Raw genomic sequence first — 57,671 nt, 5'->3', positions numbered from 1 at the left:
TCATCGATTTTTTTGGCAAACTTCACGGCTTCTTTAAGGCTTCCTACGATAAGAATTCCTTCCTCAAACCAGTCTTTCTTTCTTGAAACAACAATATTGGTCCTGTTAGGAAGAGGTTTTCCAATACTTTCGTATGTTTTTCTTCCCATAATCACCGGATGTCCTGAGGTAATCTCTTTAAAATGTTTTAAATCTTTCGGAAGATGCCAAAGCAACCGGTTTTCAAAACCAATTTCATTCTTCTCTCCCATCGCTACCACTATTGTTATCATTCAAATATAATTTTTTACAAAATTAGCACATAATTTGTATATTTGATTAGCACAAAAAATTAAAAAAAATAAACTATGAAAAATAAAGGATGTCTGGGCGCTGGAACAATCGGTATTGCCCTCCTTATTATTGTTGCTGTTTTATTCTTCTGGGGAAAAAGCGGATATAACAGCTTTGTAACCAAAGAACAGAATGTCAACACAAAATGGTCTAATATTGAGACGGTGTATCAAAAAAGAGCGAATCTTATTCCGAATCTGGAAAGAACGGTAAAATCTTATTCGAAATTTGAACAGGAAACTTTGACTCAGGTAGTTGAAGCCCGTTCTAAAGCGACTTCTATCAATATTGATCCTACCAATATGACCGATGCTGATATCGCTAAATTCCAGGCTGCACAAGGTGAGTTATCAGGTGCTTTAAGCAGATTGATGGCTGTGGTGGAGTCTTATCCGAACTTAAAAGCAGACCAGCAGTATATCAACTTCCAGAGAGAGTATACCGCTATTGAAAACAGCATCAGAACCGAAACGGTTTACTACAACGAAGCAGCACAGGATTACAATACCTCTATCAAAACTTTCCCGAATAATATTTTGGCGAATTTTACCAACTTTAAAGAAAAACCTTATTTCAAAGCTGAGGCTGGAGCCCAAAAGGCCCCTGAAGTATTCAAATAATGAGTAATTTCCTTACAAATCAGCAGATCGCTTCCCTTGTGGAAGCGATTCAGTCAGCAGAAGACCATTCTACGGGCGAGATCAGGGTGCACATTGATTCCAATACGGAAGAGCGCACTGCAAAAACCGCATTTGAAGTTTTCAAAGAGCTTCGCATGGATAAAACAACTGATCGAAATGCGGTGCTTTTTCATATTAATTTTGAACAAAAATACCTGACCATCATTGGAGATATCGGGATCCATGAAAAAGTAAACCAATCGTATTGGGATCATCTGCATGACTATATTACGGCTGAATTTGCCAAAGGAAATTATTATAAAGCATTGAAAAGTGCAATCCTCGAAACCGGCCTTGAACTCAAAAAACATTTTCCTGTAGAAGGAGAAAACCCAAATCAACTCCCAAATGAAATTACGTTCTCTTAAAATAGTATTTTCATTTTTACTGATCTGCTTTTACACCTTTGTATCAGCACAATATACCATTCCTGAAAAACCGGCAGTGCTGTATCCGGTATTTGATGAAGCCGGTCTTCTTTCCCAGCAGGAAAAAGATGAGCTGAACAACAAGCTGATCAAATTTGCAGACACCACCTCAACGGAAATTGAAGTGGTCATCATCAAGTCTACCAAAGGAGAAGATGTCAACTTTTTGGCAACCATGTTTGGTCAGAAATGGAAGATCGGAAAAAAAGGGGTGGACAACGGAGTGGTTTTCCTTATTGCTACCGAAGACAGAACCATGTCTATCCAGCAGGGAAGAGCTGTAGAACAATACCTGACGGCATCAGTTGCAGGGCAGATCTTAGATTACATTGTTACGCCTAATTTCAGGAAAGGGCTCTGGTATGAAGGGATAAACCGGGGTACCTCAGCAATTATGGAGGCTGTTCAGGGAAAATTTAAACCTGTAGAAACCACCGCTCCTTCCGGTAACGGAAGTGCATTTAAAGTACTGGTGATCGCTTTTATTATCTTTATCATTATTGCCATTCTCTTTGGTAACAGTGGCGGCGGACGTGGCGGCGGAAATAATGACGACGACGATGTGATCATCAGCAGAAGGGGACGCAGAAACTATCCTGGCGGCTTTTTCCCATTCCCCGGCAGCTTCGGAGGCGGCGGCTTTGGTGGTGGAAGTTCCGGCGGCGGTGGCGGATTCGGAGGCTTCGGCGGCGGTGGAAGCTTCGGCGGAGGCGGTGCATCCGGAGGATGGTAGTCTTCCATACAGTAGTACTATACCATAAAAAATACAGATCAGGTCTTTACGGCCTGATTTTTTGTTTAAAACATAAAAAAATCCCATTTTTTTGACTTTTATTAACGTTAATTTGACTTTAACATGTTAAAAAATTAATAAATCAACACAAAAACCTTCTTTCTTTCAATATTTTTTTACTATATTTACTGAAAACAGGATTATGAAGAAGACGTTGGTAGTATTTGCACACCCCTATCTGGAGCACTCCAATTCGAATGTAGAGCTCATCAATTTCTACGTTCGCCATCAGCATTATACCTTAAGAGATCTATACGAAGAATATCCTGACTTTCATATTGCCGCTTTCAGAGAAAGAAAACGCCTGGCAAATTATGACCGCTTTATCTTTCAGTTTCCATTGATATGGTTTGGAATGCCTCCCTTATTAAGATTGTGGATCGATGAAGTCTTTGACCGGGACTGGCTACAGCCCGGAAAACACAATCCCCTGGAGAATAAAGAGGTTTATATCCTTGTAACCACCGGAGGAAAAGAAAGGTCTTTCAGCAAAACAGGAACCTATGAATACACCATTGAAGAACTGATCAGCGGGCTTCTTGTTTCTTTAAAGGTTTTCAAGGCTGACATCAAACACATCAAGATCGTTTACGAAGCTAATAAGTTATCTAAAAAAGAAATTATTTTACATAAAAAAGAATTTACAGAACTTCTCAATCAATAGTCTATGGAATCGAGCTTAGCGATGAGTATATTAATTTTCCTCGGGGTGGCCATTATTATGGTTCCACTGGCCAGAAAATTGGGTTTAAGCTCTGTGATCGGTTATATTTTAGGAGGAATTATTATAGGTCCGTACGTGCTCAGACTGACCGGAAATAATGTCAATGATATTATGCATGCCAGTGAATTTGGGGTTATTATGCTCTTATTTATCGTTGGCCTGGAGCTGGAGCCCCGGAAATTTTGGGAAATGCGTAAGAAAATAATGGGACTGGGTCTCACCCAGATGCTCCTTACGATTTCATTACTGTTTCTGGTGTTCATCAGTGTAGGCTGGAGAATAGATAAAGCAATTGCTGTGGCCATGTGTTTTGCCTTATCTTCCACGGCTATTGTCCTGCAGACGTTACAGGAAAAAAACAACCTTAAAACAACGGCAGGAGAAGCTTCATTTTCCACCCTGCTGTTTCAGGATATTTCAGTCATTCCTATTCTGGCGATACTTCCGATCATTGCCAATTACAAAGCAAAGCATCATGATAACGAAATTCAGATCCTGATTCAGAAACTGCCGGAATGGCTGCAAGCCGGAACTGTAATTATCGGAGTAGCCATACTGATCTTACTGGGAAGATATATATTTGTTCCTTTTTTACGGTATGTTTCAAAAGCAGGAATGACAGAGCTGCTGACCGCCTCGTCCCTATTTCTGGTGATTGGAGTTTCTGAACTGATGGTCGTTATTGGGCTTTCGCCTGCATTAGGAGCTTTCCTTGCCGGAGTTATGCTTGCCAACAGTGAATTCCGCCACGAACTGGAAGCACAGATCAATCCCTTTAAAGGATTGCTGCTGGCGGTCTTTTTCGTCAGTGTAGGTTCTACGATCAACTTTAACATTATCCAACAGGATCCTTTGTTCATTTTCAGTACGGTCTTTGCCGTATTGACCGTTAAGTTCATCGTTTTATATACCATCGGAAAATTTTTCAGGATCGATACCCCGCAGAGTCTTTTCTATGCATTTGCTCTTTCTCAGGTAGGAGAATTTGCTTTTGTACTGATCAATTATGCTTCTGATCTTTATCTTTTAAGCCCGGAACTGAATGCACAGCTTATGGCTGTTACGGCTATTACCATGTGTATAACCCCTGTGCTCCTGATTATAAATGATAAATTGATTACTCCGAAATTCATCAAAGAAATTCCTGAAGAAGATCATGATTTCAATATTCTTGATAGTGATGTGGCCCAAAAGAAAATTATCATTGTAGGGTTTGGCCACTTTGGAAGCACGGTTGGCCGTCTCTTAAAGGCTAACAAAATACCAGCTACTGTGTTGGACAGAGATTCAGATCGTGTAAAACTTCTTCGGAGCTATGGTTTTAAAGTATATTATGGAGATGCCACCAGAATTCCTATTTTAAGAGCTGCAGGAATTGAGGAGGCAGAAATTTTGGTTTTATGCCTGGATGATCCGGATGATAACAAATTCATTGCAGATCTGGTCCGCGAACATTATCCGAATGTGAAAATTTTTGTAAGAGCCAAAAACAGGATTGATGCCTATGATTATCTCAATAATGGAATTAACCACATCTACCGTGAGACTTTAGGAACTGCTGTGGATATGGCTGTTGATGTACTTCATGAGACAGGAATGAGAAAATACGCAGCAAGGCGTCTCGGGCAGAGATTTATGGCAATAGATAAAGCATCTATCAGAAGATTGGCCAAAGCCCAGGATAATGAGGATGAAATCCTGCTGTTTACCACAAAAGAAATCCTCCAACGAGAGGAGGAATTATTAGCTTATGACAATCTTAATTTTGACAATAAAAATTGGGAAGGTTCCTCATCTGCAGATGAAGAAGAGGAGGACGAACCCTAGGGTTAATTTATTGGATCGTTACACTTCCGCCGCTGCTTTCTTCTTTACTTACCGTTTTAAGTTCGCCTTTTTTAGATATATCTACATTTCCACCGGAAGATGCTTCTGCTTTAACGGTAGAAACGGCGCTTATCTCAACACTTCCCCCACTGGAGGCATCTGCTTTTACATGATCTGCAATAACTTCTTTGGCCGAAATACTGCTGCCTGAAGAAGAGCTGACATCAGCGTTTTTGGTCTTTCCTGAAATATCAATGCTCGCTCCTGATGAAGCTTCAATATCAAGATTCACAGCCCAGATTTTTCCGCTGAAGCTGCTGCTGCTGTTAACATTAATTTCCAGGTCGTTGGCTTCCAGATTCCCGGAAATACTTCCTGCACTCGATATATCAACATCTGTTTTTTCCTGTGTAAATTTATCTTTCACTCGGATACTTGCTGCCGATCCGGCGATAAGTTTTGTAAAATCTTTAGCATAAATCTTTGCTGTTACTTTATTGGTATTCATCACTCGGATACCTGGCTTATAGTGAATATGCAGTTTTCCGCCATCATTATCGACAAGAATTTCACCGATGATGCTTTGAGGAGCAGAAATCACAACTTTTTCGGTTTCTGATTTTATCACTTCAGCTTCTATCGCCTGAGAAACCTGAATTTCATCAAAGTCGCCATTGAATTCTTTTTGCTGTACGGGGCCGCTTTCCTTGCTGATTACTTTTTCCACCCAGTCACTTTTATCCCTGTTTTTTTTCTCATGTCTTTCATTACATGAGGCTAATACCACTAAGGCTGAAAAAATAAAAAGAGTCCTTGTTTTCATGATTATTTATTTTATAGATTATTATTCTGCTATTATTATTTATAACAACTAATTTATGAAAAATATTACATCATGTTTGAAAAATACTATGCCTGCCTGTAGCATCAGTCTTTTGAAATACACCCTCAGACGGCAGCCTTCACTCTTATTCATTTGAAATACGCCAATCTGTTCCGCTAAATACATTCGCCCAAATACCTTCTATGATGCAAGTTTTTAATATCTTTATGCTTTAATAACAACTATTTTATGAAGAATATTTCATCGGTATTATTAATTTCTGCTTTGGCGTTCAATCAATCTTGTACTACAATGAAACAAACCGATACTCAACAGGAACTTCCTGCACCCGACCCTTCTTTATCTTCAAATCCTTTTATGAAGAAAAGCAGGCTTCAGTACGAAGCCCCGGAATTTGACAAAATTAAAAATGAGCATTTCAAACCTGCTTTTGACTTCGGTTTAAAACAACATGAAGCTGAAATTATAAAAATTGCCAATAATCCGTCGGCCCCTACTTTCGAAAATACTATCGTTGCGCTTGAAAAAAGCGGCGAAGTATTGAGAAGAGCACAAATTGTCTTCTCCAATTTGACAAGTGCCAATACCAACCCGACCTTACAGGCTTTAGATGAAGAATATGCGCCTATTTTTGCCGCTCATTCCGATAAAATGTATCTGAATGAAAATCTTTATAAAAGAATACAGTCAATCCAAGAAAACGGACTTGATTCTGAAAGCAAAAGGCTGGTACAATATTATAAACAGAATTTTGAAATTGCAGGAGCGAACCTTTCTACTGCAGATAAGGAAAAATTAAAGCAGATCAACCAGGAACTGGCTTCCCTTTCCACTCAGTATTCCAATAAATTACTGGAGGCAAGAAAGCAGGGCGGCATATTCTTTTCTGATGCCAAAGAACTGGACGGACTTTCTGCTGACGAGATTGCAGCGGCAGCAGCGGATGCCAAAACGGCAGGACAGCCAGGAAAATACCTTTTGGCTTTACAAAATACAACCCAGCAGCCTCTTTTACAAAATTTAAAAAACAGAGCTACCAGAGAAAAGTTATTCAAAGCTTCATGGTCCAGAGCTGAAAAAGGAGATGCTAATGACACCCGAGAAACGATTGAAAAGCTGGCTAAGCTCAGACTTAAAAAAGCTCAGGTTTTAGGAAAGAAAAACTTTGCCGCGTGGAAACTTCAGGATCAGATGGCCAAAACTCCGGAAGCCGCTACCCAACTGATGAACCAGATTGCCACTCCGGCAGTGGAAACCGCAAAACGGGAAGCAAAAGATATTCAGGATCTGATCGACCAGCAAAAAGGAGGTTTCAAAGTAGAACCATGGGACTGGAATTTCTATGCTGAACAAGTAAGAAAGGCGAAATTTGATCTGGACGAGAGTGAGATAAAGCCATATTTTGAAATCACCACTGTTCTGGAAAAAGGGGTTTTCTTTGCTGCTGAAAAATTCTATGGTCTTACTTTCAAAAAGAGAACAGATCTTCCTGTCTATCATCCTGATGTAGTGACGTATGAAGTTTTCGATCACGATGGAAAATCCATTGCGATCTATTATCTGGATTTCTACACAAGAGATTCTAAAAACGGCGGTGCCTGGATGAGTAACTTTGTTGAGCAGTCTTATTTATTGGGAACAAAACCGGTAATCGTCAACTGTTACAATTATCAGAAACCAGCTCCGGGAAAACCTTCATTAATCAGCTATGATGATGTGTCAACGATATTCCATGAATTTGGTCACTCCATTCACGGAATGTTTGCCAGCCAGAAATATCCTTCTCTGTCAGGAACCAACGTACCGAGAGACTTTGTAGAGTTCCCGTCACAGATCAATGAGCACTGGGCTTTAGATCCGGTTGTTCTGAAAAATTATGCGGTTCATTACGAAACAAAACAGCCAATTCCACAGACGTTGGTTGATAAAATCAAAAAAGCAGCGACTTTCAACCAGGGGTATATGACCACTGAATTGGTTTCTGCTGCTGAACTGGATATGGATTGGCATACGGTCACTAACGAAAGCCAGTTTATCCCTGTTTTAGATTTTGAAAAACAATCTTTGGCAAATCACGGATTTACTTTAGCAACAGTTCCTCCTAGATATCACACTCCTTATTTTGCACACATCTGGGGCGGAGGCTATTCAGCGGGATATTATGCCTATCTATGGTCTGAGACATTGGATAATGATGCATGGGAATGGATCAAAAACAATGGAGGGTTAACCCGAGAAAATGGTGACCGTTTCAGAAAATATATCCTTTCCGTAGGTAATTCTGTAGATCTGAACCAGGCATTCAGAGATTTCACAGGACATGATCCGGATATCAAACCTTTATTAAGAAACAGAGGGTTTATTAAATAAATTAATAAGAAGCATTCTTTTAGAGTGCTTCTTTTTTATACAGACCTAAACACATCTCGAGAGATAAGATTTTCTATGTTTCGGCTAAAGCCGGTGGATTTTTGTTTGTCTATTTTTAACGGGCTAAAGCCCATTCCTATTGAATTTGAAATTCTTCACTTCAGCATATTGGTTGCATTATAAATCATAAAATTCAAATATGCGGAAGCCGTTTCTATTGATATTTATTATTTTTGTGCTTCAAAATTTAAAATCAACGATATGGACTGTCCCTGCTGTTCAGGAAAATCCTACGAAGAATGCTGCAAACCTTATCATACCGGAGAGAAACATGCTCCGACTGCGGAGGCATTGATGCGTTCCCGATTTTCGGCTTTTGCTATTCCCAACGGTGAATATTTAATGGAAACCACTCTGCCCGGAAAACGAAAATATCACCATAAACAGGATCTTCAGGAATGGGGAGAAATTAACCAGTGGACAAAACTGGAAATTATCCGGACACCGGCTTTACACCATGTAGAGTTTAAAGCTTATTATACGGACCAGGATGGGAATCCACAAGTTCATCACGAATTTTCTGTTTTTCAAAAAATGCATGAACGTTGGTATTATGTTTCAGGGGAATTTTTAAGTTAATCATATGAAGAAGAATATTATATACACCATGCTATTTCTGCTTTGCAGTTTTAGTTTTTTCAATGCACAGACCACTGAGGATAAAAAGCAGATTTCAGCTGCTGTCACTGATATTTTAAAAGGATTCCAGACTAAAAACGGTAATCTTATGAATAAGTATGTAGACAAAACTTACGGAGTGGGTGTGCTTTTTAGAAGTGGCGGCGATCTGGGGTTTGTTTTAAATGAAGATGTTGATTTCAGTATGCCGTTAGGGTATATATCAAAAGCATGGAATATCAGCAATCAATCTCCGATTCAGTTTGCAGCAGCACCCGAATATGATTCAGCAACTAAAAAATGGATAAAAGAGGGATTATTTGTTCAGTTTAACTCCAATGCCGTCAATGATTATGCTAACAATTTTTTGGACCGGTATCCTGTAAAGGACCAGGATATTTTTAAGATCAATTCCGATCCTCAACATGTGGTCTTTGTAACTCTTGCTGAGAACAGTAAGGAAAAGGCCCCTGTCAACGGATTCAGATTTGTCATGACCAAGATTGGGGCAAAGTGGTTTCTGACGTTTATTGACGTTACTGAATATGATGCAGCGTAAAGGTGCAGACTAACCCACCCCGGCAAATCGAAGATTTGCCACCTCTCCAGCGGAGAGGAATGCCAAGCATAATAGAACTTATAAGAAATAAACCACAGACTAACTGTGGTTTATTTTTTGCAAAAAAATGTCCGACTTTGCCGGACATTTATATTATTTTTTAGTGAGCATCTGTTCCGTCAATTCCATGAGCATGACCATGTGCCAATTCTTCTTCCGTTGCCGGACGTGTGTTTAAAATTTCCACCTGGAAATCTAAAACTTTTCCTGCCATGGGATGGTTAAGGTCTGCCACTACAACTTCCGGTGTTACTTCTACTACAAATGCCTGAAAATTATTCCCCTGATTATCAGATAAAGGCAAAATAGCTCCAACAGGCGGAGTTCCAGATTCTTTAAACATTTCAATCGGCAGTTGCGCAATGGCATCCGGCTGTTTTTCACCATAAGCTTCTTCAGGCTGAATCGTAAAAGCAGCTTTATCACCAGCTTTCAAACCAAGGATATTTTGTTCAAACTTTGGAATCATCATTCCTACCCCGTACAAAAATGTAAGTGGATTTTCTGCTGTTGTTTCTTCTACAAGAATCTTACTTCCATCCTCTTCGATTGTGTGAAGTATGTAACTTACAGCTACAACATGGTTGTTTTCAATTGTCATATTTTCTTTTTTTTTCGTGAGTTTTTCCACGATTAACAGCACAAATATACTGTTTTTCACATGATTGTTTAGAGGAAAAGTGTTAAAAGAAGAATCTTAAAGCCATATATTGGGTTCTAATTCCCCATCTTTTCATCCCGTTTTCTCTGTCTGAGCATAAAGAGATATAAGCTCTCCACTTTTGTTCTTGCCCAGGGTGTTTTTCTTAAAAACTTCAGCGAAGAACTAATGCTCGGGTTATCTGTAAAACATTTTATATTGATCTGCTCACCTAGTTTCCCGAATCCTTCGTAGTATTCTACCAATTCTTCAAGAATCGCATCAAGTCTTTTTCCGTGTAAGGGATCTTTGGACTGTAACATTATCTTTATTTTTTTATTTTTTCTCTTTAGCTGTCATTTTCTCATAATCTTCGGATTTTATAATCGTCAAATCATTCGACTTACAGTCCCAAAAACTTATATAATCTTTTGAAACCACGGTATACTGATCCCAATTGGTAAACCTCTGATAAAGCATTAATGTGCAGATATCTGTAGGGGTTATTTCCTGCCAATTTTCCAATACATGACTATGGGCACCTCCAACCGCCGGGCCATCTTCATCAATAATCTTTTGTACGATCATCCCTTTATGGAGCTTTTCTACATTTTTAACTTCATTTTTATCATTAAAAGTGAGGAGATAATCATTCCCAAAAATGACAATATTATCAATAGAGGGTCCGCTTAACACATAAACCTTTTTCATAGTATTTCTGATAATGGGAACAAAATTGAGGTTGGCATCTTTATAATTTTTAAAAATGGTATCATTTTGTACCCTTTTCAGTGCATTCTGTCTTATGCTAAAGTAATCTTTCTCTAAGGGTGTAAAATCTCTTTCAGTAAAATCCTTTTTGGCATCTTTTGGATTATAATTTGCGGGAAAGGATATCGTTGCGATCACTTTATTCTTTTTGGAAAAAAAAATACATGTAGGAACTCTTTCGTTAATATAAGAAAAATAACCCCCTACATTTTCTGATTGAGTATAATTTTCTTTAAAAACATCAGTACCATACCAGCTTGCCATTTCACTCCGGTACAATTCGATACCCTCTTGTCTTATTTCTGCATTTTTTTCAAGATTTTGGGCATTTATAAACACGCCCAACGAAATAAATAAAAAAGTTAGAAAATCTCTCATGAAAATTAATTTTAACCAAAAGTAGGAATAAATACATCTACTTGACTAAAGTTTTCACTCAATTCAATAACCTGTCTTCAAAATCCATATTTCATCTCATAAAATTTTACATTGCCTTTTTGTTTCTTATTTTTGATCTATGAAAATTCTGCATACCGCCGACTGGCATTTAGGCAAACGATTGGATCGCTTTTCCCGCCTGGAAGAGCAAATTCTGGTGATGGAAGAGATTATCGGTATTGCTGATGAGGAAGATATCGACCTTGTTCTTGTTGCCGGTGACCTTTTTGACAATTTTAATCCGGGCGTAGAAGCGGTTGAGCTGTTTTACAAAACACTGAAACGTTTATCTCAAAACGGTAAACGTCCTGTGATTGCTATTTCCGGGAATCATGACTCACCCAACCTGATCAATGCTCCGGACCCGTTGGCAAGGGAGTGCGGAATTATTTTAATAGGACATCCCAACGCTGAAATTATGCCTTTGGGTACAGAATATTTCAAAATTTCAAATTCAAAAGAAGGTTTTATAGAACTGAACATTGAAAGTATAGATTTCCCGGTAAGAATTCTTCACACTCCTTTTGCGAATGAGATCCGTTTAAAAGAATATTTCGGAGAGAATAAAGAAGAGGAAATCAATAAAGTTCTTTCCGAAACCTGGAAACATCTTGCCAATCAGTTTTGTGATGATTCAGGGGTTAATCTCCTGGCTGCCCATCTGTATATGAACAAAAGGGGATCCGAAATTTTAGAAGAGCCGGAAGGAGAAAAACCTATTAAAATCGGAAATGCAGATCTTATCTACTCGGATAGTATTCCTGATCAGATCCAGTATACGGCCTTAGGCCATCTGCATGGTTTTCAAAATATCGGAACTGCAGAAAAGCCTGTGATTTATTCTTCCTCTCCTTTATGCTACAGTTTTAGCGAAGCCGGGCAGAAAAAATATGTTTCCATCATTGAAGCGGTTCCCGGAAAGGCCGTTATATGGAAAAAAAAGGTTTTGAAAAATGGCAGAGCGCTGGTAAGAAAAACTTTTACCTCCGTTGAAGATACTGTTCAGTGGCTGCATGAAAATCCCAATACATTTATTGAACTGACATTGGAAAGCGAAACATTTTTAACCGCTGATGAAAGAAAGCGGATCTACCAGTCACACAACGGAATTGTTCATCTTATTCCCAGAGTCAAAATCCGGGAAACTGTTGAAATCGAGGAACAGCAGATTAATTTAAATCAAGATATCGGAGCATTATTCAAGGATTATTTTAAATCTAAAAACGGCGGCCAGGAAGCCAATGAGGAACTGATGAATTTGTTTAACGAAATTTTAAATGCCTAACCAATGATCCCAATCCAATTAACTATTGAAGGTTTATATTCCTATCAGGAACGCCAGACCATTGATTTCAAAAATCTTACTAATGCAGGATTATTCGGTATTTTCGGGGCTGTAGGTTCAGGAAAGTCATCCATACTGGAGGCCATTTCGTTTGCGTTGTATGGTGAAACAGAGCGCCTTAATATGCGTGATAAAAGGGCTTACAACATGATGAATTTAAAATCAGACAGTTCTTATATAGCGTTTGATTTTTTGAATTACGAGAATAAACTCTTCCGTGCTGCGAGGGATTTTAAACGAAATTCAAAAAAATTCGAGGAAGTAAAACCTAATACCGTTACTTTTTATGAGAATATTAATGGTAAATGGGTTCCTTTAAACCATTCAAATGCAGAAACAATCATAGGTTTAAGCTATCCCAATTTTAAACGAACGATCATTATCCCGCAGGGGCAGTTTAAAGAATTTCTGGAGCTGGGTGCTGCAGAAAGAACCAATATGATGAAGGAGATTTTCAATCTCCAAAAATTTGATCTTCAAAACAATGTTTCTATACTCAATGTTACAAACAAATCTGAACTCGATCAGCTTGAAGGACAATTAAAAGGTTTTGAAGAAATCAATGAGGAAAAGATCCAGGTTCAAAAAGAGCAACTAGCTGAGGAACAGAGAAAGCTCTCCGAATCGAATGAAAAGCTGGAAAAGATTTCCAATACCTATCAACAGCTGAAAAACCTAAAAAGTGATTTTGAAAGTTTACAGCAGAATAAGGAAAAATTCAGCAGACTTTCTGAAGAGAAGCCCCAAATGGATGCTCTGGAAGCACAGGCTGAATTATACGACGTTACTTTCAGGCTCTTCGATCCTTTGATTAAGGAGAAAAATAAGCTTTCAAAAGAAATTGCAGATAAGCGGGATCAGAGAGAACAACAGATTAAAACCTGGCAGGAGACTGAAAAAGCGTTTAATATGATAAAGGAACAGCTTACTGTTCTTGAACCTCAGTTTAAGGCTTTGGAACAATCCAGAACACAGGAAAATGATTTAAACCTCATCATACAAATCCTCAAGTTTTCCGAAGAAATCAAAGTCCTGAATGAAAGAACTCAGAAAGGTTCTCAAAAGGTAAAAGAGGTAGACCTTACTAAAGAGAAGATTCAAAAAAAGATTGATGCGCTTTCTTCAAATAGTAAAGCATTCAAAGAACAAAAACTAGATTCCGCTTTGCTTTCTGAAGTGGGAAATTGGTTTATTCAACAAAAAAATTTAAAAAAATCACAGCAGGAACAGGTTGAAAAGATTGAGAAATATCAAAAGCAGATCGGGGAAATTGCAGAGGAATTAAAACCTTTTGCCTATCATCAACATTATAAGGAAGATTTCAAAACCAGGAAAGAAGTCTTAGAGACGAAGAAAAAGGAGCTTTCCCAGAAGCTGGATCATTTAAAAGTCCAAAAGGAACTCTCCCGTTTTGCCAGTGAACTTCATGATGGTGAAAACTGTCCTCTCTGTGGTTCTAAAGAACATCCTCATGTTGTAGAATTTCATGATGTCAATACTGAACTGCAGGAAATTCAGGATAAAATGACATCCGTTGAGCAGGAAATGACCGGCATTCAAAAACAGGAAACTGAAATTGATAAAATTCTGGACCGCAAAAAAATATTTGAAGAACAGCTTCATTCGGAACAGAAAGTAGTGCTTCAGATCCTGAAAGATATTGAAAATCACATCATGAATTTTACATGGAAACAATTTTCTCCTGCTCACGAAGAGGAGTTTGAGAAAAAACGTTCCGGCTCATTTACTTTAGAAAAAAAGATTGAAGAAACTGAGCGAAACATAGCCCTGGAGCGCGAAACGCTGGAAAAAGAGACCAGACTTCTGGAAAAGTATAAGAGTGCACTGGAAGCTTTCCGGATGGAAGAAGTTTCGAAGCAGGAACAGATCAATATCAGCCGTTCCGGGCTTAAGATTCTGGATTGGGATCTGTATGCCCAAAAGGCAATGGAAGAAGTTGAAGAAACTTACCAAAAGCTAGTGTTCTCCAACAAGGAAACAGAAGACAATTATCAGAAGGCGCTACAACAGGAAAAACTGCTCTCCCCAAAACTGGCAGAACAAAAAGCCATTGTCAGCCAATCTGAAAAACAGATTACAGAATTTGAGAAGGAAATTTCGGAAAATAAAGAAGCTATTGCCCAAGCTTTAGCAGGTCAAAATTTCACAGATTTTAAAGAGGTTGAGGATATTTTAGTTCAGGAAATCGACATTCAACTTGTAAGGGCTAAGATCCAGCATTTCAAGGTTGATTTTGAAGCTTTAAAAAAGTTCATCGGAGAGCTGGAAGTAAAACTGAAAGGACTTTCATTCGATAACGAACAGTTTTCTTTGACTGAGAAGTTTTTCAATGAAGCGCAAATTGAACAGAAACAAATAAGCGATTCTGTGGTAACGAAAACCGCGGAAATAGACCGGCTGGAAAAGGAATTTGTGAAAAAAGAGAACCTTTTAAAAGAATTGGCAAAGCTTCAGAAACGCTCTGAAAATTTAAAAATAATGATGAACCTGTTTAAAGGAGCAGGCTTCGTACAGTACGTTTCCTCTATTTATCTGAGGCAGCTGTGTGATCATGCGAATATACGCTTCCACAGAATGACAAAGAACCAGCTGAGCCTGCAGCTCAATGAAAACAATGATTTTGAAATTATTGATTACCTCAACGAAGGAAGAAGCAGAAGTGTAAAAACACTTTCCGGAGGCCAGGCTTTTCAGGTATCATTGAGCCTAGCACTAGCGCTGGCTGAAAGTGTTCAGGCCAATGCAAAGGCAGACAAGAATTTCTTTTTTATTGATGAAGGCTTCGGAACTCAGGATGCAGAGTCTGTCAGTATCGTATTTGAAACGCTGACCAACCTGATAAAGGAAAACAGGATTGTAGGCATCATCTCCCATGTGGAAGAGCTGAAAGAAAAGATTCCTACAGCCCTCAATATTATCAAGGATGAGAAAAGAGGAAGCCTGATTGAGATCGTCTAATTAATCCTTAAACCGCAAAAGTCACAAATTAATCCAAAACAAAGGGTTTAAAATCTTCTGTGGGTTATAACAATGGATTCATCTGTTTGGAATTTCTATACAAGCTCAGCTGTTTTTAAGACAACCAGCATCACAAATGGCTTTAACCGGAATATCTTTATATTGTTCATGATTGCTGAAGGTTTCGGTCCATTCTTTCAGAGCCGGTCTTTTACTCACGTAATAATCTTCAATAAAATGGGTACGTACAGTTGTTGATGTCTTCTGTAGAATGTATGGCATTCAGTACCGTTATATTTTTGCAAGGGACAGAGCGTATACCTGGGCATTGCCTGCGCTGTTGGAAAAGTCTGAGGCAACTACTATTTGTTTCATTTTTTCAGTTTTAATAATGATCACTGAATTAAAGATCTGTCACTAATATTTTAAAAAAAAATAAAAAAGGAGACCTTTTCTGGTCTCCTTTCCGTATATCTAAAAGCCTGTTTCCGGTGTGAGCTTCACTCGCAATCTTCGCCAGGAATTCCTCTCTCTTTTCTAGCATCTGTTATAATTTCGAGATAAAATATCTTCATCGGGTCTCAAACTTTGTGGCAGTCCGGGCTGAACAGGAATAAGACAATCCGGGATTTATGCCCTGCATTTGATATAAACTTGCCTGTTACAGTCCTTTTACAGCGGGTTTTACTTCTTTCCCGAATAATTCAATAGATTTCATCATCACTTCATGAGCCGGATCTCCTACATCCATATGTCCGATAAATCTTGTAATTCCGAAAATCTCTTTCATATAAGCGATTTTATCAGCTACTTCTGCCGGGCTGCCGATAAATAATGCTCCGTCTTTGCTTCTTCCTCCGTCATACTGCATTTTGGTATAGGGAGCCCAGCCTCTGGAGGCGCCTATCCTATCCATCTGGGATTTGTAATTGTGAAAATATCCGTCTACAACGTTCTGATCTTCACTCACAAAAGTATGGGAATGAATGGCGATCTGCATCTTCGAAACATCATGCCCTGCTTTTTGGTATTCCTGTTTATAGAATTCGATCAGGTTTCTAAACTGAATAGGCATTCCTCCAATAATGGCTACTACCAAAGGCATTCCCAGCTGGGCGGCACTTAAGACAGACTGCGGAGTTCCTCCCACAGCTCTCCAGATTGAAAGCTTCCCGTCATTTTTTGCTCTTGGATACACCGTTTGATTCTGCATCGGAGCCCGAAGTTTTCCAGACCAGCTTACGTTTTCTTCAGAATTAATTTTCAGTAATAATTCTAATTTTTCGTCAAATAACTGTTCGTAATCATTCAATGAATACCCATACAAAGGAAATGACTCAATGAAACTTCCACGTCCCACGAATATTTCTGCTCTTCCATCTGAGATCAGATCCAGTGTTGAAAAATCTTCATATACCTTTACCGGCTCCGAAGAACTTAGAACAGTCACTCCACTTGCCAGTTTTATATTTTTAGTAATACTTGCCGCTGCTGCCAATACTATTTCCGGTGATGAAACGGCATAATCAGGACGGTGGTGCTCTCCCATCGCAAAAACATCAATTCCCACCTCATCCATTAATTTGATCTGATCCAGTATTTCACGGATCTTAGTTCCTGCATCTCTATATTTTCCGGTAGCCTGGTCAAAAGCCAGATCGCCGAACATTCCTATTCCTAATTCCATATTGTTGATTTTAGATACACAAAATTACGATTACAAAAAATTAAAAACATTGATGTTTGTTAAGATCTGAAGTCTTGACATTATCAAGCCATGATTTGTTGGAAAACGCAAAGACGCAAGGAATATCATACATTATGCATAAGTCTAAGGGCGCAAGAAAATCAAAGATTTTCAGAATTCAAATTAAATTTATCCAGATCAAACAGATTACGCAGATGCTATGAAAATCAGGGTAATCTGCAAAATCAGGGTGATATAAAATAAATTATACAGTATAAAATTTTATCGCAGATAAAATCCTTGCGTCTTATTACATGAGATATTCAATAATCTTGCGTCTTTGCGTTTTCCAATAGCTTTTAGCAGAAACAAAAAATCCAGTCTAGAACTTAGACTGGATTGTAATTAATTGTATTATTATTTTTTAAGATACTGATCAAAATAATCTGTGATCTTCTGCATCAGGTGAACCCTGTCTTTCCCGATCACATTGTGCGGATGTCCAGGATATGTAAAGTAATCTAACTGAACTCCGTTGTCCACAGCAGATTTGATGAATTTTATGGAATGCTGCCATACCACTACATCATCCTGTGCTCCGTGAATCATCAATAGTTTTCCTTTGAGGTTTTGGACCTTATCCAAAAGATTAGCCGCAGCATATCCTTGTGGATTTTCCTGTGGAGTATCCATATATCTTTCTCCATACATGATTTCATACATGCTCCAGTCGATAACAGGTCCTCCGGCAACTCCTACTTTAAAGACATCGGGCTTACGAAGCATAAAGCTTGTGGTCATAAATCCTCCGAAGCTCCATCCGTGAATTCCCATTTTATCACCATTTACATAAGGAAGAGATTTCAGGTACTCCACTCCTTTCATCTGGTCGTTCATTTCTGTAGTTCCCAGGTTTCTGAATACGGCTTGCTCAAATTTCATTCCCCGGTTGGAAGAGCCTCTTCCATCCATAGTGAAGATAATGTATCCGTTCTGAGCCATATATTCATACCAAAGGTTTCCTGAAGCAGGGAAACTGTTTGTTACCAGCTGCAGGTGTGGCCCGTTGTATAAGTAAACGATTGCCGGATATTTTTTATTAGGATCAAAATTTGTTGGAAGGATGATCTTTCCATATAAAGGAGTTCCGTCATCGGCTTTTAATTCTACATTTTTGATTTCTGGTCTCTGATAATTCTTTAACGGATTTTCTGAGGTAAGAATATTCGTAGACTTTAAATTATTCGTATTGATAATATTCCCTACTCTTGGTGAATTGGCATTGCTGTAAGCATCATACAGATAGTTTCCGTCACTGCTCAGTACTCCGGTATGCATTCCTTCTGCAGTATCCAGTTTCTGCATTTTAAAATTCGTCCAGTTGATCTTATATAGATGTCGTTCTAATGGAGTGTCTTTGGTGGAAATGAAATAGATTTCCTTTTTCTTTTCGTTGAATCCTAAAATATCAGTTACCAGCCAGTCTCCTTTTGTGATCTGTGCCACCAATCCTTTTTCCAAGCTGTAATGGAATAAATGATTGTATCCTGTTCTCTGACTCTGCCAGATAAAGTCTGTATTGGAATTCGGGAAGAAAGTAAGCGGATGCTGCGGCTCTACATATTTACTGTCTGTTTCTTCAAATAAAGTTTTCACTAATTCTCCGGTAACAGCATCATATTGGTTCATTTTCATATGATTCTGTCCTCTGTTCAGAACCGCTACAAAAATGTATTTGGAATCCGGGCTCCAGGTAACCGCTGTCAGGTACTGATCTTTTTCACCTTCAATTTTCAGGAAAGTCGTTGACTGGTTTTTAATATTGAAAACTCCCAGCGTTACCTGATGAGAAATCTGACCAGCCATTGGATATTTGATATTGTGATTCACAGCAGGCGTTACAGACCAGTCAATGATCGGATAATCCGCTACCATAGACTGATCCATTCTATAAAAAGCTACACTTTCAGAATTAGGGGCAGGGAAAATTCCTGTATCGATTCCAAATTCATTCCTGTGTACGGCTTGCCCGCTGATGATATTTTCATTGGCTTCATGGGTCACGGCAATGGTTTTCCCATTTTTGTTGACAAACAAATTATTCTTTGCTGTAAAAGCGAAAGTCTGGCCGTCACCAAACATTTTTACATTAGAGGCATCCTTATCTACGGCAGCCTGATTTTTCACTTTCCAGTCGTTTCCTGATTTTTCAATCCAGAACATTTTATCTCCTGTATTGAAATACCCTGATGTACCGGAAAATTTAATCTGTGGAACCGCTTTCAGTTTATCATTGGAAAACTGTCTGTTGAGCTGTGTTAAAGATACCAGCGTGTCCTGTTTGTTCGTTTTTAAATCTGTAATCAGATACCCGCCTTTCACAGCCTGGATATAAGATTTTCCATCCGCAGACCATGAAAATTGTGAAATATTTTTCACGGCAAGGTTGGTTCTCATCCCGTTTACAGCCTCCGCCATCGTGAATTTCTGTGTCTGGGCGAATGCAGCATTGCCCACAACCAGCATCAATAAAGAAAATTTATATAATTTCATTGTGTAAAATTGAATTCATCAAAAATAAGAAATAAAAATCATCCGTTAAGAAATGTTAAATTAAAACATTCAGAAAATGGAAATAATGAAATGATGAAAATTATTTCTTAACTTAATGTTAGAATTCTGCGAGGTTTGTTGGCCGGCACAAAGGCCCGGCTTATTTTATAAAAATACTGTTGTAAGGCGTAAGGATTTTACCTGCGATACAATTGAGGGTGCTTCATCTCTTTGCGCTTCGCAATGACAGATGTAGTAAAGATGCAGAGAACCCTAGCCCCGATAGTAGCGGTTACCCCGCAACAAGAGAGGGAAATCCGGAGGATTCAGTATTGCAAAGCTATGGCGTGAGGAGTAAGAGTGGATAGCGGGAAAAGCTCCTGAAATCTAAAATATAAAGCTTATCCTGCATTTCTTAACCTATATCAATGATTTGTACCTGTTCGCTGTCCTACATTTGCATCATTAATAACAAACAAAAAATAAAAATACAATGGCAACAAAATGGAACCTAGACCCAACACATAGTGAAATTACTTTTAAAGTAAAACACATGATGATCTCTAACGTAAAAGGGAGTTTCAGAACTTTCACCGCAGAAATTGAAGCGGAAGATGATACTTTTACCAACGCAAAAACCACTGCTACGATCCAGACAGATTCTGTTTTCACCAATAATGCAGACAGAGACAATCACTTAAAGTCTGCTGAATTCTTCAATGCATCTGAGCATCCAACCATTACTTTTGAATCTCAGGCTTTGAATGATAAGGTAGTGGGAAATCTTACCATCAACGGTATCACAAAATCTGTGACATTGGATGTAGATTTCGGAGGAATCAATGTTGACCCATGGGGAAATACAAAAGCAGGTTTTTCTTTTGAAGGAAAAATCAGCAGAAAAGATTTCGGATTAAACTGGAATGCTGCGCTCGAGGCAGGAGGTGTAATGGTAAGTGATGATGTAAAAGTAGCCGGTGAATTACAGTTTGTAAAACAAGCATAATTTTTAACATACTTCATAAAAGGTTCAGGGATTTTTCTAAAAGCCTTGAACCTTTTATTTTTTTAATATTCAATATTTATGAACCTCAACGATCTGCAAAACATAAGTGATGGCTTTAAAAGCACTCAGAGAATGCCTGTTTTATTTTTAGGACACGGCTCACCGATGAATGCTATTGAAGAAAATCAGTTTGTACAGGGATTCCGAAGAGCAGCGACAGAAATTCCCACGCCTAATACTATCCTGTGTATTTCTGCCCATTGGTATACTCCCGGAACTTTTGTAACCGCAATGGAGATGCCTAAAACGATCCATGATTTTTATGGTTTTCCCAAAGAATTATTTGATGTACAGTATCCCGCTCACGGAAGTCCGGAACTTGCCCATGAAACGGCAGAACTTTTATTACCGGCAGAGGTTGAAGAAGATCACAGCTGGGGACTTGACCACGGCGCCTGGTCTGTGATCAAACATATGTATCCTGAAGCCAATATTCCGGTAATACAGCTTAGCATTGATTATACAAAGCCGCCGCAATACCACTATGACCTGGCTAAAAGACTTCATAAGCTTCGTGAAAAAGGTATTCTGATCATCGGAAGCGGAAATATTGTTCATAACCTCCGGCTGATCGACTGGAAAAATATCAATACGGTAGGAGCCGGCTGGGACTGGGCTGTAGAAGCCCGCGAAAAGACCAACAACTGGCTTCTGGATGGAAATTTTCAGCAGATCATTGATTACCAAAAACAGGGAACTTCTCTGCAATATGCTGTTCCCACTCCAGATCATTATCTTCCCCTGCTTTATACAGTAGGGCTGAAAGACCGGACGGAAGACCTCGCATTATTTAATGACGAGCTTATTGGAGGATCATTAAGCATGACCAGTGTAAGGATTGGATAAAAAGAAAAGGACGAATGCCGGAAGATAAGAGTTGGTACCATGAGTTTTATGGCTTTCAGCTTTTTGATGGAAATGTAATCCATTAATAAATTGAAAGTTTTTTTTACACTCCGGTAGCTCCTTCTTCCGGCATCGGGCTTCCTTTTCTAATTTATCGGGGTTATTGTACGGCCTTTAAAACATTAATATTTCCATAGCCATAGCTGGAATTAACAGTAGGGTAATAAGTCGCAGACTGTCTCATTTTATTAAGTACCTGATCTCTTGTCCAGGAAGGATTTTTAGCCCAAACCAAAGCAGCGATTCCCGCTGTAGCTGCTGTAGCCACAGAAGAACCTCCTACATAATCGGCCTGTCCGTTATAATAGCTTAACACCGGAACTGTATTTCCTGAAGCTCTTTCCATCTGGAAGGTAAAATCGATCTCGCTTCCGGAGTGGCAGACATCACACTTCTGATTTGATGTTCCCTCCTTTACTCCTGTTATCGCCTGTGTTTCCGGCATCCATGCCGGGAAAATAACTCCCACAAAAGTCGTAAAACTGGTAGAAGTTCCGCCTGCACAGAAAATCAATTTTCCTTTAGAGTAGGCATATTTCACTCCATCTTCAATTTTTCCTACTGAAAAGATGTGTCCCATAGACATGGAAATAATCTTTACACTGGCATTATTCGCCAGTTCGGTAAATGCTGTTTTTACTCCCGTCTGTTCGCTTGAAGTATCCAAAACGACGTTTGTAGCGGCACGATAAGCAATTAAATTAGCATTATAAGCAACGCCCACCGGTAATCCTGCATTATTTCTAGGAGCGGTCATTACGGAAGCCATTTTTGTTCCGTGTCCACACTGGTCAGCGGAACCATCTGAATTATATACGCCAAATTTAGTGATGGTTCTTCCTGAAGAAGCTCCGGTATTGAAGCTGTTTCCCAACAGCGTTTGCTCCGGTGAAACTCCTGTATCCACTAAGCCTATTGTTACTCCTGCACCGGTACTGTAGCTCCAGGCGTCGGGAATATTATGTTTGGTAAAAGCCCACGGTATTTTTGCACTTGGCGTGGTGGAAGTATAATCTGCGGTACTCAGGGTAGTGGATGAAAAGCCGCATCCGGAAGAGCCGCTGCTCGAAGATCTTGCGGCTGTATTCAGCTTATTTTCATTTTCGAAATAATGATAATCCCCGGGTTCCAGGTATCGGATGGTCTTCATCTGTCGAAGTGCCGTAATGGTTTCTTCTTTTTCAATGATCACATCCATCTGATTGAGATATTTGTCTGTTGCCAGGAGAAAGCCTCTTTCATCTTTACCTTCGTATTTTTTTATAATTGACAAAATCTCGCTTTCCATAGCCCGGTTATTTGACGATTTACTTCTGTCAAAATCATTCTTGGATTCTCCAAATCCAATGGATGCCATCCTGTTTCCCTGGAAAACAGCACTCCATAGGAAGTGATCAGACTGTTTGCTCCAGTTGAAAGAACCTGTGGTTTTGATGGATTGATTAATTCCTTCATTGATTTGTTTTGCCGTCAACGGATCTTTCTGACTCATCTCCATTTTTGAACTTTCGTTCTGAAGATCTTCCGTATTACACGAGCTTAAAGCAAAAAATATTGCCAAGAAGAATACTCTTTTTTTCATATGTTATAATTTTGGTAGGGACCAATATAACACTTTATTGAGAATTATTCAATCTTTCAAAATTAATTTTGCATTATCTGAACATTAATAGCGTTTTATGAATCAATTCTATAAAATATTATGGATATCATAGTATTTTCTCATAACATACACTGGTTTCGACTCCCACGTATTGCCCATAATTCGGAATCCGGCAGAACCCCCTTTTTTCATAAACAGAAATCGCGTTCTTCAGTTCCGCGGAAGTTTCCAAAACCGCTTTTTCAAAACCAGATTCTTTAGCCCAGTCCTCCAGTTCTTTTACAACTGCAGAAGCAAGCCCTCTTCTTCTGAATTTTGGATCGGTGTACATTCTTTTGATTTCAGCAGTATCTTGCGACAGTTCTTTGAATGCCCCACAAGCAGCCGGAACTTCATCAATATAAGCGACAATGCAGTTTTTGATATGATCAATTTTATTAAACTGTTCAAAAAAGGCATTTTGCTCCCCATTATGTACAGCAAGATCAATGTCGAGAAGCTTTACTAAATTCTGAAAGTCCGCATGGGCAGAGTTTACTCGGTGTATAATCATTTTTTATTTATTTTTATCTTCCGCAGACTGATACGCGACATAATAATCTGCGGGATCTGCTGATCTGCAAGAATACAATTAGTTTTTTTAAGTAAAAAAGCCTCCTTTCGGAAGCTTTCAAGTATTTAAATTAATTTACCACAAATTTTCTTTCATTGATCAATGCTGCTATGGCCAGCATATCCTGTCCGATCAGCCTGTCATCTTCAAGTTTAGAAACTTTAGAACGAAGAACGGCAACGTTTTCTTCAATGATTTTAGAACATTTGGAAGGTCTTCTGAACTCCAGTCCCTGAGCGGCAAACATCAGCTCAACAGCTAAGATATTCACAAGATTTCCAAGAACCTGATTGAATTTTCTGCCAGAAATACTTCCCATGGAAACATGATCTTCCTGTCCTAAGCTGGTAGGAATAGAATCTGCTGATGCCGGGAAACATAATGTTTTATTTTCTGTAACCAAAGCTGCGGAAGTGTACTGAGGAATCATAAATCCTGAATTCAGCCCTGAGCTTTCCGTCAGCAATCTTGGAAGTCCGTATTTACCTTCCAGCAGTAAGTAGCTTCTTCTATCAGAGATATTTCCTAATTCTGCAGCAGCTAATGTGGCATAATCTAAAGGTAAAGCCATCAATTGTCCGTGGAAATTTCCTCCGGAGATAGACTCTTCAGCACTTAATACGATTGGATTATCCGTAACGGAGTTCAATTCTGTTTCTGCCATCCCTCTAAGGTGTTCAAAAGCATTTCTGCTCGCACCGTGAACCTGCGGCACACATCTCATAGAATAAGGATCCTGTACCCTTTCGCAGTCTTCATGGGCTTTCATATTTTCTGACCCTTTTAGAAATTTAAGCATCCTTGCGGCCACTTTTTTACTTCCTTCAAAAGGTCTGATCTCATGAAGTTCCTTTTTGAAAGGACTTTCAGAGCCTCTGTAAGCTTCAATACTCATTGCAGCAGTCATATCTGCAAGGTCTAGGAGGTACTCAAACTTTTCCAGTCCTTTGATGGCATGAGCCAGGATAAACTGTGTTCCATTGATCAGTCCCAATCCTTCCTTGGGTCCTAAAACCAATGGTTCAAGGTTATGCTTTTCCAAAACATCCATGGTATCGGATACCTGATCTCCTTCCCAAACCTGTCCAAGACCCAGCAAAGGCAGTACCAGATGCGCCAGAGGAGCAAGATCTCCTGAAGCACCTACGGATCCCTGCTCAGGAACTACCGGAATGATATCTTTTTCAAGCATAAGGATCATTCTTTCGATCACATCAAGGGAAACTCCTGAGAATCCTTTTGACAAAGCATGTACTTTCGCAATCATCATGATTTTTGAAAGTTCCTTATCAATGGGTTTTCCAACCCCTACTGCATGGGATATAATTAAGTTATACTGTAACTGAGCGGTTTCATCAGCTGATATTTTAGTATCGCACAATGGTCCGAAGCCTGTATTGATGCCATATACACATCTATCGGATTCTACTATTTGCTGTACATTTTTCTGAGATTTTAAGATCTGTTCTTTAGCGGCTTTATTCAGCTTGGCTTTATTCGGTTTTTTACAGATTTCCAGCACATCATGGAAAGTGAAAACATCTACTCCGTATATCATTTCTAAAAAATTTTCTTAAAATTACACATTTAACAATAATTGGAGAAACTAAATTTCATCGTTCTCTCTTTTTATCAAAACAAGTACTATAATTTACTATTTTTACCGCCGAATAAAAAACTTTAATACATGAGACTTAAAACTTTACTGCTTGTATTGTGCCTGGCAGGTACAGCATCTTTCGCCCAGAAGGTAAAATATTCTAAAGAAGAAATCAAAAAAATGGAGACTTACCTGTTCAATGAAGGCTTTAATACTCCCTCTCCACAGAAAACCTCGACTGTTATCTTAAAGGACGGGACATCCTATAAAGGTTTCTGCAATAAGATCGAAACTAAAAAAGGCCAAATTTATGAAGTTGCCATCAAAGACAGCACGACAAAAAAGAATACTGTTTTCAACGCTGATCAGATCAGTGAAATGTATGTATATCCAAGCAACGCCGAAAAAATTGCAAAAGTTGCTAAATATATGGGCAATATCAGAAATTTCAGCACAAAGAAACTGACCAAGAATACGAATAATGACAGGATTCATTTTGTAAATCAGACCGTTTCTTTAAAAAACAAAAAGGATGATAAAGAATTCCTGATGCAGCTGATCAACCCTGAGTTTAGTGAGATTATTTCTGTTTACCATGATCCCAGAGCTAAAGAAACTGCAGGTTTTTCTATGATGGGATCTCCACAGCTGGGAGGCGGTGTTATCAAATCCTATTATATAAAAAAGGGCAACAAAATTATGTGGCTTCATAAGGATGATTTTGAAGACAATTATGATTTTCTTTTTGGTGACCATGCAGAATTCATGAAAAAATATCCTAAAAATTCTGTAGAATGGGATTATTTCAGTTTTCTTATAAGTGAATATACTTCCATGGCAAACGGCTCAACAATTTAAACATACCATTAAACCTGCAAGTGATCTGCAGGTTTAATTTTTTTAAATAGGGAAAGTTTCCTTAATTTTGTTACATGAATCCTTCTTTAGAATTACAGCTCAAAACTTTACCATCCGAACCCGGTGTTTATCGTTATTATGATAAAAACGAACAGCTGCTGTACGTAGGTAAAGCTAAAAATCTTAAGAAAAGGGTTCTCTCCTATTTCAATAAAAATCTTTCAGGGTACAGGATCAAAATAATGGTCAGTAAGATCCAGCGTCTGGAAACAACTATTGTCAACAACGAATATGATGCTCTCTTACTGGAAAATAACCTGATCAAAGAACATCAGCCGTTCTATAATGTCATGCTGAAGGATGACAAGACTTATCCATGGATCTGCATTAAAAATGAAGATTTTCCCAGGATCTTTCTGACCAGAAATGTTATTAAGGACGGTTCCGAATACTATGGCCCCTACGCGAAGGTACGCCCTGCCAAGATTTTACTGGATACCATAAAGCACATTTATAAATTAAGAACCTGTAATCTAAATCTTTCTCCGAACAAAATAGCAGAAGGAAAATACAAGGTTTGCCTTGAATATCACATTAAAAATTGCGAAGGCCCCTGCGAGGACCTTGAAAGTAAAGAAGAATATGATGAAAAAGTAGATGCCATCCGTGGAATGGTCAAAGGAGATTTCCGTAAGGCAAAGGAATACCTGGTCAACCAAATGATGAAACTGGCCTCCAATCTTCAGTTTGAGGCCGCTCAAATCATTAAAGAAAGGCTGGATATCCTGGAAGATTATCAGGCTAAAAACACCGTGGTCAATCCTAATATTGACGATGTGGATGTTTTCGGAATGATCAGTGATGAAACGGCTGCTTATGTCAATTTTTTCAAGATAAGAAATGGAAATATTATCCAGAGTTTTACCACTGAAATCAAAAAGATACTTGAGGAAACGGATGAAGATATTATGGAAGAGGCTCTGATTGAAATCCGTCAGAAATTCAGTTCTGATTCTAAAGAAGTACTGCTTCCCTTCCACTTGTCGGTTGAGATTCCCAATGTAAAACTGATTGTTCCTAAAGTTGGGGATAAAAAGAGAATTGTGGAGCTTTCCGAAAAGAATGCCAGAGAATACCGTCTTGAAAAGCTAAAACAGGTTCAGATCGTTGATCCTGAAAGGCACACCAACAGAATTATGGCTGAAATGCAGAAGCTGCTCAGAATGCCTGTAGAGCCAAGACATATAGAAGGCTTTGACAACTCAAATATCCAGGGTACCAACCCGGTTTCGGCCTGTGTAGTTTTTAAAGACGGAAAACCCAGTAAGGCTGATTACAGAATCTTCCACCCTAAAACGGTAGAGGGTCCCAATGACTTTGCCACCATGGAAGAAGTCATCTACCGTCGTTATAAAAGAATGCTGGATGAAGGAGAAAACCTTCCGCAACTGATCCTGATCGATGGAGGAAAAGGGCAGCTGTCTTCTGCTGTAAAGAGCTTAAGACTCTTGGGGCTTTACGGAAAGATTACTATTGTAGGTATCGCCAAAAGACTTGAAGAGATCTTCTTTCCGGAGGATCCTATTCCTTTATATCTCGACAAGAAATCTGAAACGCTAAAAATTTTGCAGCGGGTAAGGGATGAAGCACACCGGTTTGGGGTAAAACATCATAGAACCAGAAGAAAAAACTCAACGATAAAATCTGAGCTGGAAGAAATTCCGGGCGTTGGAGAAAAAACCATTGAACTTCTCCTGTCTAAATTGAAATCTGTTAAAAGGATCAAGGAAGCTAACCAGGAAACCTTGGCAGAGATTTTAGGAAAGACTAAAGCCAAAGTCATTTGGGAATTTTTCAATGCAAATTAACAGATATTTGATTACAGCAGACCTATATGGGGTGTTTTTATGACTTATAAGATGCTATTTTCAATATAAAAAAACAATGCAATCCTCGGCATGACAGAAAGCTGTAATTAAAAATTCATTTCTATTTTTAAAACAATCACAGAAAACATTATTTGGAAGTATTATATTCCATTATTGAGTATTAGAGAATATTTTAATTAGATTAGGATATTGATTTAAAAACAAATATCGTTGTATAAGTGATACTGTTTATGCTGTCTTCAAAAAGGAGATCCGGGATGGAAAACATCCCGGATTTTTTAATAGACAAAGAACAACTATTGAAAAGTCCTTTTAATTTCAATTGGCAGGTACTGAGAAAAGGCAAAGTTAATGTTATGATGTTCTGAATTCTTGTATAAAAATCATTCCACCTCTCATTGTCTCAAAAAAAGACAATTTTCATAGAATACTCTATATCCTAATAAAAATAATAATTATAATAAACAAACACTAAAATATATTCTAAAAACATATATAATTAATATTTTTTTCGTAAATTAGTACATGTAAGTGAATCGTTAGGGATATGAAAAATGAATTTTTTAGCATTTATTTTCATGATCACCCTATATTGACTGAGACTTTGTCTCATTTAAAATTGAGCAATAAAAGTAAATGTTTGAACCCTGAAAAATAAAAGATAGTCTCTTTATAACAAGTAAAAACACATCATCATATAAAATGAATAAGCTCTTTTTCAAGAGCTTATTTTATTTTTACAGTAAAGATAACAAGGGTTACTTTCCTACAAATACTTCTTTAGTATATCTTCCATCCGCCTGCGGAATATCGATCACTACATTTCCATTTTCAAAATAACCAATAGTGGTACTACCATTATCAAGTTTTACGATGAAAACCTCTTTCTTTGATGTAGGTTTAAATATAGCAAAAGGCACAGAATTTCCCGATTTAGCTAAAATGAACTGACTGCCATCAATTTGGATCTTCTGCAAATCCAGCTTTCCATTTGAAAAGGTATTCGATGAAGAAGCTGTTGTTGCAACCGTAGTGGTTGGCGTAGTAGAAACAGAGGTCTGAGGGTCTGCCACAACAGAGGTCTGTGCCGGTAATATATTAACCGGATTAGAAACGGTTACTTTTACCAAAGCCTGTCTCAGTGCATCTGTAAAACCTTCCTCGAATTCTTTGATCCCTGATCTTCCTTTGGATTCAAGAACCACCTTTTTGTTACAATCTGTAAATTGTAAAATTACTTTATTGGACAAAAGACTGGAATCATCCAGCACATTTGCATTCAACACATTACAAGAATTATCTTTAGCTTCAGAAGGCCACTGATCTCTGTTTTCCGGCAGGACTACATATTTCTTTCCTTTTAACGCCTTTGTTAAATAAGTATCCAAGCCATAGCTGTCCTTTTTAAATGCTTCAAACTTTTCCGGAACAGATACATATTTATAATCTGAAACATTCTGGCTGAAAGCGAGTGTTGAACAAATGCCCAACATAAGCATTGATATCTTTTTCATTTTATTATTTTTTTAATCATTTCGGAATGCTCCCATATCCAGTTTAAGCGAGAAGAAATTAGAATAGAAATTAGAACCTCCTATCCCTGAATTGGTTATAGCGTAATCCAGGGTAAGTCCTCTGTATCGTATTCCAATCCCTGCGCTTGGCTGGAATGAAACTTTCCTTTTAAGGTCCTCTATATCTGTAATGGATTGGAATCTGTTAATCCCTAATCTCACAAAAATCATTTTCTGATATCCCAATTCAGCTCCTGCATACGGACTGATACTGGCAAAATCTGTAGAAATCAGTGAAGCCGTTTTAGCAAAATCTACATTGATCCCTGCTTCAGGCAATACATAAACACTACTGTTGATTTCAAACAGCTTACTGGCCCCCACATTCAGTTTAGGCATCGTAAGTTCCATTTTATCCTTTGGAGCAGGGTTAAATTCTTCTCCGTTCACCACTGCTGACAACTCTTTCTGATTAATACTCCAGAAGTTGACTGTTGTGGTGATATCACGGATCATTCCCCCAAACTTCCATCCGTTTTCTCCTTTATAGATGGCTCCCACATCGAAACCGAAACCATATCCGCTGGCAAATTTCCCTACATTTCTATAGACAATCTTCGCATTCACTCCTACATCCAGGTTGGGGTTTCCTCCGGGGCGGAATGCATAAGAAAGTATCGCAGCATAATCGGATTGAGAGAATTTTGTGATTTTATCATAATCGATATTTCCCTCCGAGTCGATCATTTGAGTGGTATTCAAAATATTATCTACACCCAGTCTCACTACTGAAACTCCGAAAACACCTTCTTCCATTACTTTGGCATAAGCCAGGTAATCATATTTGGCAATAGATTCAAAATATTCTGCGTGCATTGCCGCTCCTTGCCAGTCTCTGTCGATAGACATTAACCCTGCAGGGTTCCACATCGGTGAATAAACATCATCCTGATTGGATATTACTGCTCCTCCCATGGCAAGGCCTCTTGCTCCTGCTCCGATATTTAAAAATTCATTGGAATATTTTCTTATAATCTGAGATTGGGAAAGCCCAAACAGCAGTAAAAATGCAAGTAAAAAATATTTTTTCATCATATAAATTTGATGCTAGTTAAAGTTTTTTTGTTTTTCTGGCTTTAATTAATCCATTAGCAATGATTGCCAGTATCATAACGCCTGAAGCAATATAAAAAATAGGGCTCATATGTTCTGATTCTCCAAAGATAAAAAAAGCTAGTATAATTCCGTAAACCGGTTCCAAATTAACTGTTAAAATTAAAGTAAAAGGCGAAATATACTTCATCAGTTTAACTGATTCCAGCATTGGAAAAGCTGTGAAAACACTGGCTAACAAGCATATTAACGCCAGATCTCTATAGTTTATTTCATTCATCTGAAAGATTTGCCCTGTCAGCAGATAAAAGACCATTAAAATAAACCATCCGGAGAAAATTTCATAGAATATAATGTTCCCGGAGCTTGTTTTTCCAAACATCTTTCCGTTAAAAACAGAGAAGATCGTTCCGAATACAGCGCAGAGAATGCCATAAAGAATACCTTCTTTATAATGAAATTCTGTTTTAAAAATCAGCAGAATACAAGCTACAATCACCACTCCCATAACCACCTCCGATACATCCACTTTCCTTTTAAAAATAACAGGCTCCAATATGGATGCAAAAAGTGTAGATAATGAAAGGCAGCTTAAAGCAATAGAAACATTGGAGACTTTAATAGAATAAAAAAAGCAGTACCAATGCAGGGCCATAGCCAAACCAATAGCAGCCAGCTGAAAGAATATTTTTTTTGAAACCTTGATACTGTCCTTTTTATAAATCCTGATAAATACAAAAAGAAAGACCGCTGCAAAAAGCATTCTGTAAAACACCAGGATCTGGGCATTCGCATGAATCAGTTTTCCTAAAATTGCAGTGAACCCCCATAAAAATACAATTAAATGCAATCTGAAAAGTGCTAATTTATGCATATCCTATCTTCTATTAATTTCTAACGTGCAAATTTACAAATAGGCTTTTACAAATCTGATAAAAAAACAAATAATAGTTTAATTAAAAAATACTTAATACGTCTTCCCCTTATTTTTCTAAAAATTCTATGTCAAACAAAAGAAACTGTTATTTCATAGTACATTTATAAGGCCCTTCTCCTCTTAAAATAAAAAATTCATAAATTGGGGCTAATGATACTCAATAAAGATATTAGAATTAAAACAGATCGGCTGGTATTACAGCCTGTAGAAGAATTGTATATTGATGATATCAATACATACTTTACTGCAGAAGTTACAAGATATATGCCTTTTAATCCGGATGGAGATAGAAATAACATTTTCGTTTTCGTGAAAGAATCAAAAAAGTCGCTATTAAAAAATACTGACCTGGTCATGGTTGCACTTGATCATCATAATAATTTTACGGGCTGCTGCGGCATCCATAATATAACGGAAGAATCGGCAGAGCTCGGCTTATGGTTAAAAAAGGGCAAACAAGGTATTGGGTTGGGTACAGAAATAATAGTGGCCCTTATTGAATTTTTAGAAAGCAATTTTACTTTCAAATATATAGTCTATCCAGTTGATCAGGAAAATATAGCCAGTAGGAAAATACCTGAAAAATTAGGCTTTACCCCTTTTAAAAAATATCAAAAAAATAAAAGCCCATCATCATTTCTCAATATCATAGAATATAGAAAATATTATTCAGTTTAATTTTTTCAGCATAACCTTCCAGCCTTCATATACAAGTACAAAAAACCCTGAAAATTTGTTAAACTTTCAGGGCCTTCAAATAATAAACTATTAAAAAAATAAACTAGGAACTGAGTATTTTGCAGAGAATATGATCTCTGTTACTCTGATGTAAAGTTAGAAAAAATATAGATTATTTAAAAATATTTTTCTGTTAAAAATTTCACAATTTTCTGAGTACCAATATATTAAACAACTGTTTTACTTCGATTCATATTCCTTATAAAAATAGTATCTTTAAGCGTAAAAAATTGAAATTTATGGATATCGAATTCAACAAACGGGAAGATCAGAACAGGTTAAAACTATCAGAGATAAATCGCTTGCTCACTGAAATTAAAAAAGGGGGTGGTGAAAAGAGGCTTCAGAAGCTTCGTGAAGAAGGAAAAATGACTGCAAGAGAAAGGATTGATTATCTTCTCGATAAGAATTCGGAATCCATAGAAGTAGGAGCTTTTGCAGGCTACGAAATGTATAAAGAACATGGGGGATGCCCTAGCGGAGGGGTTGTTGTTGTCATCGGCTATGTTTCCGGAAGGCAATGTATTGTTGTCGCGAATGATGCTTCTGTAAAAGCCGGCGCATGGTTTCCTATTACCGGAAAGAAAAACTTAAGGGCCCAGGAAATCGCCATGGAAAACAAGCTTCCGATTATTTATCTGGTGGACTCTGCAGGTGTTTATCTTCCCATGCAGGACGAAATTTTTCCTGATAAGGAACATTTCGGAAGGATATTCAGAAACAATGCTAAAATGAGCTCAATGGGAATCATCCAGATCTCTGCTGTTATGGGCAGTTGTGTGGCTGGAGGAGCTTATCTCCCTATTATGAGTGACGAAGCGATGATTGTTGATAAAACAGGTTCTATTTTCCTTGCAGGAAGCTATCTGGTAAAAGCAGCCATTGGAGAAACCATAGATAATGAAACTCTTGGTGGCGCGACTACCCACTGTTCTATTTCAGGAGTTACAGATTATAAAGCTAAGAATGACAAAGACGCGCTGGATAGAATCAAAAATATTATGAAGTCTACCGGAAGTACTGAGAAAGCTGGTTTTGATAGAATTGAAAGTTTTCCTCCAAAGCAAAATCCGGAAGATATATTTGGAATTATGCCGGTTTCAAGAGCTGAGCAATACGATACTTATGACATTATTAAATGTATTGTGGATAACTCCGAATATGAAGAATATAAGCCAGACTACGGAAAAAGTATCATCTGTGCGACGGCAAGAGTTGACGGCTGGTCTGTAGGGATTGTAGCCAACCAGAGAAAGATGGTCAAGAACGGTAAGGGAGAAGTACAGTTTGGCGGAGTCATTTACTCCGATTCTGCGGATAAGGCCACAAGATTTATAGCCAACTGCAACCAAAGAAAGATTCCTTTGATCTTCTTACAGGATGTTACCGGTTTTATGGTAGGATCTAAATCAGAACATGGAGGGATCATTAAAGATGGGGCAAAAATGGTAAATGCCGTATCTAATTCTATAGTTCCCAAATTCACTATCATTACAGGTAATTCTTACGGAGCGGGTAATTACGCAATGTGTGGAAAAGCATATGACCCCAGACTGATTGTAGCTTGGCCTTGGGCTGATCTGGCTGTAATGGGAGGAGCACAGGCTGCAAAAGTTTTAGCCCAGATCCAGGAATCAACACTGAAGAAACAAGGGAAAGAAATAACCGAAGAAGAGCACAATGAAATTCTGGATACCATCTCCAAAAGATACCAAAAACAGACAGAATCCACGTACGCAGCAGCGAGATTGTGGACAGATGCGATCATCAATCCTGCCGATACCAGAAAATGGATCTCTATGGGGATAGAAGCAGCTAATCATGCTCCTATCACGGAGAAATTCAACTTAGGAGTTATCCAAGTTTGATCAATAAATTATTTAAATTAAATACTAAGCCTTACGTTTTCGTAAGGCTTTTTTATGGAAAATAAAATACCGGATTTCAAACTTTTATACCCATTTCCAAAATATATAGTTCGATTAAGATATTTTATAAAATTAATCTTTTAAAAATTTCCCGTGTATAATCCCGCTATTTGTTTGAATTTGTAAGTAATAAACTCCCTTTTTCAAATGGGAAATATCTATGTCTGATTGGTCAGTTTTAAAAAGAAATTGTCCAGCTGATGTCAAAACTTTTATTTCTAAAACTTGTGCTGGAGAAATAATGGCAATATGATCTTTAGCGGGATTAGGATATATTCTTATTGCAGCATTGCCTAAATCTTTATCGCGGGTACTCAGATAGGTCTCCAAATTCAGCTTGACAGTCCAAGAATCTTCATTTGCTGTAGTCTTCCCCGAGCCTGCTAAATCTCCATCAACAGAATTCGTTCCTCCTACAAAAACAATATTCCCGTTGGAATCTTCAATAAAACCTCCCGAAGTATCATAACTGCCTCCTCCATAGCATTTTTTCCATAGCATATTTCCGGATTGATCAAACTTTAAAAACCATATGTCGGAAGCGCCATGATATCCGCTTTCATAAACTGTTTTGTTACCATTCGATACAGTACCAACAACTAACAGGTTATTGTCACTTGTTTTCCTTATTCCTCCAAAGCTATAATTTTCATAGTAATTGCTGCCTATCTTCTTCTGCCAAATTATATTTCCGTTAAAATCTGTTTTAAAAATCCAAAAGTCAGCATCATTATCTACTGCCGTTCCTGCCAGATCTCCATCCATAGAAGAAGTAGTTCCCCAAAATACATATCCGTCATCCAGCCTCAAAGAATCAATAGCATATTCAAAGCCTGAACCGCCCATTGTTTTATTCCATAATAGGTTTCCTGCAGCATCCAGTTTAATGATCCAGCCATCCAATTGCCCATGATTTCCACTAATAATCCCATTATTGGAATAGGTTTGGCCGTACACCATATATCCGTTATCAGGTGTTGGAACTATGCTGACTCCTTCATCATCTCCTGATCCCCCGTAAGATTTTGTCCAAATCAAGGTTCCATCAAAGGATATTTTAAAAACCCTTACATCAGAGGAATTCGAGACTGTTGCAATTCCCACAAGTACATAGCCATCAGATACCAGTAAAGCTTTTGTAGCATACTTCCCATTATAATTTTTAGTCCAGAGAAGGTTTCCGGCACCATCAATTTTATACACCCAAATTAAGTTTGTATCGGGGTGTGGCCCTACCGTACCGTTAGTGGAAGTTGAGGATCCCATAATCAAATAGTTTCCATCATTTGTTTTGATAATCTTGCCGCAAAACTCTCTTCCGGTCCCGCCAAATGTTTTATCCCAAACGATATTTCCGTTGCTATCAAAACGTGTTACCCTGCAATCAGGAAGAGCTCCAGGTGAAGTATCAGTAGAACCAATTACAATATAACCGCTATCTGATGTTTCAACAATATCGACAACCCGGTCATTGTTTCCGGTAAGCATTACCTTTTGCCATAATAATGTCGGTGGAACAATTTGCTGACAAATAAAAAAATGAGTAAATAAAAAGAATAAAGCAAGAGAATAAATTTTCTTCATTATGAATATTTTTAAAATAATATTAATTTAAAACAAACATAATACATAAATAATTAACTAACTATAATAAAAATAAACAAACCGAATATTTCTGCTTGATTTTATTTGCTATTCTCGAAGGATCTCTATTGATGCGGCTAAGGATAGTAAGGATAGTAAGGACAGAAGCTAAGATATATGAGTATAGATTTCAGATCTCAGATCTCAGATTTCAGATTTCAGATTCTGGGTTATAAATAATCAATAATGAGTAATTGATGTTGGTAACAGTATGAATGATGTTTGGTTATAGTATGAATAATAGTCAGGATGATCAGCAGCAATGATAGATTATTGATCATTCGTGCTATTCGTAGCTGATATATGGGGAATGATGAATGAAGAATAAAGGATAAGTGATGATGGATTGAACTGCAGACTTGCATGTTTCAATAGGGACGGGCTTTAGCCCGTTCTAAAGGTAATCCTACGGCTTTAGCGAAACATAAATACAGCAAAGTTAATCCTAATTACAAGTAGGTTGGCTAAAGCCTATTTCTATTGATTATAAAAAGCATGGATAGATATAAAAAGATAAAATTAAAAAAATTTAGATCTTTTCATTCGAATATAAACGACTTTTAAGGATAAGATTCCAGGTGATTCTGGATTATAAATGATCAATAATGGGGAATAAAGGATAAGTGGTGATAGATTGAACTACAGGCTTGCATGTTTCAATAGGGACGGGCTTTAGCCCGTTCTCAAAGAGAGCGCTGCCCTATGGCTTTAGCCTAAACGTATCGCAATCGGGTAACGGGAACCGGATCTTCCGGGATAGATGAAGATAGAGATGAATAGAGAGAGGTGGAGATCTACGTATAGGTATAGGTACAGGTATAGGTATAGATATAAGTATAGATACGTAAGGTATATAATGTATATAACAAAAAAAACCTTTATCGTTATGATAAAGGTTTTTTAAAAATAAAATAAAAACTGGCGGCGGCCTACTCTCCCGCGTTAGCAGTACCATCGGCGCTGGTGGGCTTAACTTCTGTGTTCGGAATGGGAACAGGTGAGCCCCACCGCTAAAACCACCCTAAAGAAGGTATATAAGATATCAGAGCATAGATTTCAGATATCAGACTTAATGTCTGTCATCTGATGTCTTTTATCTGACATCTGGTTTAATCGATAAAAACTTTCACAAAGACAAAACCTTCATTGCGCATAAAGCACCTGGTTTATAAAAGCAACCATAGACTATAAATCTACGGGTAATTAGTACTACTCGGCTATGACATTACTGTCTTTACACCTGTAGCCTATCAACGTCGTCATCTACAACGACCCTTAAAAGATGTCTCATCTTGAGGCGAGTTTCGCACTTATATGCTTTCAGTGCTTATCTCTTCCAAACGTAGCTACTCAGCGGTGCACCTGGCGGTACAACTGATACACCAGAGGTTTGTTCAATTCGGTCCTCTCGTACTAGAATCAAGCCCTCTCAAACATCTAACGCCCGCAATAGATAGAGACCGAACTGTCTCACGACGTTCTGAACCCAGCTCGCGTGCCACTTTAATGGGCGAACAGCCCAACCCTTGGGACCTTCTCCAGCCCCAGGATGTGACGAGCCGACATCGAGGTGCCGAACCTCCCCGTCGATGTGAGCTCTTGGGGGAGACTAGCCTGTTATCCCCGGAGTACCTTTTATCCTATGAGCGATGGCCCTTCCATACGGAACCACCGGATCACTATGTCCTGCTTTCGCACCTGATCGACTTGTTGGTCTCACAGTCAAGCACCCTTATGCCATTACACTCTACGCACGGTTACCAAGCGTGCTGAGGGTACCTTTGAAAGCCTCCGTTACTCTTTTGGAGGCGACCACCCCAGTCAAACTACCCACCACGCAATGTCCTTCTAAAAGAAGTTAGGCTCCAAGTAAGTAAAGGGTGGTATTTCAACGTCGGCTCCACAAACACTAGCGTGCATGCTTCTAAGCCTCCCACCTATCCTACACATTACTTACTCAAAGTCAATACGAAGTTATAGTAAAGGTTCACAGGGTCTTTTCGTCCCATTGCGGGTAATCGGCATCTTCACCGATACTACAATTTCACCGAGCTCGTGGCTGAGACAGTGCCCAGATCGTTACACCATTCGTGCAGGTCGGAACTTACCCGACAAGGAATTTCGCTACCTTAGGACCGTTATAGTTACGGCCGCCGTTTACTGGGGCTTCAGTTAATGCCTTCGGTTTAACCCTAAGCACCTTCCTTAACCTTCCAGCACCGGGCAGGTGTCAGACCCTATACAGCATCTTTCGATTTAGCAGAGTCCTGTGTTTTTGATAAACAGTCGCCTGGGCCTCTTCACTGCGGCCACCATTGCTGATGGCGTCTCTTCTTCCGAAGTTACGAGACTATTTTGCCTAGTTCCTTAGCCACGACTCACTCGAGCACCTTAGGATTCTCTCCTCGACCACCTGTGTCGGTTTTGGTACGGGTTGCTTCACTTCGGCTTTTCTTGGAAGCACTTTCCCTACAGCAGCTTCGCCCGAAGGCTAGGCCTTGACTATTCCGTCAGTCTCCAGTAAGTACGGCACTCCGTCCCCTTTTTAGTGTGAGCAAGTATGGGAATATTAACCCATTGTCCATCCACTACCCCTTTCGGGTTCGCGTTAGGTCCCGACTAACCCTCAGCTGATTAGCATGGCTGAGGAAGCCTTGGTCTTTCGGTGAGCAGGTTTCTCGCCTGCTTTATCGTTACTTATGCCTACATTTTCTTTTCTATCCGCTCCACAATACCTCACAGTAATGCTTCTGCGCAAATAGAATGCTCTCCTACCAGATATATCTAAAATATAAATCCATAGCTTCGGTAATATGTTTATGCCCGATTATTATCCATGCCGGACCGCTCGACTAGTGAGCTGTTACGCACTCTTTAAATGAATGGCTGCTTCCAAGCCAACATCCTAGCTGTCAATGCAGTCCAACCGCGTTGTTTCAACTTAACATATATTTGGGGACCTTAGCTGTTGGTCTGGGTTCTTTCCCTCTCGGACATGGACCTTAGCACCCATGCCCTCACTGCCGTAGAACATTTATTAGCATTCGGAGTTTGTCAGGAATTGGTAGGCGATGAAACCCCCGCATCCAATCAGTAGCTCTACCTCTAATAAACTTATATACGACGCTGCACCTAAATGCATTTCGGAGAGTACGAGCTATCTCCCAGTTTGATTGGCCTTTCACCCCTACCCACAGGTCATCCGAAGACTTTTCAACGTCAACCGGTTCGGTCCTCCACTCTGTGTTACCAGAGCTTCAACCTGCCCATGGGTAGATCACAAGGTTTCGCGTCTAATCCTACTAACTATACGCCCTATTCAGACTCGCTTTCGCTCCGGCTCCGGTACTTAATACCTTAACCTCGCTAGTAAAATTAACTCGTAGGCTCATTATGCAAAAGGCACGCCGTCACAGCATTACGCTGCTCCGACCGCTTGTAGGCGTACGGTTTCAGGTTCTATTTCACCCTTCTATTCGAAGTGCTTTTCACCTTTCCTTCACAGTACTTGTTCACTATCGGTCTTTCAGGAGTATTTAGCCTTGGAGGATGGTCCCCCCATATTCAGACAGGATTTCACGTGTCCCGCCCTACTCATTTATCACTTAAATATGCCTTTCATATAAGGGGCTATCACCCGCTACGGCTGTTCTTTCCAGAACATTCTATTAAACATATAAAAGCTTTTGGGCTAATCCGCTTTCGCTCGCCACTACTTACGGAATCTCTTCGATTTCTTTTCCTCCGGGTACTTAGATGTTTCAGTTCTCCGGGTTTGCTCCTCTTGCGAGGTGACATGTCTTCAACATGCCGGGTTGCCCCATTCGGATATCTGCGGATCAATTCGTGTGTGCCAATCCCCGCAGCTTTTCGCAGCTTACCACGTCCTTCGTCGCCTCTGAAAGCCTAGGCATCCGCCATACGCCCTTAACGATTTCTTTCCTATTGGTTACTCAAGCGCTTTATGCGCTCGGTTTTCTCTTTGTGATGTCTTTACCGTTAATGTCAATGATCTTAATTCTATTTCTGATTTAATTCGCAAATATTGTTTTTGGCTCTATTTGCTTTTTTAAAAATAAACCATCTATGATGGTGGAGAATAAGGGAGTCGAACCCTTGACCTCCTGCGTGCAAGGCAGGCGCTCTAGCCAGCTGAGCTAATTCCCCCTCTAGTAGACTTCAGATGTCAGATCTTAGATTTCAGACTTTTAAAATCTGAGCTCTAGCATCTTATATCTTCCCGTCTTATAATTAGTAGTCTCGGGCAGGCTCGAACTGCCGACCTCTACATTATCAGTGTAGCGCTCTAACCAGCTGAGCTACGAGACTGTCTGTTAGACTAACAGATTTCAGATATTAGATATCAGACTGATCTTCTTCTTTTATCTTGCCTCTCGTCTCAATCCCTTTTACTAATTTCTAGTGGGTGTTGTATTGTTAATATAACCAACCAAACAAAAAACTAAAGCTTCTCTTTAAGCAAGTACTTGTATCTTGCGATACTAATTTTGTTTATCGTCTAATGACGCTCTAAAATGAGATGTTCCAGCCGCACCTTCCGGTACGGCTACCTTGTTACGACTTAGCCCTAGTTACCTGTTTTACCCTAGGCAGCTCCTGTTACGGTCACCGACTTCAGGTACCCCAGACTTCCATGGCTTGACGGGCGGTGTGTACAAGGCCCGGGAACGTATTCACCGCGCCATGGCTGATGCGCGATTACTAGCGATTCCAGCTTCATAGAGTCGAGTTGCAGACTCCAATCCGAACTGAGACCAGCTTTCGAGATTTGCATCACATCACTGTGTAGCGGCCCTCTGTACTGGCCATTGTATTACGTGTGTGGCCCAAGGCGTAAGGGCCGTGATGATTTGACGTCATCCCCACCTTCCTCTCTACTTGCGTAGGCAGTCTCACTAGAGTCCCCAACTTAATGATGGCAACTAGTGACAGGGGTTGCGCTCGTTGCAGGACTTAACCTAACACCTCACGGCACGAGCTGACGACAACCATGCAGCACCTTGAAAATTGTCCGAAGAAAAGCCTATTTCTAAGCCTGTCAATTCCCATTTAAGCCTTGGTAAGGTTCCTCGCGTATCATCGAATTAAACCACATAATCCACCGCTTGTGCGGGCCCCCGTCAATTCCTTTGAGTTTCAAACTTGCGTTCGTACTCCCCAGGTGGCTAACTTATCACTTTCGCTTAGTCTCTGAACCCGAAAGCCCAAAAACGAGTTAGCATCGTTTACGGCGTGGACTACCAGGGTATCTAATCCTGTTCGCTCCCCACGCTTTCGTCCATCAGCGTCAGTTGTTGCTTAGTAACCTGCCTTCGCAATTGGTGTTCTAAGTAATATCTATGCATTTCACCGCTACACTACTTATTCCAGCTACTTCAACAACACTCAAGACATGCAGTATCAATGGCAGTTTCACAGTTAAGCTGTGAGATTTCACCACTGACTTACACATCAGCCTACGGACCCTTTAAACCCAATAAATCCGGATAACGCTTGCACCCTCCGTATTACCGCGGCTGCTGGCACGGAGTTAGCCGGTGCTTATTCGTATAGTACCTTCAGCTAGATACTCGTATCTAGGTTTATCCCTATACAAAAGAAGTTTACAACCCATAGGGCCGTCGTCCTTCACGCGGGATGGCTGGATCAGGCTCTCACCCATTGTCCAATATTCCTCACTGCTGCCTCCCGTAGGAGTCTGGTCCGTGTCTCAGTACCAGTGTGGGGGATCACCCTCTCAGGCCCCCTAAAGATCGCAGACTTGGTGAGCCGTTACCTCACCAACTATCTAATCTTGCGCGTGCCCATCTCTATCCACCGGAGTTTTCAATATCAATTGATGCCAATTAATATATTATGGGGTATTAATCTTCCTTTCGAAAGGCTATCCCCCTGATAAAGGCAGGTTGCACACGTGTTCCGCACCCGTACGCCGCTCTCAAGATCCCGAAGAATCTCTACCGCTCGGCTTGCATGTGTTAGGCCTCCCGCTAGCGTTCATCCTGAGCCAGGATCAAACTCTCCATTGTATGTTTGTCTGACTCACTCAAAGTTTTGACGCTTTAGTTTTTCCTTACTTGGTTGTTATATTGTATGTCAATGATCTTTATATCTTTCGCTTTTTAACGAAGCAATCTTTCTGTCTGTGTTGCTCCGTATTTGCGAGTGCAAAAGTAAAACTTTATTTCGATTTGACCAAATCTTTTTGAAGAAAATTTTAAAGTTTTTTTGTAACCTTAATCCTTCGCCAATCCTCAGCCCTACTCCTCCTGCGCTCCCTTTATTTGGGAATGCAAAGATACAAATCTTTTTCACTTTCGCAACTTTTATTTTTAAAAAGTTTTAAACGCGTTTTGTAGATTTATTATCTTAAAGTATTTCGTTTCTGCTTATCTAAAAGCCCTTCTGCGCTTACTGATCTTCTCTCGTTTTCAGTGGGGCAAAGGTAAGCCAACTTAACCATACCAAACAAATTTATTTAACTTAAAAATACCTATCGTGGAAAAGAAAGATTGTAAATAGCTGAATTATAAAATATTATACACCTATTATAGTTATCCACAACAGTCGAAATTGTATTTTAACTGCTTTATATTGCTGTTTCCTTATATATACTCTAAGGATATTCCTTTTTGCAGTTTATATCAACGAACCTCATCGCATTTGAAGTGGAACTGTTTATCAACAGGATATTGCTGGGTTTAGAGACTTCTGTTTATATTGCATATCCTAGCCCCGATAGTAACGGTTACCCCGCAACAAGAGACAGCGTGGGAAGGTTCAGATGTGGGAAGCCACGGCGTGAGGAGTATGAGTGGATAGCGGGAAAAAGCTCCTTATAAAAGAATCAAGCTGAAAAAAGATGTCAGACGAATATTCTGCACGCTCCAACTGAGGTTCTGTTCAGAAAAAACGGTTGATCAATACTTTATATAGATAGTACCCCAGCAGACATCCCATAGCATCGGCTACAATATCCAGGGTTTCCATAGATCTTCCCAGTCCCATTTCCTCCTGTAGAATTTCAGTAAGGAAAGCATATATAAGGATGATCTGAAAAAAGTATGAGAATTTAATTTTAGGAAATGCAGCCACGAAAGAGAATCCTAAGGCTGCAAATATGCTCAGGTGCAACACCTTGTCGATCCCGGAGAACATAAACCAATATTCATGATTCTCTTCTCCCGGCCTGAGAAGCATATAAGTAAGAAATGCCCAATAAATGGGCAAGATCTTACTAAATATTTTTGAAATTTTATCCAATGATAGCCTGGTAATCTTCTGCAGAAAGCAATTCAGACTGATCTGCCCCATCAGCAACTTCCAATTTAATAATCCATCCGTTTCCATAAGGGTCTGTATTCAACAGTTCCGGCTGGTCTTCTAATTCTGAATTAAATTCAATAACCTTCCCTGAAAGAGGTAAGAATAAATCTGAAACAGTTTTTACCGCTTCTACACTTCCGAAAACATCTCCGCCATTAAGATCATCATCTACTGTATCTACATCTACATATACGATGTCTCCAAGTTCTCCCTGAGCAAAGTCTGTAATCCCGATTGTAGCCACATTACCTTCGATCTTGATCCATTCGTGATCTTTAGTGTACTTTAATTCTGATGGTGTGTTCATTTTTTAATTTTTATTTTGTACAAATGTATTCAAAATAATACTAGCTTCAAATATTGAATATAAAAAATGTCCTTCAAAATTGAAGGACATGTAAGTTTGTCACTATTTTCTAGAAACCACCACCATTTTCGCCGAATGTAAACGTTGCAGAAATACCTGCTCTGATCGTTGACAATGGGAACGCCGTAGAGATTTTATATTTGGAGGTCATCTGTTCGTAGAATACCCTCAGGTTTAGATTCTCAGAAACATTATAGTCTGCTGACAGTTTAATGTTTAAAAGCTTCTGCCCTCCTGTTACCTGGGAATCGTTTAACAGGATATTCATGATAGAGGTCTTGCTGTCTCTCAATGAAATATCTCCTCTGATATTAAGATCGCTTCCTTTTCCTCTTGCCCCTCTGACATTCGCCATTCCAAGCCTAAAGTTTCGAACAATGTATCCTAACCTTACCACATATTCAGTATTCGAATCTTCAGTCAAAGTATGGTTTACCAACCCCAGTACCAACATTCTGTTTTTATTGTACTGTAACCCGAACTGCATATTGTTTCTCATTGTAACATCTATCCCGATAAGCGGTGCATAAGATTCTACATATCCCACCTGAGCAAATGTAAATGGATTGATATAATCATTATTAACATCAAATACAGCATCCGGATTGCTAAGACTGTTAAAATAATCAATACTGGACTGAACTCCCGTAGCTGTGTACGTTGCAGTATATCCATGCAGGATATCAAACTTTGTAAATTGTCCGTTGATCATTGGAATATTTCTTAATCCCGAGTAGGTAACTCTCCAGTTTGGTAACGGGAAGCCAGCCTTTTTAGGATTACTCATTTCTTTTACTGATTTACCTTCGACAGCAGCCCTGAATGCTGGAATTAAAACATATGCATTAGAAATACTGTAATGCTCTGCAAATCCATCATTGGTAATGACTGCATTGGGTCCGCCGAGTTGTCTGGACAATACCTGCGCATTCGCTCTGATCGCCTGGTAAACCGCCTGTCCGTCTTTAAATGACGTGCTCAGAAGCATTGTGGAATTAGAGTAAGTAATCAGATCATTTGCAAATGTGTAATCCGGATTGGCAACTCCACCATTTGTGTAGTTAAATCCAGTATGAGTAAAATTCCTGTTATAATTATGCAATATGTTAAGGTCAATCCTGAAATCGTTCATAGGAACAATCTGAAGGTTAGCCCTTAATTCTTTTGTGGACATCCTTACGTACGGATCTGTCATATAAGTAGAATTACTTACCCATCCATTTTCCATAACAGTTCTTCTGATATCTGCCTGAGATCCTACTAAGAATCCGATGGTGGGACCTCCCAATGTTTGTCCGTAACCATACCAGTTCGGTGCAGATAACAGCCCTGGAAGTACCGTCCCGTTGTTCTCTGAATAATTAACATCCAATTGTTTAAAAGAGGTCAGGAAGAATGCAGCACTTTGAAGTACCGTCAGCCTATTTTTAAACTTATAATTTTTATACCGGTATCTGTTCTTTGACCACTGCTGAGTATAAACATTATTCAGGGAATCGATCTCCTGTTTACGCTTCTGCAGTTTTGCTGAAATATTTTTAAAATATTTAAACTGTCCGAAGAACTTCGGAATGTCTGCTGTAGCTGTAGCCTGGATAACATTTGTATTCTGCCCTATAGATCCCAAACTTTCCTCTCTTTGTGTATCAGGATTAATGAAGCTGTATTGAGCGGTACTTCTTGCATTCCAATTGTAAGTAAATCCATATCCCAGTTCAGCATCAATAAAGTCTAAATAAGGAAGATACTGGAATGGTAATTTGTAATTTAACTGCACTCTGTGATTGTACAACACCGGCCTTCCGGCTCTGAAAACATTACCGAAGATAGACTTATTGTCCATTGTATTCACATCCACATTATCATTCAGGGTTCTGGTGGCGGAATTAATTTCCAATTTCAATGACTTTGTAAAATTGAATCCTAATCCATACTGCCAGCCAAAGTAAAAGTTCCTGTTCCTAAGAGTTTCAAAATCACCACCGGCATTTCCTCCTAAAATAGCTTCAATGTTTCTAAACTCAAGCTCATTATAGTTTCTGTCGATCTCAGTTCGGAATGCCAATCTTGTCGGAATCGGATTAAAGTTGAACTCCTTAACCCATCTCAGGTATTTGGCTGATTTTGCCGTATCGCTGATCATTTTATTAAAAGGCTTGATGACCCATGGCTTAAAGGTATAATTATAATCAATATACCCTCTCAGATATTGTCTATAATTCTTCTTCGTATAGATATCCCTGAAATAATCATCATTATAAACCGCAGTTACTGAAACGTTTTCAATGTCATAGAATTTTGGTCTCTTATTCTGATTTACCCTTTCTTTACGCATATTAACGACCCCGATACTTCTCTGTTGCGTATAAGTTCTTGCCACTTTCTTCAACTGTTCTTTATTCGGCGCTTTACTAAACTCAACATCAGTATCCAGAGGATTATATTTCGGATCTTCGATCGTCTGGGAATATGAATAGTTCAATGGAATTTTCATTCCGCTTTTTTCAGGTAATAATTTATCTACATTGATCGCTGTATTGATACTGAACGCGGATTGAGTAGACTGGTTTCTTTCAGCAGGTTTCGAGTCAATATTTCCAAAACCTACAGAGGTATAGGAAGCACTGGTATTAATCGTTGCGAAATCCCCTAAATTGAAATTTAAGCTTGCATTTCCTGCATATCCCCCGTCATTTTCAATCTCAGATAAACGGATCTCGTTGACCCAAAGAATCCTATCAATGCTAGTTGGAGGTCCTATTCTTTCGACACCATTTCTAACACCTATCATAATTGTTGTAATATTTCCTAAGCTTGGACGCCCTTTAATATAGATTCTTTTAGCATATTCTCCTCCTTCAAAAACATTATCCAAAACCCTTTCCGCAATCTTTCCAGAATTATTTTTATCCCTTCTTATTTTTGCATCAACAAAATTCTGAACATCAAACTCAACCTCATTTTCCATTGGCCATATTTCCATTGGAGCCGTTGCTGTAGTTGGAGTCATTTTCAGAGACGTTTCATATTCATAATAGTTGTCTGTAGCATCGGTTCCAAAACGGATAAAGAATTTGGTTTTCTCATCCAATCCTATAGTTCTGTTCAACGGATCGTGAGCATGTACAAAAAGTTTAAGCTTTTTATATCTTCTCATATCCAATGTTGTATTTTTAAATACCCCTCTTGACTGACCATTTGAAAGCTTATCTGTTTTCATATACAAAGAAGCTTCATTCTGTCTCTGTGCACCAGCATTTCCACTCAATACTTGTCTGTCTATACCCGGAGGCAATACATAAGGAGGCTGATTAAATGCATTTTCTTCAATATTTACACTTCCCACTTCAAGGTCATCTGTATTTACTTCCATGCTTCCTTCATCTTTAGCAGGATCCACACCAGGAGTTGTATTTGTTCCAACATACGTGGCAAGATTCTTGGAATATTTTCTCCAGTCTGATCTTACAAGATCCAACGTACCGAATCTTAAAGTAGAAGTTTGCTCAAATCCCGTCAGCATTAATCTTGCAAATCTTACATTATTTAGTACAGATCCTTCAGCTGTTCCTTCATTTTTATCAAATTTGGAAACCGGTATTCTGAACAGGAACCATTTTACATCTGAAGACTGCCCATTCTGGAAAGTAGCTTTTACTGTTTTTACATCTACAATATTGTTATCTGCTCCTAATGTTAAACTTGCCTGATCAAGATTTACAACATACTGGTTGTAATTTTCTGTCTGATCAAGGTTATAATCTCTGTTGATATCTTCTGCATCGGGAGTTTGGGAAGACACATTCAGTGAATTTGCTTCTGAGTTTCCTTCCGGATTTCTAAAGTATTTGTACCGTTCGACAAGGGAAGCTGCCTGGCTACCTGTAAATTTATCAGAAAGATAGAATACAAAATCATCTACTGCAGGGTCTACAATATTGGTCACCGGATTTACAAATGTATTTCCGAATCTCATGGATTCCTGATCCGAGCTTAATCCATCATATCCCACATCCTGTATTCTTCTATCATCCCCTTCACTGGAGAAAGCATACAGAATAGGAGGCTGTTTTGGCTGTGTACCCCAATTGGAGCTGGTAGTAGTTGATGGTGTACCCGGAGTTGGAAGACCATTCTCATACTGCATTTTCCCATCTTTCAGAATGTCTTCAGAAACGTTTCCTAAATGTAATAAAAGTTTTGGGTTAGCCCCCAGCTGCTTGCCATCTGCATAGGGATCCATCATCCAGAATTCAACATACTCGATATTTGAGCTTATAAAGTTGGATACACTGATCGGCCTCATAATCCCTGCCCATCTGCTCTGTGCCATTTCTGTTGCTGTATTTACATTATATGGCCCCTTTTCTTTGGGGAAATAAGATATATCAAAGGTATTGGTATAGATCTGTTCTCCTGCTACAAAATCTCTGTTGTTATAAATCTCTGATAGCTGGACTCTTCTTGAGGCATGATTGGATACAGACTGCGGCGTAATTCCACCAGGCGCTTTACCTCCAATGCCCCAGAATCTTGGATCAATATTATACCATGTTAAGAGTCCTCTTCCATAGCCACTCGTTAAATCATCATTAGGAGGAGTCCCATTGAAAGGTGCCGACTTATTTTTCTCCGGTCTTGATGCCAGACTCCATGCAGCAGGTTCTTTTAAGGATATTTTAGAAGTAGTCTGTTCAAAATCATCAATATATGACTGATCATTTGTGCCCTTATTCAAGCCCGGAAGTAAATAAGCCGCCTCCATTTTGAAATTCAGATTGGAAGGTGCTTCAGTTTTCACCAACGGTAGTTTATCAGTAAGTCTTGTCAGAAAAGGAAGCTGATTATTATACATCAGGTTAATTCCTGCCATTGTATTATTAACTGCTTCCTGTCCGTAATTTACTTTCTGGGTAAGCGGGGATTCAGAATAGTTAACCACAGTTCCTCCTAAAATAAAGTTTTCGTTAAACCTTCTTTCCAGATTCAATCCCAGGAATCTTTTTCGCTGTGTATTAAAGGTTAATTGGTTTTCCAATGAAATATTAATGGCTTGCCCTGATTGCTTTACATTTTCATTGATGATTGTTACTGTTCCCAACATATAATCGACCGTATAGTCGACCCCTTCATTAAGCTGTACCCCATTGGCGGAAACCTTTACAGATCCCTGCGGAACATTTACAGCCCCTAAAGAGATACCCTGCCCTTGGGTTCCTTTATACCGACCTTCTATGGTATACCATTGAGGTAAAGGTGATTGTGGGAGTTTCTGCTTATCATACAAGTCGTGAAGAACATATTTGGGATCATTCCCCACTAAGCTCTGCATATAATTTCCAAAAGGCTGCACCTTAGTAAAGATAATTCTTCCTGTTTCCGGTCTGATTGTAATCCCATTAACAAAATCAAAAATTCCGTCTCCCTTGGAACCATCCTTATTATTCTGAATATCGCCGTTCATATTAAGCCGGTCCCAATTGAATAATTTCAATAGATTCTGATCTTTTACAGGAGTGTCCGGAAGATAGTTTACCTTACCTCCTGTTTTCTGATCCCTGTAATATACATTAAGGATGAAACCATCCTGAGCCACCTGTCCGGCATCTAATGAATAGACATTCTTCATCATCAGGTCCCACATTGGAGATTCTGTATTTACCTTGTTGTTTACTCTCAGGACTTTAGTAATCAATACAGGACTTTCTTCAGAGAACTCTCCGACTTTGTATACTTTATTGCTTCCGTTAACTGTATAAGAATATGAAACTGCCAAAAGCTGGGTAGGATTAAGCTTTTGATTTAACGAGATGTATCCTAGCTGTGGCTGGAACACAAACTCATTGGAGTTCAGCCTCCTTGCTTTTGTATTATAGATATATTGTTCACCATTATCATAAGGTTGTGCACTTCCCGGGAAAGTCTTCCCCTGGAAAAGTTCAGTATAATTCTTACCTGCTTCTCTTGTTCCTGCTGCCGTAGATACGGCATCATACAATCCGTTCAGAGAGTTATCCGGGAGTACTCCTGTAGCCTCTCCCAGATCCCTGATCCCGATAATACTTTTTTGGTAAGCCAGATTGCTGTTTCCCTGATCCAAGACCCATACTTCCAGCCTTGTGATATTGATTTTAGAGTTAATCTGCGGATAATTGAGTAATGAGGTATCATATTTATCAAGGAAGTAATGCCCTAAAAAGTAATGCTGATCTTCTTCATAATCAATGGCGTTGACCTTAAAATTATTCACTACGCCACCACCCTGTACAACAATATTCCGGGCTTCTCCCTGTTGTTGGGAAAGGACAACTGTTCCATAGGTTTTTCCCAACTGGAATTCTGTTTTCACCCCAAATAAGGACTGTGACCCGCGGATCAAACTTGTTGATAACGGCATATTTACATTACCGAATTCAACTCTTTTGATGATTTTATCTTCCCCTCCGGCATTCGGTTTATCCACATTTCCAAGACCTTTGCTCTGAAGATCTTTCCAGCTACCTTTTGCCTGCCATACAAGATTCATCCTGTTTTCAAAGGCAAAACCACTCTGCGTATCATAATTGGCTTTTAACTGAAGGTTCTCGCCCACTTTCCCCAATAATCCCAGCTGAATCCTCTGGTTAATATCAAAGGTAAAGCTGGTCCTGTTTTGCGGCAAGATCATCGGGTTATCTATTTTCTGATAAAGTCCGGCAAAATCCAGGGAAGCGTATCCCGAAGGAATGATTTCAATTTTATTCCCTCCGAATATGGTTTCGAAAAGTTTGTTGTTAATCTGTAAAGATGGAATCAGCCCCTTTTTACGGGCATCGGTTCTGTCTCTTCTGAAAAGAAGGCTGTATTTGTCAGATTTTTCTTTGTAATATGCTTTCGTCTGGGTAGCCAGCATATATTCTTTATACTCTTCCGGAGACATGGCTGTAGGAGGACCGGTAATGGTGTTCCCAATTTTAGGATAGACATAGTACATCCCGGTTTTTATGTCGTAGTAGGCCTCATACCTCGTAGGGTCAGCCACTTCATATTCCTTTCTGATGATCAGTGTATCTGTTTTCTGCTGCTGTGCAAAAGCACTTACAGACATACAGAGGAACGACAGGAACAAAAATATGTTAAAATGCTTGTTATTCGCCACCAAATGTTAAATGTTTTTTAAAATTTGTTTAACCAATTCCTCCACCGTGATGTTGGGATTCTGTTTCAATATTCTGTCAGCAATCTTCTCGCTCATTCGCTTAGGAATCCCTAAAACTTCTAATGCAGATAACGATTCTTCCTTAATTTTATTATCCGTAAAGGCAGAAATATTCTCTGCCGGACCGCTGAATTTCTGGACTTTATCTTTAAGATCCACAATAATTCTTTCGGCAGTTTTTGCACCTATCCCTTTTGCTTTTTGAATCAATGCACTGTTCTTTGAAAGGACTGCTGAAGCGATCTCGTCAAGGCTCAATGTTGACAGTAAAATAAGAGCTGAAACGGCTCCTACTCCATTAACGCTTATTAACAGATTGAACATTTCTTTTTCTGAACGAGTGTTAAATCCAAAAAGAAGATGAGCATCTTCCCGGATAATCTGCTGGATAAATAAAAAGGTCTGCTGATTCAAAACCAGCGTCTGTGAGGTCATTAGACTGATACCCACATAGTAACCAACTCCTTGTACATTGATTACTGCGTAGGTAGGCGTAAGTTCCTGAACGGTGCCTTGTAAAGAAAATATCATTATTAATTTTTAAAACTCCCAAATATAGCAATTTAAACTAATTAATATTTTCATTTCACGTACGAATGATTTTTAACTTAAATTTTAAATTAAAGTTTAAGAAATTAACACAAAAATAAAAGACTCCAAAAATCTGGAGTCTTTTACATATTTACAATCGATTTATAATCGATTTTCATTTATTTTTTCTCTCTTCTCTGAGCGTCAAGAACAGCAATGGTTGCAAGATTTACAATCTCATCTACGCTTGAACGCATCTGAAGTACGTGTACCGGCTGCTTTAGCCCCATTAAGATCGGGCCTATAACCTGTGCTACTTTCATTCCTCTGATTATTTTATAGGAAAGGTTTGCACTTTCCAGATTCGGGAAGATAAAGGTATTGGCAGGAGTCGTCCCTAATTTGGAGAAAGGATAATCACTCAAATGATCTGCATTCATTGCAAAATCCGGTTGAATTTCGCCATCTACAATCATTTTAGGATATTTTTCATGAAGGATGCTTACTGCTTTAGCTACTTTTTTAGAAGTATCCGAAATGGCAGCAAAGTTTTCAAATCCAAGCATTGCAATTCTCGGTTCAATAGCAAAAGACCTTACGGTAAATTCTGCCATTTTAGCAATATTCACAAGATCTTCAGCAGTAGGATTCTGGTTGATTGATGTATCTGCAAAGAAAATAGGTTTCTTTTCAGAAAGAATCATCATCATTGCCGCAACTTTGTCTACTCCTTTATCTTTTTCAATGATTTCCAAGACAGGGCGTAATACCGAAGTATAATTTTTAGAAAATCCTACGATAAGACCATCTGTATCACCATGTTTCAGCATTAGAGGTCCGAAATAATCTCTCTGGCGTACAAATCTCTTCGCTTTGTATTCGTTCATTCCTTTTCTCTGACGAAGTTTCCAAAGCGTTTCTCTGTATTTTTTTCTGTTTTCTTTCTGATCATCATCACTTGGGTCAATGATTGGAATATCCAGGTTGATCCCGTAACGTTCCATCTGCTCCTTGATGTATTTTTTATCTCCCAAAAGGCTTGGATAAGCAATTCCTTCTTCATAAAGAATCTGAGCTGCCTTTAATACGTTATATTCTTCAGCATTTCCAAGAGTGATTCGTTTCGGGTTAGACTTTGCGCGGCTCTGCATCATTCTTACCAGCCTTTCATCTCTTCCCATTCTGTCCAGCAGCTGGTGCTCGTACTCTTCAAAATCAGCAATTGTTTTTCCTGCTACTCCGCTTTCCATCGCCGCTTTTGCAACAGCACTGGACACTTTGGTAATCAACCTGTTGTCAAATGGTTTTGGAATAAAATATTCTCTTCCGAATTGCAGATTCTGAACATTGTATGCCAAAATCACAGCTTCAGGTACAGGTTCTTTTGCCAAATCAGCAATGGCATGTACCGCTGCCAGCTTCATCTCTTCATTAATTCCTGTAGCCTGAACATCCAGCGCTCCACGGAAGATATAAGGGAAACCTAATACATTGTTAACCTGGTTAGGATAGTCGCTTCTTCCCGTTGCCATGATGACATCTTTGCGGGTTTCGATAGCCAGATCATAAGCAATCTCAGGATCCGGATTTGCTAAAGCGAATACAATAGGATTGTCGTTCATGCTCAACAGCATTTCCGGAGTCATCACGTTTCCTTTAGACAGTCCTACGAAAACATCAGATCCTTTTACGGCATCTTCTAATGTTTCACTATCCGTTTGAGCAATAAAATCTAATTTTTCAGGAGTAAGGTTTTCTCTTTTGTGATTAATTACTCCTTTACTGTCACACATCAGGACGTTTTCTCTTTTCAGTCCCAATGAAATATAAAGCTTGGTACAGGCAATGGCAGCTGCTCCGGCTCCATTGACCACCATTTTCACCTCGTCAATATTCTTATTGGCAATCTGCAGGGAATTGATCAATGCAGCTGCAGAAATGATGGCTGTTCCGTGCTGGTCATCATGCATCAAAGGAATATTCAATTCCTCTTTCAGTTTTTGTTCTATATAAAATGCTTCAGGAGCCTTAATATCTTCAAGATTGATCCCTCCGAAAGTTGGGGCAATCCCTTTTACGATTTCAATAAATTTATCCGGGTCCTTTTCATTGATCTCAATATCAAAAACATTGATATCGGCAAAGATCTTGAATAAAAGACCTTTTCCTTCCATTACCGGCTTTGAAGCTTCTGCCCCGATGTCTCCCAACCCCAGTACCGCGGTACCGTTAGAGATTACCGCTACCAGGTTTCCTTTTCCTGTATAATCATACACCGTTTCGGGTTTATCGTGGATTTCCATACAAGGAACAGCTACCCCCGGAGAATATGCCAATGACAAATCTCTTTGTGAAGAGTGTGGCTTTGACGGGATAACTTCGATTTTTCCTTTGGGCTCTGCTTTATGATAATCTAACGCGGCCTGGCTAAAGTTCTTTTCGTCGCGATTGTTGTTACTTGACATAAGATTTTGTTTTTTGTTAGAGTATATATTTAATGTGGTAATCAACTAAGCTTTCAATTGGTTTCTGAACAACATGTCCCACATTTAAATGAAGTTCTGCCGCAACAGAACGTAGTATATTTTCGTAATAATAAGCAATAGAGCCGATGAAATTAATCTCTGCTTCTTTTGCTTCATCATAAGGCAGGACCTGGTATTCGAAGAAACTTTTCATCTCTTCAAAAACCATCTCCTTCAAATAAGGATGATCTTTCCTTTCGATAACAAATTTATTGAAATTGGCCAGATAAGCATTGGGCCTTGGCGCGTGATACATATTTTTCAATGCATCATCTATAGTAAGGTGATAATCCGATTCAAATTCCTCATGAAGGTCTGCAGGCAGTTTCTTCATAAAATATCTTCGGACCAGTTGTTTTCCGATCGCACTGCCACTTCCTTCATCTCCAATAAGGAAACCGAGAGAAGGCAATTCGATCTTAAGATCTTTACCGTCAAAAAAACAAGAATTTGATCCTGTCCCCAGGATACATACGATAGCAGGCTTTCCGCTGTATGCAGCATAAGCAGCCGCCATAAGATCCTCTTTTACGACAATCTCCGCTTTACCAAATACTTTCTTAAGTTCATTTTCTATGGTTTCGCAGTTTTTTTGTACTCCGCACCCGGAACCGTAGAAAAAGATCTTGGTAATTGAGTTTCTGACCAATATTAGATTGCTGTTTTTCTCTATTTCAGGAGCGATGAGTTCCTTGTTGATAAAATTCGGATTGAAACCGATCGTTTCTGTCTTCAGAAAAACTTTTTTAAAGTCATCGAGTATCACCCAATCCGATTTAGTAGAACCACTATCTACAATAGCAACCATATGTTAGAATTTAATTTAAGGGTGCTAAATTATGAATTTATCTTCAATTAGCATTTAAAAACAAACAGGAAGCTGTCTAAAATCACTAATGTTTTATATCAGTTTTGTTTTCGTTGAATTGCAAAAGCCAATCTTCAATCTCATCTTCCAGATAGGAAGCCTGTAATACCATTGCATTGATAAAATCATCCGGTACGGGTTCACCGCTGGAGCTTTCAAGATTCCAAAGTTCGTTAGACATATTTTCATATTCAGAATACACTCTTTTGAAGCGGGAATTTTCTTTCTCAAGAGCCTCAATATTTTTTTGTTGAAGCTGAAATTTTCTGTATTGATTTTGGCGTTTCATACAAATATTATTATAAAGTGAATCATAAAATGCTGGAGTCGTATGCCTTAAGCACGCATTACAAGATAGAAAAAACCATCAACACAAGAAGTTGAAAATGAATTTATTATCAGGTTATTATGGCATCGTTTAGATTATTAAATTTAGAAATAATTTTTATTTAAAAAAATATTTTAACAACTTTTTTCAGTGTTTAACATATAGTTATAAATTTGCAGTTCATATGATGAGACTTCATTATGATCAACAGGAAAAACAGGCTCCTGTTAATCGATATTACAGTAATTTATACTTACAATATTCGAATAGTCAGCATAATATGTAAAGTTTTTAATTAATTAAATGAAAGAAATACTCACACGCCAGAAACAGGTTTTGTTCTTCATTATAGCTGGAGGACTTAGTGCTATTGTAGAGATAGGCAGCTTTAAAATATTCAGCACTTATCTGCCCCAGCTTCTTACCAGAGAAACCAATTTCCATGGTATCCATTATCCTTTAAGTAACATCTTTTCTACCAGCTGCGGGATCATTACCAATTATTTTCTGAGCATCTGGTTTGTTTTTGAAAGAGGAAAGCATTCCAAAAGAAAAGAGTTTGTTTATTTCATGGGAGTCTCTTTCATTTCAACTTTATTCAGTTTAGGTTTCTTCCAGGTATTTTACAGTTTTATATTCAAGGATAATATCAATTTAATTTTTTATACCTTGAGTCCGGAAATGATCAGCAAAATTGCTGCAATTCTGCTGGTTTCCATCCTCAATTATTCTGTAAAAAAGAAAGTAATTTTTAACGGTTAAGCTGTGACAAAAATTTTAAATTATCTCTGGAGGTTCTGGCTGCTGTTACTGGCATTTGTCTTAACAGTTATCATGGGAATCCCGACCTTCATTTTATCCTTTAACAAAAAGCATTACAGGTACGCTTATAAGTTTATCCGTTTCTGGTGTTTCGGAATGTTCTACGGAATGGGGTTCAGATATGATCTGATCAGACTCTCTGAGCAAAGGCCGGATAAAAACCAGCAGTATGTTTTCATCTCAAATCATACTTCTATTATGGATATCATGCTTACCTGCATACTCTTTCCGCACCACCCGATATGTTTTGTAGGAAAAAAAGAGCTTGTAAAGATCCCTATTTTCGGAATGATCTATAAAAGAATATGTGTGATGGTAGACAGGACCAGTGCCAGAAGCCGTGCAGACGTATACAGAAGATGTGCAGAGAAAATGGAGGAAGGGAACAGTATTGCCATTTTCCCTGAAGGCGGAGTACCGGATGATACCTCTGTCATTCTGGAGGAATTTAAAGACGGACCGTTTATCCTCTCTTCTAAACATCACTCTCCTATTGCCATGTTTACTTTCATCGGGCTCAAAGAAATGTTTCCATTTGACAACGCTAAGGGATATCCAGGAAGGGTAAAGGTGTACTTCAATGGAATCATAGAACCTTCTGATTTTCCAAGAGACTTAAAATCAACCGCTTATAAGGAAATAAAAAAAACCTTATTAAAGTATTCCGTTTAAAGGAAATAGTTATATTTGTTTGTGAAATCTATAATAAATATGTCAAATTATTCTAAACAAACCAATTGGGCTCAATTCATTCCGTTGGTTACTGTATTCTTCTTTTGGGGATTTGTAGCAGCCAGTAATGATATTCTGATTCCAGTTTTTCAAAAAGCATTTAATTTATCTCAAACCGAGAGTATGCTGGTCCAGATATGCTTTTACGTAGCTTATACTGTAGGCTCCTTAATTTATATGATTGTATCAAAAGGTCTGAAACAGGATCTGATCAATAAAATTGGGTATAAGAATGGCCTTATTATAGGGCTTCTTATTTCCGCCATGGGAACGCTATTGTTTTATCCGGCCGCCAATCTAAGGTCTTTTCCTTTAATGATCTCCGGATTATTTATTGTAGGTTTAGGATTCTCTCTCCAGCAGATTGTTGCCAATCCTCTTGCCATTGAGGTAGGTCCTACTGAAACCGGATCTCAGAGGTTAACAATGGCCGGTGGAGTCAATAACTTAGGAACTACAATAGGACCGCTTATTGTTGCATTTGCTATTTTTGGTTCTGCAAGCACAGCCAATATGGAAGCCAGCATAGAAAGTGTAAAAATACCCTATCTTATCCTGGGAGCAGCTTTTGTCCTTGTTGCTTTAATGCTTAAGTTTTCTTCCCTTCCTGCCGTGACGCCAACCAATATAGCGGATACGGATGATGCCATTCCGGGAGAACATAGAAGCTCAGCCTTCCAGTATCCACAATTAATAATGGGAATGATTGCTATCTTTGTATATGTAGGGGTGGAAGTTTCCACCGCAAGTAACCTTCCTGCCTATATGGAAAAAAGTCTGGGCTTTGAAACCAAAGAGGTGGCACCTTATATTTCATTATACTGGGCCTCAATGA

General features: G+C 38.8%; 42 protein-coding genes, 2 tRNA genes and 3 rRNA genes (2 of these 47 only partly in view). 19 read left to right on the top strand and 28 right to left on the bottom strand.

The features are described 5' to 3' along the window. A protein-coding gene (locus tag MUW56_RS13960) for a dihydrofolate reductase (RefSeq protein WP_292013751.1) crosses the window boundary here: on the bottom strand, window positions 1–272 show its 5' portion. It extends 229 nt beyond the left edge of the window; only the first 272 of its 501 coding nucleotides appear in the window; the start codon lies at window positions 270–272; its stop codon lies beyond the left edge, outside the window. A 75-nt stretch (window positions 273–347) separates the two neighbouring features. On the opposite strand from MUW56_RS13960, the gene MUW56_RS13955 reads away from it, so the two are divergent. From MUW56_RS13955 to MUW56_RS13935, 5 genes are all read left to right on the top strand, one after another. Next, entirely contained in the window at window positions 348–953 is a 606-nt protein-coding gene (locus MUW56_RS13955; RefSeq protein ID WP_103291666.1) for a LemA family protein, read from the top strand. Further along, window positions 953–1,381: a TPM domain-containing protein gene (locus tag MUW56_RS13950; RefSeq protein ID WP_292013750.1), complete on the top strand. Its 429-nt coding sequence runs from the start codon at window positions 953–955 to the stop codon at window positions 1,379–1,381. The genes MUW56_RS13955 and MUW56_RS13950 overlap by 1 nt, the downstream gene beginning before the upstream one ends. Continuing rightward, a complete protein-coding gene (locus MUW56_RS13945; protein WP_292013749.1) occupies window positions 1,362–2,174 on the top strand; it encodes a YgcG family protein in 813 nt (270 codons plus the stop codon). Before MUW56_RS13950 ends, MUW56_RS13945 begins: the two co-directional genes overlap by 20 nt. Window positions 2,175–2,376: 202 nt before the next feature. Continuing rightward, window positions 2,377–2,898 (top strand): NAD(P)H-dependent oxidoreductase, encoded by a 522-nt coding sequence (locus MUW56_RS13940; RefSeq protein ID WP_292013748.1) that lies wholly within the window; start codon window positions 2,377–2,379, stop codon window positions 2,896–2,898. Window positions 2,899–2,901: 3 nt separating this feature from the next. Beyond that, the gene (locus MUW56_RS13935) at window positions 2,902–4,785 is read left to right on the top strand and encodes a monovalent cation:proton antiporter-2 (CPA2) family protein (RefSeq protein WP_292013747.1); all 1,884 of its coding nucleotides are present in this window, start codon (window positions 2,902–2,904) and stop codon (window positions 4,783–4,785) included. Between the two features lie 7 nt (window positions 4,786–4,792). Here MUW56_RS13935 and MUW56_RS13930 read toward each other — a convergent pair whose 3' ends face one another. After that, complete coding sequence (locus MUW56_RS13930; RefSeq protein WP_292013746.1) at window positions 4,793–5,608, bottom strand: head GIN domain-containing protein; 816 nt, start codon at window positions 5,606–5,608, stop codon at window positions 4,793–4,795. Window positions 5,609–5,857: 249 nt separating this feature from the next. Here MUW56_RS13930 and MUW56_RS13925 point away from each other — a divergent pair, with 249 nt between their 5' ends. The 3 genes from MUW56_RS13925 to MUW56_RS13915 all read left to right on the top strand — a co-directional run bounded on the left by MUW56_RS13925 (window position 5,858) and on the right by MUW56_RS13915 (window position 9,236). Beyond that, a complete protein-coding gene (locus MUW56_RS13925) occupies window positions 5,858–7,999 on the top strand; it encodes a M3 family metallopeptidase (protein ID WP_292013745.1) in 2,142 nt (713 codons plus the stop codon). A gap of 261 nt (window positions 8,000–8,260) precedes the next feature. Next, window positions 8,261–8,638: a YchJ family protein gene (locus MUW56_RS13920; protein ID WP_292013744.1), complete on the top strand. Its 378-nt coding sequence runs from the start codon at window positions 8,261–8,263 to the stop codon at window positions 8,636–8,638. Window positions 8,639–8,642: 4 nt separating this feature from the next. Further along, on the top strand, window positions 8,643–9,236 hold the full coding sequence (locus MUW56_RS13915) for a hypothetical protein (RefSeq protein WP_292013743.1): 594 nt from the start codon (window positions 8,643–8,645) through the stop codon (window positions 9,234–9,236). Window positions 9,237–9,396: 160 nt separating this feature from the next. On the opposite strand, the gene MUW56_RS13910 is transcribed toward MUW56_RS13915, so the two are convergent. From MUW56_RS13910 to MUW56_RS13900, 3 genes are all read right to left on the bottom strand, one after another. Next, window positions 9,397–9,897, bottom strand: coding sequence for an FKBP-type peptidyl-prolyl cis-trans isomerase (locus MUW56_RS13910; RefSeq protein ID WP_292013742.1), 501 nt, complete (start codon window positions 9,895–9,897; stop codon window positions 9,397–9,399). Window positions 9,898–10,013: 116 nt separating this feature from the next. Continuing rightward, a complete protein-coding gene (locus tag MUW56_RS13905) occupies window positions 10,014–10,259 on the bottom strand; it encodes a VF530 family protein (protein ID WP_292013741.1) in 246 nt (81 codons plus the stop codon). Window positions 10,260–10,272: 13 nt separating this feature from the next. Further along, window positions 10,273–11,085 (bottom strand): hypothetical protein, encoded by an 813-nt coding sequence (locus MUW56_RS13900; RefSeq protein ID WP_292013740.1) that lies wholly within the window; start codon window positions 11,083–11,085, stop codon window positions 10,273–10,275. Between the two features lie 139 nt (window positions 11,086–11,224). Here MUW56_RS13900 and MUW56_RS13895 point away from each other — a divergent pair, with 139 nt between their 5' ends. Both MUW56_RS13895 and MUW56_RS13890 read left to right on the top strand, forming a co-directional pair. After that, window positions 11,225–12,430, top strand: coding sequence for an exonuclease subunit SbcD (locus MUW56_RS13895; RefSeq protein WP_292013739.1), 1,206 nt, complete (start codon window positions 11,225–11,227; stop codon window positions 12,428–12,430). A gap of 3 nt (window positions 12,431–12,433) precedes the next feature. Next, window positions 12,434–15,469 carry an SMC family ATPase gene (locus MUW56_RS13890; RefSeq protein WP_292013738.1) on the top strand — a complete coding sequence of 1,012 codons (3,036 nt, stop codon included), beginning with the start codon at window positions 12,434–12,436 and terminating at the stop codon, window positions 15,467–15,469. Between the two features lie 105 nt (window positions 15,470–15,574). Here the strand turns inward: MUW56_RS13890 and MUW56_RS13885 are convergent, their stop codons facing one another. The 4 genes from MUW56_RS13885 to MUW56_RS13870 all read right to left on the bottom strand — a co-directional run bounded on the left by MUW56_RS13885 (window position 15,575) and on the right by MUW56_RS13870 (window position 19,709). Further along, entirely contained in the window at window positions 15,575–15,751 is a 177-nt protein-coding gene (locus tag MUW56_RS13885) for a hypothetical protein (protein ID WP_292013737.1), read from the bottom strand. Window positions 15,752–15,872: 121 nt separating this feature from the next. Beyond that, the gene (locus tag MUW56_RS13880) at window positions 15,873–16,013 is read right to left on the bottom strand and encodes a hypothetical protein (RefSeq protein WP_292013736.1); all 141 of its coding nucleotides are present in this window, start codon (window positions 16,011–16,013) and stop codon (window positions 15,873–15,875) included. A gap of 117 nt (window positions 16,014–16,130) precedes the next feature. Next, complete coding sequence (locus MUW56_RS13875) at window positions 16,131–17,156, bottom strand: LLM class flavin-dependent oxidoreductase (RefSeq protein WP_292013735.1); 1,026 nt, start codon at window positions 17,154–17,156, stop codon at window positions 16,131–16,133. 417 nt (window positions 17,157–17,573) lie between these two features. Continuing rightward, window positions 17,574–19,709, bottom strand: coding sequence for a DPP IV N-terminal domain-containing protein (locus MUW56_RS13870; RefSeq protein WP_292013734.1), 2,136 nt, complete (start codon window positions 19,707–19,709; stop codon window positions 17,574–17,576). Window positions 19,710–20,202: 493 nt separating this feature from the next. On the opposite strand from MUW56_RS13870, the gene MUW56_RS13865 reads away from it, so the two are divergent. Next, on the top strand, window positions 20,203–20,715 hold the full coding sequence (locus MUW56_RS13865) for a YceI family protein (RefSeq protein WP_292013733.1): 513 nt from the start codon (window positions 20,203–20,205) through the stop codon (window positions 20,713–20,715). A gap of 78 nt (window positions 20,716–20,793) precedes the next feature. Further along, complete coding sequence (gene ygiD, locus MUW56_RS13860; RefSeq protein ID WP_292013732.1) at window positions 20,794–21,621, top strand: 4,5-DOPA dioxygenase extradiol; 828 nt, start codon at window positions 20,794–20,796, stop codon at window positions 21,619–21,621. Between the two features lie 160 nt (window positions 21,622–21,781). On the opposite strand, the gene MUW56_RS13855 is transcribed toward ygiD, so the two are convergent. The 3 genes from MUW56_RS13855 to hutH form a co-directional block, all read right to left on the bottom strand. Further along, complete coding sequence (locus tag MUW56_RS13855) at window positions 21,782–23,263, bottom strand: S8 family serine peptidase (protein ID WP_292013731.1); 1,482 nt, start codon at window positions 23,261–23,263, stop codon at window positions 21,782–21,784. 127 nt (window positions 23,264–23,390) lie between these two features. Then, on the bottom strand, window positions 23,391–23,837 hold the full coding sequence (locus MUW56_RS13850) for a GNAT family N-acetyltransferase (RefSeq protein WP_292013730.1): 447 nt from the start codon (window positions 23,835–23,837) through the stop codon (window positions 23,391–23,393). A gap of 130 nt (window positions 23,838–23,967) precedes the next feature. Beyond that, on the bottom strand, window positions 23,968–25,455 hold the full coding sequence (gene hutH / locus MUW56_RS13845; protein ID WP_292013729.1) for a histidine ammonia-lyase: 1,488 nt from the start codon (window positions 25,453–25,455) through the stop codon (window positions 23,968–23,970). Window positions 25,456–25,584: 129 nt separating this feature from the next. On the opposite strand from hutH, the gene MUW56_RS13840 reads away from it, so the two are divergent. Together MUW56_RS13840 and uvrC are read left to right on the top strand one after the other, a co-directional pair. Further along, window positions 25,585–26,355: a hypothetical protein gene (locus MUW56_RS13840; RefSeq protein ID WP_292013728.1), complete on the top strand. Its 771-nt coding sequence runs from the start codon at window positions 25,585–25,587 to the stop codon at window positions 26,353–26,355. Window positions 26,356–26,429: 74 nt separating this feature from the next. Further along, window positions 26,430–28,223 carry an excinuclease ABC subunit UvrC gene (uvrC, locus tag MUW56_RS13835; protein WP_292013727.1) on the top strand — a complete coding sequence of 598 codons (1,794 nt, stop codon included), beginning with the start codon at window positions 26,430–26,432 and terminating at the stop codon, window positions 28,221–28,223. 779 nt (window positions 28,224–29,002) lie between these two features. Here the strand turns inward: uvrC and MUW56_RS13830 are convergent. From MUW56_RS13830 to MUW56_RS13820, 3 genes are read right to left on the bottom strand one after another with little or no spacing between them, the layout of a single operon-like run. Then, on the bottom strand, window positions 29,003–29,758 hold the full coding sequence (locus MUW56_RS13830; protein WP_292013726.1) for a hypothetical protein: 756 nt from the start codon (window positions 29,756–29,758) through the stop codon (window positions 29,003–29,005). 12 nt (window positions 29,759–29,770) lie between these two features. Beyond that, window positions 29,771–30,853 carry a PorV/PorQ family protein gene (locus tag MUW56_RS13825; RefSeq protein WP_292013725.1) on the bottom strand — a complete coding sequence of 361 codons (1,083 nt, stop codon included), beginning with the start codon at window positions 30,851–30,853 and terminating at the stop codon, window positions 29,771–29,773. Between the two features lie 16 nt (window positions 30,854–30,869). Further along, on the bottom strand, window positions 30,870–31,745 hold the full coding sequence (locus tag MUW56_RS13820) for an EamA family transporter (RefSeq protein ID WP_292013724.1): 876 nt from the start codon (window positions 31,743–31,745) through the stop codon (window positions 30,870–30,872). Window positions 31,746–31,958: 213 nt separating this feature from the next. Between MUW56_RS13820 and MUW56_RS13815 the strand changes: the two genes are divergently transcribed. Both MUW56_RS13815 and MUW56_RS13810 read left to right on the top strand, forming a co-directional pair. Further along, the gene (locus MUW56_RS13815) at window positions 31,959–32,486 is read left to right on the top strand and encodes a GNAT family N-acetyltransferase (RefSeq protein WP_292013723.1); all 528 of its coding nucleotides are present in this window, start codon (window positions 31,959–31,961) and stop codon (window positions 32,484–32,486) included. A 299-nt stretch (window positions 32,487–32,785) separates the two neighbouring features. Further along, window positions 32,786–34,414, top strand: a complete 1,629-nt coding sequence (locus MUW56_RS13810) for an acyl-CoA carboxylase subunit beta (RefSeq protein WP_292013722.1) — start codon at window positions 32,786–32,788, stop codon at window positions 34,412–34,414. Window positions 34,415–34,546: 132 nt separating this feature from the next. On the opposite strand, the gene MUW56_RS13805 is transcribed toward MUW56_RS13810, so the two are convergent. The 13 genes from MUW56_RS13805 to MUW56_RS13745 all read right to left on the bottom strand — a co-directional run bounded on the left by MUW56_RS13805 (window position 34,547) and on the right by MUW56_RS13745 (window position 55,243). Next, window positions 34,547–36,058, bottom strand: coding sequence for a T9SS type A sorting domain-containing protein (locus MUW56_RS13805; RefSeq protein ID WP_292013721.1), 1,512 nt, complete (start codon window positions 36,056–36,058; stop codon window positions 34,547–34,549). A gap of 976 nt (window positions 36,059–37,034) precedes the next feature. Beyond that, window positions 37,035–37,142, bottom strand: a 5S ribosomal RNA gene (gene rrf, locus MUW56_RS13800). Window positions 37,143–37,301: 159 nt separating this feature from the next. Then, window positions 37,302–40,059, bottom strand: a 23S ribosomal RNA gene (locus MUW56_RS13795). Between the two features lie 149 nt (window positions 40,060–40,208). After that, window positions 40,209–40,285 (bottom strand) — tRNA-Ala (locus MUW56_RS13790). An 88-nt stretch (window positions 40,286–40,373) separates the two neighbouring features. Beyond that, a tRNA-Ile gene (locus MUW56_RS13785) sits at window positions 40,374–40,447 on the bottom strand. A 204-nt stretch (window positions 40,448–40,651) separates the two neighbouring features. Next, window positions 40,652–42,168: ribosomal RNA gene (locus MUW56_RS13780) — 16S ribosomal RNA — on the bottom strand. Together the 16S, 23S and 5S rRNA genes with 2 tRNA genes alongside form the textbook arrangement of a ribosomal RNA operon. Window positions 42,169–43,042: 874 nt before the next feature. Beyond that, complete coding sequence (locus tag MUW56_RS13775; RefSeq protein WP_292013720.1) at window positions 43,043–43,369, bottom strand: VanZ family protein; 327 nt, start codon at window positions 43,367–43,369, stop codon at window positions 43,043–43,045. Between the two features lie 25 nt (window positions 43,370–43,394). Further along, window positions 43,395–43,772 (bottom strand): glycine cleavage system protein GcvH, encoded by a 378-nt coding sequence (gcvH, locus tag MUW56_RS13770; protein ID WP_292013719.1) that lies wholly within the window; start codon window positions 43,770–43,772, stop codon window positions 43,395–43,397. 109 nt (window positions 43,773–43,881) lie between these two features. After that, entirely contained in the window at window positions 43,882–50,919 is a 7,038-nt protein-coding gene (sprA, locus tag MUW56_RS13765) for a cell surface protein SprA (RefSeq protein WP_292015415.1), read from the bottom strand. Between the two features lie 57 nt (window positions 50,920–50,976). Further along, window positions 50,977–51,561: a Holliday junction branch migration protein RuvA gene (gene ruvA / locus MUW56_RS13760; RefSeq protein ID WP_292013718.1), complete on the bottom strand. Its 585-nt coding sequence runs from the start codon at window positions 51,559–51,561 to the stop codon at window positions 50,977–50,979. 179 nt (window positions 51,562–51,740) lie between these two features. After that, window positions 51,741–54,026 (bottom strand): NADP-dependent malic enzyme, encoded by a 2,286-nt coding sequence (locus MUW56_RS13755; protein WP_292013717.1) that lies wholly within the window; start codon window positions 54,024–54,026, stop codon window positions 51,741–51,743. Window positions 54,027–54,042: 16 nt separating this feature from the next. Further along, entirely contained in the window at window positions 54,043–54,894 is an 852-nt protein-coding gene (locus tag MUW56_RS13750; protein ID WP_292013716.1) for a BadF/BadG/BcrA/BcrD ATPase family protein, read from the bottom strand. Between the two features lie 85 nt (window positions 54,895–54,979). Beyond that, the gene (locus tag MUW56_RS13745) at window positions 54,980–55,243 is read right to left on the bottom strand and encodes a hypothetical protein (RefSeq protein WP_292013715.1); all 264 of its coding nucleotides are present in this window, start codon (window positions 55,241–55,243) and stop codon (window positions 54,980–54,982) included. A 342-nt stretch (window positions 55,244–55,585) separates the two neighbouring features. Here MUW56_RS13745 and MUW56_RS13740 point away from each other — a divergent pair, with 342 nt between their 5' ends. The 3 genes in view from MUW56_RS13740 to MUW56_RS13730 are tightly spaced (at most 39 nt apart) and all read left to right on the top strand, a layout consistent with a single transcriptional unit that may run on beyond the window. Beyond that, on the top strand, window positions 55,586–56,044 hold the full coding sequence (locus MUW56_RS13740) for a GtrA family protein (RefSeq protein WP_292013714.1): 459 nt from the start codon (window positions 55,586–55,588) through the stop codon (window positions 56,042–56,044). 3 nt (window positions 56,045–56,047) lie between these two features. Then, window positions 56,048–56,776 (top strand): 1-acyl-sn-glycerol-3-phosphate acyltransferase, encoded by a 729-nt coding sequence (locus MUW56_RS13735; protein ID WP_292013713.1) that lies wholly within the window; start codon window positions 56,048–56,050, stop codon window positions 56,774–56,776. Window positions 56,777–56,815: 39 nt separating this feature from the next. Beyond that, window positions 56,816–57,671, top strand: partial view of an MFS transporter gene (locus tag MUW56_RS13730; protein ID WP_292013712.1) — the 5' portion only. It continues 590 nt past the right edge of the window; only the first 856 of its 1,446 coding nucleotides appear in the window; it begins with the start codon at window positions 56,816–56,818; the stop codon falls past the right edge of the window.

The sequence above is a fragment of the Chryseobacterium sp. genome, from assembly GCF_022869225.1.
Lineage (GTDB): Bacteria > Bacteroidota > Bacteroidia > Flavobacteriales > Weeksellaceae > Chryseobacterium.
This window is presented reverse-complemented; position numbering and strand designations above follow the sequence as displayed.

Bases quoted from the DNA above. Each gene is read 5' to 3' on its own strand.
- MUW56_RS13955 (WP_103291666.1), top strand. From the start codon at position 348: ATGAAAAATAAAGGATGTCTGGGCGCTGGAACAATCGGTATTGCCCTC.
- MUW56_RS13950 (WP_292013750.1), top strand. From the start codon at position 953: ATGAGTAATTTCCTTACAAATCAGCAGATCGCTTCCCTTGTGGAAGCG.
- MUW56_RS13945 (WP_292013749.1), top strand. From the start codon at position 1,362: ATGAAATTACGTTCTCTTAAAATAGTATTTTCATTTTTACTGATCTGC.
- MUW56_RS13940 (WP_292013748.1), top strand. From the start codon at position 2,377: ATGAAGAAGACGTTGGTAGTATTTGCACACCCCTATCTGGAGCACTCC.
- MUW56_RS13935 (WP_292013747.1), top strand. From the start codon at position 2,902: ATGGAATCGAGCTTAGCGATGAGTATATTAATTTTCCTCGGGGTGGCC.
- MUW56_RS13930 (WP_292013746.1), bottom strand. From the start codon at position 5,608: ATGAAAACAAGGACTCTTTTTATTTTTTCAGCCTTAGTGGTATTAGCC.
- MUW56_RS13925 (WP_292013745.1), top strand. From the start codon at position 5,858: ATGAAGAATATTTCATCGGTATTATTAATTTCTGCTTTGGCGTTCAAT.
- MUW56_RS13920 (WP_292013744.1), top strand. From the start codon at position 8,261: ATGGACTGTCCCTGCTGTTCAGGAAAATCCTACGAAGAATGCTGCAAA.
- MUW56_RS13915 (WP_292013743.1), top strand. From the start codon at position 8,643: ATGAAGAAGAATATTATATACACCATGCTATTTCTGCTTTGCAGTTTT.
- MUW56_RS13910 (WP_292013742.1), bottom strand. From the start codon at position 9,897: ATGACAATTGAAAACAACCATGTTGTAGCTGTAAGTTACATACTTCAC.
- MUW56_RS13905 (WP_292013741.1), bottom strand. From the start codon at position 10,259: ATGTTACAGTCCAAAGATCCCTTACACGGAAAAAGACTTGATGCGATT.
- MUW56_RS13900 (WP_292013740.1), bottom strand. From the start codon at position 11,085: ATGAGAGATTTTCTAACTTTTTTATTTATTTCGTTGGGCGTGTTTATA.
- MUW56_RS13895 (WP_292013739.1), top strand. From the start codon at position 11,225: ATGAAAATTCTGCATACCGCCGACTGGCATTTAGGCAAACGATTGGAT.
- MUW56_RS13890 (WP_292013738.1), top strand. From the start codon at position 12,434: ATGATCCCAATCCAATTAACTATTGAAGGTTTATATTCCTATCAGGAA.
- MUW56_RS13885 (WP_292013737.1), bottom strand. From the start codon at position 15,751: ATGCCATACATTCTACAGAAGACATCAACAACTGTACGTACCCATTTT.
- MUW56_RS13880 (WP_292013736.1), bottom strand. From the start codon at position 16,013: ATGCTAGAAAAGAGAGAGGAATTCCTGGCGAAGATTGCGAGTGAAGCT.
- MUW56_RS13875 (WP_292013735.1), bottom strand. From the start codon at position 17,156: ATGGAATTAGGAATAGGAATGTTCGGCGATCTGGCTTTTGACCAGGCT.
- MUW56_RS13870 (WP_292013734.1), bottom strand. From the start codon at position 19,709: ATGAAATTATATAAATTTTCTTTATTGATGCTGGTTGTGGGCAATGCT.
- MUW56_RS13865 (WP_292013733.1), top strand. From the start codon at position 20,203: ATGGCAACAAAATGGAACCTAGACCCAACACATAGTGAAATTACTTTT.
- ygiD (WP_292013732.1), top strand. From the start codon at position 20,794: ATGAACCTCAACGATCTGCAAAACATAAGTGATGGCTTTAAAAGCACT.
- MUW56_RS13855 (WP_292013731.1), bottom strand. From the start codon at position 23,263: ATGAAAAAAAGAGTATTCTTCTTGGCAATATTTTTTGCTTTAAGCTCG.
- MUW56_RS13850 (WP_292013730.1), bottom strand. From the start codon at position 23,837: ATGATTATACACCGAGTAAACTCTGCCCATGCGGACTTTCAGAATTTA.
- hutH (WP_292013729.1), bottom strand. From the start codon at position 25,455: ATGATATACGGAGTAGATGTTTTCACTTTCCATGATGTGCTGGAAATC.
- MUW56_RS13840 (WP_292013728.1), top strand. From the start codon at position 25,585: ATGAGACTTAAAACTTTACTGCTTGTATTGTGCCTGGCAGGTACAGCA.
- uvrC (WP_292013727.1), top strand. From the start codon at position 26,430: ATGAATCCTTCTTTAGAATTACAGCTCAAAACTTTACCATCCGAACCC.
- MUW56_RS13830 (WP_292013726.1), bottom strand. From the start codon at position 29,758: ATGAAAAAGATATCAATGCTTATGTTGGGCATTTGTTCAACACTCGCT.
- MUW56_RS13825 (WP_292013725.1), bottom strand. From the start codon at position 30,853: ATGATGAAAAAATATTTTTTACTTGCATTTTTACTGCTGTTTGGGCTT.
- MUW56_RS13820 (WP_292013724.1), bottom strand. From the start codon at position 31,745: ATGCATAAATTAGCACTTTTCAGATTGCATTTAATTGTATTTTTATGG.
- MUW56_RS13815 (WP_292013723.1), top strand. From the start codon at position 31,959: ATGATACTCAATAAAGATATTAGAATTAAAACAGATCGGCTGGTATTA.
- MUW56_RS13810 (WP_292013722.1), top strand. From the start codon at position 32,786: ATGGATATCGAATTCAACAAACGGGAAGATCAGAACAGGTTAAAACTA.
- MUW56_RS13805 (WP_292013721.1), bottom strand. From the start codon at position 36,058: ATGAAGAAAATTTATTCTCTTGCTTTATTCTTTTTATTTACTCATTTT.
- gcvH (WP_292013719.1), bottom strand. From the start codon at position 43,772: ATGAACACACCATCAGAATTAAAGTACACTAAAGATCACGAATGGATC.
- sprA (WP_292015415.1), bottom strand. From the start codon at position 50,919: ATGTCTGTAAGTGCTTTTGCACAGCAGCAGAAAACAGATACACTGATC.
- ruvA (WP_292013718.1), bottom strand. From the start codon at position 51,561: ATGATATTTTCTTTACAAGGCACCGTTCAGGAACTTACGCCTACCTAC.
- MUW56_RS13755 (WP_292013717.1), bottom strand. From the start codon at position 54,026: ATGTCAAGTAACAACAATCGCGACGAAAAGAACTTTAGCCAGGCCGCG.
- MUW56_RS13750 (WP_292013716.1), bottom strand. From the start codon at position 54,894: ATGGTTGCTATTGTAGATAGTGGTTCTACTAAATCGGATTGGGTGATA.
- MUW56_RS13745 (WP_292013715.1), bottom strand. From the start codon at position 55,243: ATGAAACGCCAAAATCAATACAGAAAATTTCAGCTTCAACAAAAAAAT.
- MUW56_RS13740 (WP_292013714.1), top strand. From the start codon at position 55,586: ATGAAAGAAATACTCACACGCCAGAAACAGGTTTTGTTCTTCATTATA.